52 protein-coding genes, 1 pseudogene and 1 riboswitch (2 of these 54 only partly in view) are annotated in these 56,883 nt (G+C 56.1%); of the genes and pseudogenes, 24 read left to right on the top strand and 29 right to left on the bottom strand.

What is annotated here, in order from left to right:
- The 3 genes from AB2B48_RS00855 to bioA all read right to left on the bottom strand — a co-directional run.
- A protein-coding gene (locus tag AB2B48_RS00855; RefSeq protein ID WP_185666718.1) for a PTS mannitol transporter subunit IICBA crosses the window boundary here: on the bottom strand, window positions 1–1,238 show its 5' portion. Its footprint begins 748 nt before the window's first position; 1,238 of the gene's 1,986 nt are visible here — the first part of the coding sequence; the start codon lies at window positions 1,236–1,238; its stop codon lies beyond the left edge, outside the window.
- Between the two features lie 460 nt (window positions 1,239–1,698).
- The gene (locus AB2B48_RS00860) at window positions 1,699–2,175 is read right to left on the bottom strand and encodes a kinase inhibitor (protein WP_368300549.1); all 477 of its coding nucleotides are present in this window, start codon (window positions 2,173–2,175) and stop codon (window positions 1,699–1,701) included.
- A gap of 70 nt (window positions 2,176–2,245) precedes the next feature.
- Window positions 2,246–3,535, bottom strand: a complete 1,290-nt coding sequence (bioA, locus tag AB2B48_RS00865) for an adenosylmethionine--8-amino-7-oxononanoate transaminase (protein WP_368300550.1) — start codon at window positions 3,533–3,535, stop codon at window positions 2,246–2,248.
- A gap of 83 nt (window positions 3,536–3,618) precedes the next feature.
- Here bioA and bioB point away from each other — a divergent pair, with 83 nt between their 5' ends.
- From bioB to bioD, 4 genes are read left to right on the top strand one after another with little or no spacing between them, the layout of a single operon-like run.
- On the top strand, window positions 3,619–4,659 hold the full coding sequence (gene bioB / locus AB2B48_RS00870) for a biotin synthase BioB (protein ID WP_185666715.1): 1,041 nt from the start codon (window positions 3,619–3,621) through the stop codon (window positions 4,657–4,659).
- On the top strand, window positions 4,656–5,813 hold the full coding sequence (gene bioF / locus AB2B48_RS00875; protein ID WP_368300551.1) for an 8-amino-7-oxononanoate synthase: 1,158 nt from the start codon (window positions 4,656–4,658) through the stop codon (window positions 5,811–5,813). Before bioB ends, bioF begins: the two co-directional genes overlap by 4 nt.
- Window positions 5,797–6,552, top strand: coding sequence for a malonyl-ACP O-methyltransferase BioC (gene bioC, locus AB2B48_RS00880; RefSeq protein ID WP_368300552.1), 756 nt, complete (start codon window positions 5,797–5,799; stop codon window positions 6,550–6,552). The genes bioF and bioC overlap by 17 nt, the downstream gene beginning before the upstream one ends.
- On the top strand, window positions 6,545–7,222 hold the full coding sequence (gene bioD, locus AB2B48_RS00885; protein WP_368300553.1) for a dethiobiotin synthase: 678 nt from the start codon (window positions 6,545–6,547) through the stop codon (window positions 7,220–7,222). Before bioC ends, bioD begins: the two co-directional genes overlap by 8 nt.
- 243 nt (window positions 7,223–7,465) lie before the next feature.
- Here the strand turns inward: bioD and AB2B48_RS00890 are convergent, their stop codons facing one another.
- Window positions 7,466–7,603, bottom strand: a complete 138-nt coding sequence (locus tag AB2B48_RS00890; RefSeq protein ID WP_368300554.1) for a hypothetical protein — start codon at window positions 7,601–7,603, stop codon at window positions 7,466–7,468.
- A gap of 246 nt (window positions 7,604–7,849) precedes the next feature.
- On the opposite strand from AB2B48_RS00890, the gene uvrB reads away from it, so the two are divergent.
- On the top strand, window positions 7,850–9,874 hold the full coding sequence (uvrB, locus tag AB2B48_RS00895) for an excinuclease ABC subunit UvrB (protein WP_368300555.1): 2,025 nt from the start codon (window positions 7,850–7,852) through the stop codon (window positions 9,872–9,874).
- A 308-nt stretch (window positions 9,875–10,182) separates the two neighbouring features.
- Here the strand turns inward: uvrB and pmrB are convergent, their stop codons facing one another.
- Genes pmrB through yvcK form a run of 4 tightly spaced genes read right to left on the bottom strand, consistent with a single transcriptional unit; the run spans window position 10,183 to window position 14,565 of the window.
- Window positions 10,183–11,262 (bottom strand): two-component system sensor histidine kinase PmrB, encoded by a 1,080-nt coding sequence (gene pmrB / locus AB2B48_RS00900; RefSeq protein ID WP_368300556.1) that lies wholly within the window; start codon window positions 11,260–11,262, stop codon window positions 10,183–10,185.
- A gap of 3 nt (window positions 11,263–11,265) precedes the next feature.
- Entirely contained in the window at window positions 11,266–11,940 is a 675-nt protein-coding gene (pmrA, locus tag AB2B48_RS00905) for a two-component system response regulator PmrA (protein ID WP_185666708.1), read from the bottom strand.
- A 10-nt stretch (window positions 11,941–11,950) separates the two neighbouring features.
- Window positions 11,951–13,582 (bottom strand): phosphoethanolamine transferase EptA, encoded by a 1,632-nt coding sequence (gene eptA, locus AB2B48_RS00910; protein ID WP_368300557.1) that lies wholly within the window; start codon window positions 13,580–13,582, stop codon window positions 11,951–11,953.
- Between the two features lie 59 nt (window positions 13,583–13,641).
- Window positions 13,642–14,565, bottom strand: a complete 924-nt coding sequence (gene yvcK / locus AB2B48_RS00915) for a uridine diphosphate-N-acetylglucosamine-binding protein YvcK (protein ID WP_185666706.1) — start codon at window positions 14,563–14,565, stop codon at window positions 13,642–13,644.
- Between the two features lie 240 nt (window positions 14,566–14,805).
- Window positions 14,806–14,942: riboswitch (molybdenum cofactor riboswitch) on the top strand.
- Between yvcK and moaA the strand changes: the two genes are divergently transcribed.
- The 7 genes from moaA to AB2B48_RS00950 all read left to right on the top strand — a co-directional run bounded on the left by moaA (window position 14,930) and on the right by AB2B48_RS00950 (window position 19,054).
- Complete coding sequence (gene moaA / locus AB2B48_RS00920) at window positions 14,930–15,919, top strand: GTP 3',8-cyclase MoaA (protein WP_220438394.1); 990 nt, start codon at window positions 14,930–14,932, stop codon at window positions 15,917–15,919. It overlaps the preceding riboswitch by 13 nt.
- A gap of 22 nt (window positions 15,920–15,941) precedes the next feature.
- Complete coding sequence (moaB, locus tag AB2B48_RS00925; RefSeq protein ID WP_035892242.1) at window positions 15,942–16,454, top strand: molybdenum cofactor biosynthesis protein B; 513 nt, start codon at window positions 15,942–15,944, stop codon at window positions 16,452–16,454.
- Window positions 16,455–16,457: 3 nt separating this feature from the next.
- On the top strand, window positions 16,458–16,943 hold the full coding sequence (gene moaC, locus AB2B48_RS00930) for a cyclic pyranopterin monophosphate synthase MoaC (RefSeq protein WP_035892244.1): 486 nt from the start codon (window positions 16,458–16,460) through the stop codon (window positions 16,941–16,943).
- The gene (moaD, locus tag AB2B48_RS00935; protein ID WP_185666703.1) at window positions 16,936–17,181 is read left to right on the top strand and encodes a molybdopterin synthase sulfur carrier subunit; all 246 of its coding nucleotides are present in this window, start codon (window positions 16,936–16,938) and stop codon (window positions 17,179–17,181) included. The genes moaC and moaD overlap by 8 nt, the downstream gene beginning before the upstream one ends.
- 1 nt (window position 17,182) lies before the next feature.
- On the top strand, window positions 17,183–17,635 hold the full coding sequence (moaE, locus tag AB2B48_RS00940) for a molybdopterin synthase catalytic subunit MoaE (RefSeq protein ID WP_368300558.1): 453 nt from the start codon (window positions 17,183–17,185) through the stop codon (window positions 17,633–17,635).
- A 53-nt stretch (window positions 17,636–17,688) separates the two neighbouring features.
- The gene (locus tag AB2B48_RS00945; RefSeq protein WP_035892249.1) at window positions 17,689–18,393 is read left to right on the top strand and encodes a Bax inhibitor-1 family protein; all 705 of its coding nucleotides are present in this window, start codon (window positions 17,689–17,691) and stop codon (window positions 18,391–18,393) included.
- 250 nt (window positions 18,394–18,643) lie between these two features.
- Window positions 18,644–19,054, top strand: a complete 411-nt coding sequence (locus tag AB2B48_RS00950) for a YbhQ family protein (RefSeq protein WP_220438392.1) — start codon at window positions 18,644–18,646, stop codon at window positions 19,052–19,054.
- On the opposite strand, the gene AB2B48_RS00955 is transcribed toward AB2B48_RS00950, so the two are convergent.
- From AB2B48_RS00955 to cecR, 5 genes are read right to left on the bottom strand one after another with little or no spacing between them, the layout of a single operon-like run.
- Window positions 19,016–20,122 (bottom strand): ABC transporter permease, encoded by a 1,107-nt coding sequence (locus AB2B48_RS00955; RefSeq protein ID WP_185666701.1) that lies wholly within the window; start codon window positions 20,120–20,122, stop codon window positions 19,016–19,018. The two genes, AB2B48_RS00950 and AB2B48_RS00955, sit on opposite strands and share 39 nt — an antisense overlap.
- A 48-nt stretch (window positions 20,123–20,170) precedes the next feature.
- Window positions 20,171–21,304 carry an ABC transporter permease gene (locus AB2B48_RS00960; protein ID WP_185666700.1) on the bottom strand — a complete coding sequence of 378 codons (1,134 nt, stop codon included), beginning with the start codon at window positions 21,302–21,304 and terminating at the stop codon, window positions 20,171–20,173.
- Window positions 21,294–23,033 carry an ATP-binding cassette domain-containing protein gene (locus tag AB2B48_RS00965; RefSeq protein WP_368300559.1) on the bottom strand — a complete coding sequence of 580 codons (1,740 nt, stop codon included), beginning with the start codon at window positions 23,031–23,033 and terminating at the stop codon, window positions 21,294–21,296. Before AB2B48_RS00965 ends, AB2B48_RS00960 begins: the two co-directional genes overlap by 11 nt.
- Window positions 23,026–24,021, bottom strand: coding sequence for a secretion protein HlyD (hlyD, locus tag AB2B48_RS00970; protein WP_368300560.1), 996 nt, complete (start codon window positions 24,019–24,021; stop codon window positions 23,026–23,028). The genes AB2B48_RS00965 and hlyD overlap by 8 nt, the downstream gene beginning before the upstream one ends.
- A complete protein-coding gene (gene cecR / locus AB2B48_RS00975; RefSeq protein WP_368300561.1) occupies window positions 24,018–24,695 on the bottom strand; it encodes a transcriptional regulator CecR in 678 nt (225 codons plus the stop codon). Before cecR ends, hlyD begins: the two co-directional genes overlap by 4 nt.
- A gap of 228 nt (window positions 24,696–24,923) precedes the next feature.
- Between cecR and rhlE the strand changes: the two genes are divergently transcribed.
- The 3 genes from rhlE (at window position 24,924) to ybiB (ending at window position 29,590) form a co-directional block, all read left to right on the top strand.
- Window positions 24,924–26,309, top strand: coding sequence for an ATP-dependent RNA helicase RhlE (gene rhlE / locus AB2B48_RS00980; RefSeq protein ID WP_333500144.1), 1,386 nt, complete (start codon window positions 24,924–24,926; stop codon window positions 26,307–26,309).
- 96 nt (window positions 26,310–26,405) lie between these two features.
- Window positions 26,406–28,559, top strand: coding sequence for an ATP-dependent DNA helicase DinG (gene dinG, locus AB2B48_RS00985; protein WP_368300562.1), 2,154 nt, complete (start codon window positions 26,406–26,408; stop codon window positions 28,557–28,559).
- 62 nt (window positions 28,560–28,621) lie between these two features.
- Window positions 28,622–29,590 (top strand): DNA-binding protein YbiB, encoded by a 969-nt coding sequence (ybiB, locus tag AB2B48_RS00990; protein WP_368300563.1) that lies wholly within the window; start codon window positions 28,622–28,624, stop codon window positions 29,588–29,590.
- Window positions 29,591–29,804: 214 nt separating this feature from the next.
- Here the strand turns inward: ybiB and ybiJ are convergent, their stop codons facing one another.
- The 3 genes from ybiJ to AB2B48_RS01005 all read right to left on the bottom strand — a co-directional run bounded on the left by ybiJ (window position 29,805) and on the right by AB2B48_RS01005 (window position 33,537).
- A complete protein-coding gene (gene ybiJ, locus AB2B48_RS00995) occupies window positions 29,805–30,065 on the bottom strand; it encodes a DUF1471 family protein YbiJ (RefSeq protein ID WP_185666760.1) in 261 nt (86 codons plus the stop codon).
- Window positions 30,066–30,529: 464 nt separating this feature from the next.
- Window positions 30,530–31,207, bottom strand: a complete 678-nt coding sequence (gene ybiX, locus AB2B48_RS01000; RefSeq protein ID WP_220438376.1) for a PKHD-type hydroxylase YbiX — start codon at window positions 31,205–31,207, stop codon at window positions 30,530–30,532.
- 47 nt (window positions 31,208–31,254) lie between these two features.
- The gene (locus AB2B48_RS01005) at window positions 31,255–33,537 is read right to left on the bottom strand and encodes a catecholate siderophore receptor Fiu (protein ID WP_368300564.1); all 2,283 of its coding nucleotides are present in this window, start codon (window positions 33,535–33,537) and stop codon (window positions 31,255–31,257) included.
- A gap of 400 nt (window positions 33,538–33,937) precedes the next feature.
- On the opposite strand from AB2B48_RS01005, the pseudogene AB2B48_RS01010 reads away from it, so the two are divergent.
- A pseudogene (locus tag AB2B48_RS01010) lies at window positions 33,938–34,326 on the top strand (transposase); the annotation flags it as partial.
- Between the two features lie 89 nt (window positions 34,327–34,415).
- On the opposite strand, the gene AB2B48_RS01015 reads toward AB2B48_RS01010, so the two are convergent.
- Window positions 34,416–35,036 (bottom strand): flavin reductase family protein, encoded by a 621-nt coding sequence (locus AB2B48_RS01015; protein ID WP_368300565.1) that lies wholly within the window; start codon window positions 35,034–35,036, stop codon window positions 34,416–34,418.
- A gap of 96 nt (window positions 35,037–35,132) precedes the next feature.
- On the opposite strand from AB2B48_RS01015, the gene rlmF reads away from it, so the two are divergent.
- Window positions 35,133–36,059 (top strand): 23S rRNA (adenine(1618)-N(6))-methyltransferase RlmF, encoded by a 927-nt coding sequence (rlmF, locus tag AB2B48_RS01020; protein ID WP_333012090.1) that lies wholly within the window; start codon window positions 35,133–35,135, stop codon window positions 36,057–36,059.
- A 42-nt stretch (window positions 36,060–36,101) separates the two neighbouring features.
- Here the strand turns inward: rlmF and glnQ are convergent, their stop codons facing one another.
- From glnQ to rhtA, 5 genes are all read right to left on the bottom strand, one after another.
- Window positions 36,102–36,824, bottom strand: coding sequence for a glutamine ABC transporter ATP-binding protein GlnQ (gene glnQ / locus AB2B48_RS01025; RefSeq protein ID WP_185666689.1), 723 nt, complete (start codon window positions 36,822–36,824; stop codon window positions 36,102–36,104).
- Window positions 36,821–37,480, bottom strand: a complete 660-nt coding sequence (glnP, locus tag AB2B48_RS01030) for a glutamine ABC transporter permease GlnP (RefSeq protein ID WP_185666688.1) — start codon at window positions 37,478–37,480, stop codon at window positions 36,821–36,823. The genes glnQ and glnP overlap by 4 nt, the downstream gene beginning before the upstream one ends.
- Before the next feature lie 120 nt (window positions 37,481–37,600).
- Window positions 37,601–38,347 carry a glutamine ABC transporter substrate-binding protein GlnH gene (gene glnH, locus AB2B48_RS01035; RefSeq protein WP_185666687.1) on the bottom strand — a complete coding sequence of 249 codons (747 nt, stop codon included), beginning with the start codon at window positions 38,345–38,347 and terminating at the stop codon, window positions 37,601–37,603.
- Between the two features lie 363 nt (window positions 38,348–38,710).
- Window positions 38,711–39,214, bottom strand: coding sequence for a DNA starvation/stationary phase protection protein Dps (gene dps, locus AB2B48_RS01040; RefSeq protein ID WP_123651747.1), 504 nt, complete (start codon window positions 39,212–39,214; stop codon window positions 38,711–38,713).
- A 292-nt stretch (window positions 39,215–39,506) separates the two neighbouring features.
- Window positions 39,507–40,394: a threonine/homoserine exporter RhtA gene (gene rhtA, locus AB2B48_RS01045; RefSeq protein WP_185666686.1), complete on the bottom strand. Its 888-nt coding sequence runs from the start codon at window positions 40,392–40,394 to the stop codon at window positions 39,507–39,509.
- Between the two features lie 353 nt (window positions 40,395–40,747).
- On the opposite strand from rhtA, the gene ompX reads away from it, so the two are divergent.
- On the top strand, window positions 40,748–41,257 hold the full coding sequence (ompX, locus tag AB2B48_RS01050) for an outer membrane protein OmpX (RefSeq protein WP_368300566.1): 510 nt from the start codon (window positions 40,748–40,750) through the stop codon (window positions 41,255–41,257).
- Window positions 41,258–41,321: 64 nt separating this feature from the next.
- Here ompX and AB2B48_RS01055 read toward each other — a convergent pair whose 3' ends face one another.
- From AB2B48_RS01055 to mntS, 3 genes are all read right to left on the bottom strand, one after another.
- Entirely contained in the window at window positions 41,322–42,275 is a 954-nt protein-coding gene (locus AB2B48_RS01055; protein WP_368301890.1) for a nickel/cobalt transporter, read from the bottom strand.
- Window positions 42,276–42,392: 117 nt separating this feature from the next.
- Window positions 42,393–43,973, bottom strand: a complete 1,581-nt coding sequence (locus tag AB2B48_RS01060) for a phosphoethanolamine transferase (protein ID WP_185666684.1) — start codon at window positions 43,971–43,973, stop codon at window positions 42,393–42,395.
- Window positions 43,974–44,230: 257 nt separating this feature from the next.
- Window positions 44,231–44,356, bottom strand: coding sequence for a manganase accumulation protein MntS (mntS, locus tag AB2B48_RS01065; protein ID WP_185666683.1), 126 nt, complete (start codon window positions 44,354–44,356; stop codon window positions 44,231–44,233).
- Window positions 44,357–44,537: 181 nt separating this feature from the next.
- Here mntS and mntR point away from each other — a divergent pair, with 181 nt between their 5' ends.
- From mntR to AB2B48_RS01085, 4 genes are all read left to right on the top strand, one after another.
- Entirely contained in the window at window positions 44,538–45,011 is a 474-nt protein-coding gene (gene mntR, locus AB2B48_RS01070; RefSeq protein WP_185666682.1) for a manganese-binding transcriptional regulator MntR, read from the top strand.
- The gene (locus AB2B48_RS01075; protein WP_368300567.1) at window positions 45,008–46,120 is read left to right on the top strand and encodes an anion transporter; all 1,113 of its coding nucleotides are present in this window, start codon (window positions 45,008–45,010) and stop codon (window positions 46,118–46,120) included. The genes mntR and AB2B48_RS01075 overlap by 4 nt, the downstream gene beginning before the upstream one ends.
- Before the next feature lie 154 nt (window positions 46,121–46,274).
- Window positions 46,275–47,651: a glycoside hydrolase family 1 protein gene (locus AB2B48_RS01080; protein ID WP_185666680.1), complete on the top strand. Its 1,377-nt coding sequence runs from the start codon at window positions 46,275–46,277 to the stop codon at window positions 47,649–47,651.
- 15 nt (window positions 47,652–47,666) lie between these two features.
- Window positions 47,667–48,383, top strand: coding sequence for a GntR family transcriptional regulator (locus AB2B48_RS01085; RefSeq protein ID WP_185666679.1), 717 nt, complete (start codon window positions 47,667–47,669; stop codon window positions 48,381–48,383).
- 45 nt (window positions 48,384–48,428) lie between these two features.
- Here AB2B48_RS01085 and ldtB read toward each other — a convergent pair whose 3' ends face one another.
- Entirely contained in the window at window positions 48,429–49,349 is a 921-nt protein-coding gene (gene ldtB / locus AB2B48_RS01090) for a L,D-transpeptidase (RefSeq protein WP_220438663.1), read from the bottom strand.
- Window positions 49,350–49,567: 218 nt separating this feature from the next.
- Between ldtB and AB2B48_RS01095 the strand changes: the two genes are divergently transcribed.
- Complete coding sequence (locus tag AB2B48_RS01095; RefSeq protein ID WP_185666678.1) at window positions 49,568–51,160, top strand: ABC-F family ATPase; 1,593 nt, start codon at window positions 49,568–49,570, stop codon at window positions 51,158–51,160.
- Window positions 51,161–51,259: 99 nt separating this feature from the next.
- Here AB2B48_RS01095 and AB2B48_RS01100 read toward each other — a convergent pair whose 3' ends face one another.
- A complete protein-coding gene (locus AB2B48_RS01100) occupies window positions 51,260–53,626 on the bottom strand; it encodes a TIM-barrel domain-containing protein (RefSeq protein WP_368300568.1) in 2,367 nt (788 codons plus the stop codon).
- Between the two features lie 14 nt (window positions 53,627–53,640).
- The gene (locus tag AB2B48_RS01105) at window positions 53,641–54,942 is read right to left on the bottom strand and encodes an MFS transporter (protein WP_368300569.1); all 1,302 of its coding nucleotides are present in this window, start codon (window positions 54,940–54,942) and stop codon (window positions 53,641–53,643) included.
- A gap of 301 nt (window positions 54,943–55,243) precedes the next feature.
- Here AB2B48_RS01105 and AB2B48_RS01110 point away from each other — a divergent pair, with 301 nt between their 5' ends.
- Complete coding sequence (locus AB2B48_RS01110) at window positions 55,244–56,347, top strand: LacI family DNA-binding transcriptional regulator (RefSeq protein WP_333012076.1); 1,104 nt, start codon at window positions 55,244–55,246, stop codon at window positions 56,345–56,347.
- Here AB2B48_RS01110 and AB2B48_RS01115 read toward each other — a convergent pair.
- Window positions 56,314–56,883, bottom strand: partial view of a DUF1479 domain-containing protein gene (locus tag AB2B48_RS01115; RefSeq protein WP_368300571.1) — the 3' portion only. 696 nt of this gene lie beyond the right edge of the window; 570 of the gene's 1,266 nt are visible here — the last part of the coding sequence; its start codon lies beyond the right edge, outside the window; its stop codon occupies window positions 56,314–56,316. The genes AB2B48_RS01110 and AB2B48_RS01115 overlap by 34 nt on opposite strands.

Below are 56,883 nucleotides of genomic sequence, written 5' to 3' on the forward strand. Positions count from 1 at the left end.
CGCAGCACGCCTGCGCCCAGTGCGCTGGAGCCCATACCCGCATCGCACGCCACGATGATTTTACGCACGTGGTGCAGATCTTTAGACAGGTCGAGCGTTTCGCTACGCATCGCTGGCTGCGGCAGTTCGCCGGAGGATTTACCGCCGGATTTAGACTGCTGCTTCAGGCTCTGCATGCGACGGGTGGCTTCGGCCAGACCGTTGCTCTCTTCATCGCCAACGCGAACGCGTTTCAGCAACATGGAGGCGGTCAGGAAAGAGACCAGCGTTGAGGCCAGAATTGACAGCACCACGCCAATAATAGAAGCCTTCGGCGTCATCAGCAGCACGGCAAAGATAGAGCCAGGAGAAGCCGGGGAGACCAGGCCAGCGTTGAACAGCGTCAGGGTAAAGACGCCGGTCATGCCGCCCAGAATCACCGCCAGCAGCAGACGTGGGTTCATCAGCACGTACGGGAAGTAGATTTCGTGGATACCGCCGAAGAAGTGAATAATCGCCGCACCGCCTGCAGACTGCTTGGCGCTGCCTTTACCAAAGAACATGTACGCCAGCAGCACGCCGAGGCCTGGGCCTGGGTTCGCTTCAATCAGGAAGAAGATAGATTTACCGGTTTCGGTGGCCTGCTGAATGCCCAGCGGTGAGAAGATACCGTGGTTAATCGCATTGTTGAGGAACAGAATTTTTGCCGGTTCAACAAAGATAGAGGTCAACGGCAGCAGGTTGTTCTGCACCATGACGTTAACGCCGGTTGCCAGCGCTTTAGAGAGCAACTCAACCATCGGGCCAATCGCCAGGAAGGCGAGCATCGCCAACAGCATGCCGATGATACCGGCTGAGAAGTTGTTCACCAGCATCTCAAAGCCGCTTTTGATTTTGCCGTCAACCCAGCGGTCGAAGCGTTTAATTGCCCAGCCGCCCAGTGGACCAGCAATCATTGCGCCCATAAACATTGGCATATCGGCGCCAACGATAACACCCATGGTAGTAATGGCACCGACCACGCCGCCGCGCTCGCCGCCGATAAGACGGCCGCCGGTATAACCGATTAACAGCGGCAGCAGATAGGTGATCATCGGGCCGACCAGTTTGGCTAACGTCTCGTTAGGGAGCCATCCGGTGGGAATAAACAGTGCAGTAATCAAACCCCAGGCAATGAATGCGCCAATATTGGGCATCACCATATTGCTGAGGAAGCGGCCAAAATTCTGTACCTTGACCTTGATATCTGGTGATAACATAAAAACACCCCTCGTGGTGCGCGTCTTAGATGCTGCGCGTCGTCATAGTTGTGATGGTTTCGCCAAAAACCATCCAGTCGTTCAGTATGCAAAATCGACTCTATCACGGCGTTTTCGTCTCGCGTACCCCGAGGGGTGTTTGTGATCTTGATCACTCTCACCACCCTATCAACAGGTCACTTTTGGTGATCGTTGTCACATAAAGTGGCTGTAAGTTGGCTACAAAGCGAAATTATGTCCTTTCCTGCCCTGTTTTTTGTGATTTAAATCACCTTTTTTATTGGCGTGTTTGTTTTTAAATTGTGATCAAATTCACAAGATAAATTTACATTCCCCTCACACTCCTGCGCTTTCCTGTTATGCACAGGCGTTTACGTTAGAAAATTACAGCGCTCCGCCATCAGCGACAAAAAAGCCCTGCGAGGTTTCCCAGGCAGGGCGTGAATGGATTAGGGGGCGATTAGCTGAACAGAGCGGTGATGGATGCGCTGCCGAGGCTATGGAAGTGCACGTTGAAGCCGACCATCGCGCCGCTGGCGCCTTCATCAACGTCAATGCTCTCAACGTCCATCGCATGGACGGTGAAGATATAACGGTGGGTTTCGCCTTTTGGCGGTGCCGCGCCGCCGTAGCCCGCTTTACCGAAGTCGGTACGGGTTTGCAGGGCGCCTGCCGGTAACCCGACCAGACCAGAGCCTGCACCGGTTGGCAGTTCACGGGTGTCGGCTGGAATATTGGCAACGATCCAGTGCCACCAACCGGAGCCGGTTGGGGCATCCGGATCGTAGCAGGTTACGACAAAGCTTTTGGTGCCCGCAGGAACGTCTTCCCAGGCCAGATGGGGAGAAAGGTTTTCGCCATCGTAGCCCATGCCGTTGAACACCTGGCGATGAGGGAGCTTTTCACCGTCACGCAGGTCGTGGCTGACTAATTTCATCAACTGCCTCCTTTGTTAATCAACTGATTAACAAAGGAGTGTAGCGGTAACGTGGGGAGATTACCGCAGCTTATTGGATAAAAAATGTTTCCTGCTCAACCGCGAGACATATCGCCCGCGTCAGACGCGTCAGCTGCTGCGGCGTAATAGGGTACGGTGGCATCAGATAAATCAGGCGGTCAAACGGACGGATCCACACCCCTTGTTCGACGAAGAAGCGCTGGAGCAGAGCCGGGTTCACCGGATAGCGCGTCTCGACGACGCCAATGGCCCCCAGCACGCGGACATCGGCGACCAGCGGTGCGTCGGCGGCCGGAGCGAGTTCGCGCTTGAGCTGACGTTCAATTGCCGCCACCTGCGTTTGCCACTCGCCGCTCTCCAGCAGCGCCAGGCTTTCAGTGGCGACGGCGCAGGCCAGCGGGTTGCCCATAAAGGTCGGGCCGTGCATAAAGCAGCCCGCTTCACCGTTGCTGATGGTCTCGGCAACCTCACGGGTGGTGATCGCGGCGGAGAGGGTCATGGTACCGCCGGTTAGCGCTTTTCCGAGACACAGAATATCGGCGCTGATGCCCGCATGATCGCAGGCAAAGAGCTTGCCGGTACGGCCAAAGCCGGTGGCAATTTCATCGGCAATCAGCAGGATCCCTTCGCGATCGCACATCTTACGAATTCGTTTGAGCCACTCCGGATGGTACATCCGCATGCCGCCCGCGCCCTGAACCACAGGCTCAAGAATAACGGCGGCAATCTCGTGGCGATGCGCAGCCATCAGACGAGCAAAGGCCACCATATCGTACTCGTCAAACTCCCCGTCAAAGCGGCTATGCGGCGCGGGCGCGAAGAGGTTCTCCGGCAGGTAGCCCTTCCACAGGCTGTGCATCGAGTTATCCGGGTCGCACACCGACATCGCGCCAAAGGTATCGCCGTGATAGCCGTTGCGGAAGGTCAGGAAACGCTGGCGCGACTCGCCTTTGGCTTGCCAGTACTGCAACGCCATTTTCATTGCCACTTCCACCGCCACCGAACCTGAGTCAGCAAGGAACACGCACTCCAGCGGCTCCGGGGTCATCGCCACCAGTTTACGGCACAACGCCACGGCGGAAGGGTGGGTAATACCGCCAAACATCACGTGCGACATCTGGTCGATCTGCGTCTTCATCGCCGCGTTCAGACGTGGGTGGTTGTAGCCGTGAATGGCGGCCCACCACGAGGACATACCGTCCACCAGATGCTCGCCGCTGGCGAGGTGCAGCTCGCAGCCCTCGGCGGAAACTACCGGGTAGACCGGCAGCGGTTTAGTCATTGAGGTATAGGGATGCCAGATATGGCGGCTATCGAAGGCAAGATCGTCCGTTGTCATAATCGACTTGTAAACCATTTTGAAAAGTTTTAGGTTTACGAGTATAAACCGAACCGAAAATTAACAAAACCCCGGAGAAGCCAATGGCTAACCCTTTACGCTGGACAATGTCGCAGGTCACCGCTCTTTTCGATAAACCGCTGCTCGATTTACTGTTTGAAGCTCAACAGGTTCACCGCCAGCACTTCGACCCTCGGCAGGTGCAGGTGAGCACGCTGTTGTCGATCAAAACCGGCGCGTGCCCGGAAGACTGCAAATACTGCCCGCAGAGCTCACGCTACAAAACCGGGCTGGAAACCGAACGCCTGATGGAAGTGGAGCAGGTGCTGGAATCGGCGCGCAAAGCCAAGCTGGCGGGCTCGACCCGTTTCTGCATGGGCGCGGCGTGGAAAAACCCGAACGATCGCGATATGCCGTACCTGGAGCAGATGGTCCAGGGCGTGAAAGAGATGGGGCTGGAAGCCTGTATGACGCTGGGCACGTTGTCCGATAGCCAGGCGAGCCGGCTAGCGACGGCGGGGCTGGATTATTACAACCACAACCTCGATACCTCGCCGGAATTCTACGGCAATATCATCACCACCCGCAGCTATCAGGAGCGCCTGGACACGCTGGATAAAGTGCGTGATGCCGGGATTAAAGTCTGCTCCGGCGGCATTGTAGGCCTCGGTGAAACCGTCACCGACCGCGCCGGGCTGTTGCTGCAGCTCGCTAACCTGCCAACGCCGCCGGAGAGCGTGCCGATTAACATGCTGGTGAAGGTGAAGGGTACGCCGCTGGCGGATAACGACGATGTTGATGCCTTTGATTTTATTCGCACCATTGCCGTGGCGCGCATCATGATGCCAACCTCCCATGTCCGCCTCTCCGCTGGCCGTGAGCAGATGAACGAGCAGACCCAGGCGATGTGCTTTATGGCGGGCGCGAACTCCATTTTCTACGGCTGCAAACTGCTGACGACGCCGAACCCGGAAGAGGACAAAGACCTGCAGCTATTCCGCAAATTAGGTCTTAATCCGCAGCAGACCACGGTGACGGCGGGTGATAACGAACAGCAACAGCGTCTGGAGCAGGTGCTGATGACGCCGGACACCGAGGATTATTACAACGCGGCGGCGGTATGAGCTGGCAGCAGCGCATTGAACAGGCATTATGCGAACGTCGGGAGGCCCAGGCTTTCCGCTCTCGCCAGTCTTTGGAGCAAGGTGCGGGCCGCTGGCTGATGCGCGGTGAGCGTCGTTACTGCAACTTTTCCAGCAACGACTATCTCGGCCTCAGCCAACATCCGCAGGTGATTCAGGCCTGGCAGCAGGGCGCGCAGCAGTACGGCGTGGGCAGCGGTGGGTCCGGGCATGTGACCGGCTACCACCAGGCCCATCAACGCCTTGAAGAGCAGCTGGCTGACTGGCTGGGCTATGACCGCGCGCTGCTGTTTATCTCCGGTTTTGCTGCCAATCAGGCGACGATCGCCGCACTTGCCGGGCGTGAAGACCGGATCGTTGCCGATCGTCTCAGCCACGCGTCGTTGCTTGAAGCCGCTACGCTAAGCCCGGCGCAGCTGCGCCGCTTTCAGCATAATGACAGCCAGCATCTCTCCAGGCTGCTGGCAGCCTCCCTCGACGGCCAGCAGCTTGTGGTGACGGAAGGGGTATTCAGCATGGATGGCGATAGCGCGCCGCTGGCGGATATCGCTGCGGCTGCGCGCGACGCTAACGCCTGGCTGATGGTCGATGATGCGCACGGCATTGGCATCAACGGCACTGACGGGCGAGGGAGCTGTCAGCAGCAGGACGTTCATCCTGAGCTGCTGGTGGTGACCTTTGGCAAAGCGTTTGGCCTGAGCGGTGCGGCGGTGCTGTGCAGCCATGACGTGGCGGATTACTTTGTGCAGTTCGCCCGCCATCTGATTTACAGCACCGCCATGCCACCTGCTCAGGCAGTTGCGCTGCAGGCGGCGCTGGCAGTGGTTCAGAGCGATGACGGCCAGCAGCGACGCGAAAAACTGGCGCAGCACGTTGCCGCGTTCCGTCACGGCGCACAGGGGTTGGCTTATACCTTAACCGACTCGCAAAGTGCGATTCAGCCGCTGATCGTTGGCGATAACCAGCACACCCTCAACCTGGCCGATCAACTGCGCGAGCAGGGCTGTTGGGTGACGGCGATTCGCCCGCCGACGGTACCCGCCGGGACGGCACGCTTGCGCTTAACGCTGACCGCCGCGCACGAAGCGCAGGATATCGACAGACTGCTGGAGGTGCTGCATGGCAACCGTCAATAAACAGGCGGTGGCGGCGGCATTTGGCCGTGCGGCGGCGAACTACCATCAGCACGACGAGTTACAGCGCCTGAGCGCACAGCAGCTGCTGTCCCAGCTGCCGTCGCGGGCGTTTGACCGCGTGCTGGACGCAGGCTGCGGGCCGGGCAGCTACAGCCGCTACTGGCGTAACAAAGGCAGCCACGTGACGGCGCTGGATCTCTCGGCAGAAATGCTTGAGCAGGCGCAGCGTCAGCAGGCAGCCGACCGTTATCTCCAGGCCGATATTGAAGCTATTCCACTGCCGGAAGGCGGTTTTGATCTGGTGTGGAGTAATCTGGCCATTCAGTGGTGCAGCGACCTCCACGTGGCGCTGGAGGGGCTGTATCGCCAGCTTAGCCCCGGCGGCACGCTGGCCTTTACCACGTTGACGGCAGGCTCACTGCCAGAGCTGAATCAGGCCTGGCGCGCCGTTGACCAGCGTCCACACGCCAACCGTTTTCTTCCCGAGACGGCACTACAGGAGGCGCTAGTTGGCTACCACAGCCGCAGCGTTGCTACCTCCATCACGCTGGCCTTTCCCGATGCGCTGAGCGCCATGCGTTCGCTGAAGGGTATTGGCGCGACGCATCTCCACGAGGGGCGCAGCCAGCAACCGCTGACGCGCAGCAGGCTACAGCAGCTTCAACTGGCGTGGCCGTCTCAGGCGGGAGAATTCCCGCTGACTTATCATCTTTTTACAGGAGTGATCTCGCGTGACTGAACGCTTTTATGTAACCGGCACCGACACCGAAGTCGGAAAAACCGTTGCCAGCACCGCGCTGCTCCAGGCGGCTGGTTCGCTTGGGCGGCGTACGGCGGGGTACAAGCCGGTGGCTTCCGGCAGCGAAATGACAGCCGACGGTTTGCGCAACAGCGACGCACTGGCGCTGCAACGCAACAGCGTGCTGCCGTTACGCTACGAGCAGGTGAACCCGTATACCTTTGCCGAGCCGACCTCTCCACATATCGTCAGCGCCGACGAGCAGCGGCCTATCGAGGCCAGCGTGCTTTCCGCCGGGCTGCGCGCGCTGGAGGCCGAAGCCGATTGGGTGCTGGTGGAAGGGGCCGGTGGCTGGTTTACGCCGCTCTCGCCAACGCTGACTCTGGCAGATTGGGTGAAAACGGAACAGATGCCGGTTATCCTGGTGGTGGGCGTGAAGCTTGGCTGTATCAACCACGCGGTGCTGACCGCGCAGGCAGTACAGCAGGCAGGGCTACGGCTGGTGGGCTGGATTGCCAACGATGTGACGCCGCCGGGGCGTCGCCACGCAGAATACCTGAGCACGCTCCAGCGAATGCTTCCCGCACCGCTGCTCGGCGAGATCCCGTGGCTTGGCGATGAGGTTGAATCCCAACCGCTTGGGCAATACCTTGACCTGAGCGCTCTGTAAGCCGCTTTTCTGGCACGCCTTTTCCATCTTCATTCGTAAGCGCTAACCCGCAGATAACGTAAGGAAATCGCCCATGTTGATGGACAAAATGGGCGTGCTTTTTCGCTGATAAATATCAAAATCGGGGATAAAATATTTTTTTGCTTTCTCGTTGACACGCCGTTGCGCAAATCGCCGGGTGCCGGGGGATAGGGGCTAGCGGCAGTTATCCACTATTCCTGTGGATAACCCTGTGTATTAGAGTTAGAAAACCTGCGGTAAACGAGAGAACATGCGGCCTGCGCCTGAATTGATGCGAAACGCGGCTTTTCGATGTTTTTTATAAATATCAACAAGATAAATAAAAGCAATGGCGTAATAAAAAGTGCTGCGGATTGCCATAAAACTTTCATGACCTATATTGACAAATGTTAAAAGAGAAAAAATTCTGGGGATAACCTTATCAGGCTGGTGTTTTATCTTGTCAGAGGATAAATTTCAGCCGCTCTTGCGTGCCGTTGCCCCAGGAACATGAAATACAGTATGTGATTACTGTTTTTATATCCAGTATTTTTTATTGGCAATTCGGCAGGCGACGAGTAGAATTAATCTCCAGCCCGGCCCATTCGTCATCAGGTAGCGTTGTCCATGAGTAAACCCTTCAAATTGCATTCTGCGTTTAGTCCTTCAGGCGACCAGCCTGCTGCCATTTCACGCCTGAAAGAGGGGCTGGAAGACGGCCTGGCGCACCAGACGCTTCTGGGCGTGACCGGGTCGGGGAAAACCTTTACCGTTGCCAACGTGATTGCTGACCTTCAGCGCCCGACAATGGTGCTGGCGCCGAATAAAACGCTGGCGGCCCAGCTGTACGGCGAAATGAAAGCGTTCTTCCCGGAAAACGCGGTGGAGTACTTCGTCTCCTACTACGACTACTACCAGCCGGAAGCGTACGTCCCAAGCTCGGATACCTTTATCGAAAAGGACTCCGCCGTAAACGAACACATTGACCAGATGCGCCTATCCGCGACGAAAGCGTTGCTTGAACGTCGCGATGTTATTGTGGTGGCGTCAGTGTCGGCGATCTACGGCCTGGGTGACCCTGATTTGTATCTGAAAATGATGCTGCACCTGACAGTTGGCACCATTATTGACCAGCGGGCTATTATTCGCCGACTGGCGGATTTGCAGTACACCCGTAATGACCAGGTGTTTCAACGCGGTACCTTCCGTGTGCGTGGTGAAGTTATCGATATTTTCCCCGCCGAGTCAGATGACTTTGCGCTGCGCGTCGAACTGTTTGACGAAGAGGTCGAGCGTCTGTCGATGTTTGATCCGCTCACCGGGCATATCGAAGGCACGCTACAGCGCTATACCGTCTATCCGAAAAGCCACTACGTCACCCCGCGTGAGCGTATTTTACAGGCGATGGAAGAGATCAAAGACGAGCTGGCAGAGCGTCGCAAAGTGCTGCTGGCGAATAACAAATTGGTGGAAGAGCAGCGCCTGAGCCAGCGTACCCAGTTTGACCTCGAAATGATGAACGAGCTGGGCTACTGCTCCGGCATTGAAAACTACTCGCGCTTCCTCTCCGGGCGCGGGCCGGGCGAAGCCCCGCCAACCCTGTTTGACTACCTGCCGGCGGACGGCCTGCTGGTGATCGACGAATCCCACGTCACCATTCCCCAGATTGGCGGCATGTACCGCGGCGACCGCGCGCGTAAAGAGACGCTGGTGGAGTACGGCTTCCGCCTGCCGTCAGCGCTCGACAACCGTCCGCTGAAGTTTGAAGAATTTGAAGCGCTGGCGCCGCAGACTATCTACGTGTCGGCAACACCGGGCAACTACGAGCTGGAAAAATCCGGCGGCGATGTGATTGACCAGGTAGTGCGTCCAACCGGGCTGCTTGACCCGCTGATTGAAGTGCGTCCGGTTGGCACGCAGGTAGATGACCTGCTGTCGGAAATTCGTAAACGTTCGGTGATTAACGAGCGTGTGCTGGTGACTACGCTCACCAAACGCATGGCGGAAGACCTCACGGAATATCTGGAAGAGCACGGCGAGCGGGTACGCTACCTGCACTCTGATATCGACACCGTGGAGCGTATGGAGATCATCCGCGACCTGCGTCTGGGCGAGTTTGACGTGCTGGTGGGGATCAACCTGCTGCGTGAGGGCCTCGATATGCCGGAAGTCTCGCTGGTGGCGATTCTGGACGCCGATAAAGAGGGCTTCCTGCGTTCCGAACGCTCGCTGATTCAGACCATCGGTCGTGCGGCGCGTAACATCAACGGTAAAGCGATTCTCTACGGGGACAAAATTACCCCGTCAATGGCGAAAGCGATTGGTGAAACCGAGCGCCGTCGCGAGAAACAGCAGCGCTATAACGAAGAGCACGGCATCGTGCCGCAGGGGCTGGTGAAAGACGTTGTTGATATTCTGGCGATGGGTGAGGGGCTGGCGAAAACCAGGGCCAAAGGTCGCGGGAAGTCGAAAAACGCGGTCACCATCGTCGAGCCGGATGTTCAGGCGCTGACGCCAAAAGCGCTGCAGCAGCAGATTACCTCGCTGGAAGCGCAGATGCTCAAACACGCACAGAACCTGGAGTTCGAAGAAGCGGCAGAGATTCGCGACCGGCTGCATCAGCTGCGCGAGCTGTTTATCGCCACGTCCTGAGTGGGTGCCGCCCCGGCGGCGCTTCGCTTGGCCGGGCTACGGGATGGTAGCCCGGGCGAGGCGTTAACGCCGACCCCGGAGTGGCTCGAACGCCTCCCTGGGCACTATTTCTCTAAAATTGCGGCAGCCATCACGGGCCGGGAGCCAGCCTTAAGGTTCGCTTAATATAATCTACTGATACTATCCGTAAAATCATTGAGGGTAGTGTTATGTCGAATCTGAACGTCCAACAGCTGTTCACCGTGCTCGTATCTGTTGCCATCGTTGCCGGCTTTGTTTGCCACTGGATGCTCACCTTCTGAAGCGCCTTAGCGCTTCGTCGGTTGAAACTCTACCCATGCCCGCGTCCCGGTTTCGGTGTCGCGGTTTTGTAAAAAGAACGCCGCCTCATGTAGCTGAGCGATGCGCGTAACGATACTCAACCCCAGACCAATACCGCCATACCGGCTGTCCATGCGCACAAACGCCTGGCTCAGTTCGCCGACCTTCGACTCATCGATCCCCGGACCTTCATCTTCCACGACTAGCATTGGTCGCGCGCCCTGAACCAGCGACAGCGTAATCGCTGACGTTTTTGGGCTATAGCGATGGGCGTTCTCTACCAGATTGCGCAGCAGCAGGCGCAGCAGCGTGGCGTCGCCGGGAACGGTTACCGTTGGCGTCGGCTCGGCAATCACCAGCGTTTGTGCACGTGTTTCCAGCATCGTCTCCAGTTCGCCTTTCAGCGGCTCAATCACGTCGCTCAACAGATTTACCTGCTGATAGCTCCCCGCGGAGAACGACTGTCCGATGCGAGCGAGCAGCAGCAGTTGCGCCACGCTATCGGTCATCTGGTCCAGGCGTTGTACTAACGGGGACAGGTTGAGCTTCTGGGTTTTCTCCAGCAGTTCAAGGTGCAGCTTTAACCCCGCCAGCGGCGTACGCAGTTCGTGGGCGACGTCGGCGGTAAACAGGCGCTCTCGGTTAAGCGTCTGCGTCAGATTATCGACAAGCTGGTTGATAGCGTTGGTCACCGCCTCAACTTCGACGGTGGTCTGCTGAAGAAAGATGGGTTGTAAATTCCCCGGCGTCCGTGAATCCAGCTCTTGTTGCAGGTCGGCCAGAGGGCGGGTGATCCGCTTTACCGCCTGCAGGCAGAGGAAGAGCGCAAGGCCAATGATCAGCAGGCTGGGCACCAGCAGGCTGGCAATTGCTTCACGCACCTCGTGGCGGATGTGTTTGGCGTTATTGTGGTTATGCATCAGCATCGCCACTTCCAGCTCAATCTGCTCTTTGCTCTCATGCCAGAGCCAGAACACGCTAATGAGCTGACACACCACCAGAATCACGCCGATGGTGAGCAACAGCTGATGCCGCATTGGCCACTTGCGGATGGAAAATAGCGCCATGCCTTACTCCGCTTTGCTGATTGCGTTAACCAACTGGTAGCCAAAACCGCGCACGGTGCGAATGCGTGCTTTACCCACTTTGTCACGCAGGTTGTGGATATGCACTTCCAGCGTATTGGTCGCCGGTTCGTTATCCCAGTTGTAGATATCGTTGTAGAGGATCTCGCGGTGCACCGGACTGCCCGCTTTCAGCATCAGCCGTGAAAGCAGGGCGTACTCTTTCGGCGTCAGTTCCAGCAGCTCTTCATCGAGCCAGACCTGGCGGCGGGTGACGTTAAGGCGCAGATTCTCAACCGTAATTTCGTTATCGCCCTGGTTCAGGTTACGTCGCAGCAGGGCGCGAATGCGGGCATTCAACTCTTCCAGCGCGAACGGCTTCACCAGATAGTCATCCGCGCCGGTATCCAGCCCCATGACGCGGTCTTCCAGCGTATCGCGGGCGGTCAGAATCAGCACCGGCACGCTCATTTTTTCCTGCCGCATGCGGTTTAAGAAGTGCAGGCCGTCTTCGTCTGGCAGACCTAAATCCAGCACCACCAGGCTGTAATGTCCGTTAGCCAGGCTCAGCGCTGCCTGCTGTGCGGTTTCTACACCATCACAGGCATATCCTTCGCTCTGCATTGCCAGAATCAGCCCCTGCAATAATAGGGTGTCATCTTCCACGACTAATATTTTCATCTGCTGGCCTCTATTTACAGGTGGCTAATATATCATCCGCTGCGCGATATTCCTGGGTCTCTACGCCCGTTAATCCCAGCATTGTAGAGAACAGATTATCCTGCGAGTAGTCATTTTCTTTGGCCTTTTGCTGCAGGCAGGCGTAATTAACGCCATAGCGCTTCTGATAATCATCAGATAACCATAACAGCATTGGCACATGTTTTTGCGTTTCCGGGGCAATGGAATAAGGCAGCCCATGTAAATAAACGCCGTTTTCACCCAAAGATTCACCGTGGTCGGAAAGGTAAACCAGGCTGGTGGTGAATTTATCTTGCTTTGATTGCAGCAGTTTTATCGCTTTATCGACAATATGGTCGACGTACAAAATCGTGTTGTCGTAGCTATTTTTTAGCTGCTCTTGAGTACAGGACTGAATTTCGCTGGTGTCGCAGGTTGGCGTGAAGCGACGGAATTCTGGCGGATAACGGTTGTAATAGGTTGGGCCGTGGCTGCCAATGGTGTGCAGCACGATGACGCCGTCACCCTGCATACTATCAATAGTCTTTTCGAGGTCATGGAACAGCACGTCATCGTAGCATTCGCCATTGATGCACTGCCCTGGCAGGTTCAGCGCGGTGACATCCTGGTGCGGCACGCGGTCGCAGGCGCCTTTACAGCCGCCATCGTTATCGTTCCACTGCACTTGAATCCCGGCCCGCTGAATGATATCCAGCAGCCCTTCCTGGTGGTGCGCTAACGACTCGTCATAACCAGTGCGCGGCATATTAGAGAACATGCACGGAACCGAGACCGCCGTGGCTGTCCCGCAGGAGGCTGTTTTCGGGAAATAGACGACGTTATCTTTTGCCAGCAATGGGTTGGTTTCACGTTCGTAACCGCCCAGTGAGAAGTTAGCGGCGCGTGATGTTTCGCCGACGATTAATATCGTCAGATTTTTACGCGGGCCGTTTTTCATCACCGCTTTTTGTTTGGCATCTTCGCCAATTTTCACCAGCGGCAAGTTATCCATCTCATGGTGAAAATACCAGGAGTTCATCGCCACAATGCTGTTCGACGGGTTAAGCGATTTCACCAGCTCTTTATTATTGCGGAACAGCGACGCGTAATCTTTATAGAACAGGCCGGCGACCAGAAGAATTAACAGCGCCGATACGAGAACGGTGCCCGCACGCATTATTGTGCCGCGCCACACGCTTGCTGCCGGTTTAATTTTGATCCACCAGGCAAGCGCAATAGAGAGCAGAGCGGTAAAGGCAAATACCATAATCATCTGCCCGGAGAGCAGGGCGTAGCTTTCCGCAGGGGTGGTATCGAGAATATTGGTAATCATCGAACGGTCGACAATGATGCCGAAGTTCATCATGAAATACTGCGCGCTGGCGCTAAGCAAAATAAACAGCGTCGCGGCAACTTTCTCTAAGCGAACCACCGAAGCCAGGGCCAGCAAAATAGCCATCACCGCGAAGGCGACTACCGGCATGGACAGGAACACCAGCGCGTTGTGCAGGCCATCGACCGGCAGCAGCGTAAAGGCCTGGCGATAGAATACGATGTTCAGCGCCAGAGCGATGTACAGCGAAAACAGGATGATGTAGGTCAGTCGGCTGACGGCAGGACGATGGCGAAACAGGCGAAGCATAACGTTGAACCCAAAGAGATTGATGCTCGCTATGCTGCCTGACGTTTTTTAAGACAACCTTAAGATTTTAAGGAAACGCGACCAAAAGCCTGAAGCGCCTCTTCTAGCGCAGCACGTAACAGATGGCGATCGTGGCGATACGGAATGTCGCTGGCCTCCAGCGGTTGCTGGATCACCAGTTTCCCCTCTACGCCGCTGATATCGGTTTTGGGGCCAGCAATTACGGCATCGATAACGGGTTTACCAATGTAGTGCTCCAGCAGCGCAAGGCGGTCGCTGAGGGTTAAATGGCCTGCGGGGCTGTGCTCCCGGCCGAGGTTTTCAATGTAAACCATTTGTGCCGGGGTGCGGCGCAGCGCCTGGGCAATCTCTGGCAGCAGCAGAATAGGCAGCAGGCTGGTGTAAAAACTGCCGGGGCCAATCAGAATCAGATCCGCCTCGGCGATAGCCTGCACCGCCTCGCGGGTCGCGGAAACCGACGGCGTTAGCATTAGCTCCTGCGGCGGCAGCGCAAGCTGATCGATATTCACTTCGCCGTAGATTTCATGCCCCTCGCTATCAATCGCCATTAAATCGACCGGCTGCTCGGACATGGGAATCAGTGAAGCCTCAACTTTCAGCAGATTTCTTATTAAATTGATCGCCTCTAAAGGCCGTACGCTCAGGTGGTCGAGCGCCTTTAACATCAAATTTCCGAGGTTATGTCCAGAAAGTTCGCCGTTACCGCCAAAACGATACTCAAACATCGTCGAAGCAACGCTGGGTTCGGTAATTAACTGATTAAGACAGTTGCGCATATCGCCCCAGGCGATGCCGCCTTCCGAACGACGGATACGCCCCGTTGAGCCGCCGTTATCGGTGGTGGTGACAATGCCGGTCAGGCGAGAACCAAGGGAGGAGAGAGACGACATCACGCGTCCAAGTCCGTGCCCGCCGCCGAGCGCCACAACGCGGTCGAGATCGGCAAAAGTGCGATTGCGCATACAACTTCCTTATGTCTGAAAAACCTGCTTACATTAGCCTAACTACCTCTAAAAGACGATGCTCCACCCCCAGCAAAATGACGTATATCAATGCAAAAACGTGATTTTTACGTATTCTGTAGGGAAAGTGCACGATAGGCTCGCTATGTACAAGTTTATATAGCGAAAGCGAAAATGGCGAAACCTTTATTCTCGCGCTACTATTCGGCATAACATGGTTCAGTCATCCTGCCATGCAGGTTGAACAACACACTCTAGCCTCTGTGCCTAAGTTGAAAAATAGGGCGCTTTGGCCGCAACAGCCAACGCTGTTGCCAGGGCGAAGGAAGAAATGATCTCGCCTCCCGTATTTGGAAAGGTGTCTATGGCTTCACAACTCACTGATGCGTATGCACGCAGCTTCTACTATCTGCGTTTGTCGATTACCGACGTATGCAATTTTCGCTGCACCTACTGCCTGCCAAACGGCTACCAGCCTAACGGGGTCACCAATAACGGATTTCTGTCTCTGGACGAAATTCGCCGGGTGACGCGCGCCTTTTCGGCGTTGGGTACGGAAAAAGTGCGCTTGACCGGCGGGGAACCCTCGCTGCGTCGCGACTTTACCGACGTTATCGCCGCTGTGAGAGAGAATGCCGCTATCCGCCAGATTGCCGTAACCACCAACGGTTACCGTATGGCGCGCGACGTCGCGGGCTGGCGCGATGCGGGCTTAACCGCGATTAACGTCAGCGTCGACAGTCTGGACGCGCGTCAGTTTCACGCCATCACTGGCCAGGATAAATTCCGCCAGGTTATGGACGGCATCGATGCCGCCTTTACCGCGGGCTTTGAAAAAGTGAAGGTCAACACCGTGCTGATGCGCGATGTTAACCATCATCAGCTCGACACCTTTCTGGCGTGGATCAAACCGCGCCGCATTCAACTCCGCTTTATTGAACTGATGGAAACCGGCGAAAGCAGCGAGCTGTTCCGCAAGCACCATATCTCTGGCATGGTGCTGCGCGATGAACTGCTCAAACGCGGCTGGATCCATCAAATCCGTCAACGCAGCGACGGCCCGGCGCAGGTCTTCTGTCACCCCGACTACGAAGGGGAAATCGGCTTAATTATGCCGTATGAGAAAGACTTCTGCGCCAGCTGTAACCGTCTGCGCGTATCGTCCATTGGGAAGCTGCATCTGTGCCTGTTTGGCGACGGTGGCGTTGACCTGCGTGAACTGCTGGCGGACGACGCTCAGCAGCAGGCGCTGGAAGCACGCATCGCCGAAGCGTTAACCCACAAAAAGCAGACCCACTTCCTGCATCAGGGTAATACCGGAATTACGCAGAATTTGTCCTATATTGGTGGATAATTCCAAATCAAGGAGCACGTAAATGAGTCAGGTGAGCGCTGAATTTATCCCGACACGCATTGCTATTCTTACTATTTCCAACCGTCGCGGCGAAGAAGATGACACCTCCGGCCACTTCCTGCGCGACTCTGCCCAGGAAGCCGGGCACCAGATAGTCGATAAGGCCATCGTCAAAGAGAACCGCTATCAGATTCGCGCCCAGGTTTCCGCCTGGATTGCCCGCGACGACGTACAGGTGGTCCTGATTACCGGCGGTACCGGTCTGACCGATGGCGACCAGGCCCCGGAAGCGCTGTTGCCGCTGTTCGACCGCGAAATCGAAGGCTTTGGCGAAGTGTTCCGCATGCTCTCCTTTGAAGAGATTGGCACCGCGACGCTGCAGTCCCGCGCCGTCGCCGGTATGGCGAACCGGACGCTGATTTTCGCGATGCCGGGTTCAACTAAAGCCTGCCGTACCGCGTGGGACAACATTATTGCCCCGCAGCTGGATGCCCGTACGCGTCCGTGTAACTTCCACCCTCATCTGAAGAAATAAACGATGTCGCAACTGACCCATATCAACGCGGCGGGTGAAGCCCACATGGTGGATGTCTCCGCCAAGGCGGAAACCGTTCGCGAAGCGCGCGCTGAAGCGTTTGTTACCATGCAGCCGGAAACCCTGGCGATGATTATCGAAGGCAGCCACCACAAAGGTGACGTGTTCGCCACGGCGCGCATCGCCGGTATTCAGGCGGCCAAGCGCACCTGGGATCTTATCCCGCTGTGCCATCCACTGATGTTGAGCAAGGTGGAAGTTAACCTGCAGGCCGAACCAGAACATCACCGCGTGCGCATTGAATCGCTCTGTCGCCTGACCGGGAAAACCGGCGTTGAAATGGAAGCGCTGACGGCCGCCTCGGTCGCCGCGCTGACGATTTACGACATGTGCAAAGCGGTGCAAAAAGATATGGTCATTGGCCCGGTTCGTCTGCTGGCGAAAAGCGGCGGAAAATCGGGCGATTTCAAGGCGGATTCCTATGATTAATGTGCTGTTTTTTGCTCAGGTCCGCGAGCTGGTGGGCACCGATTCGCTGGCGCTGGCGCCTGAGTTTGCAACGGTTGAAGCGGTACGCCAGCATCTGGCGGCGCAGGAAGGGCGCTGGTCTCTGGCGCTGGAAGAGGGCAAGCTGCTGGCGGCGGTGAATCAGACGCTGGTGAGCTTCGACCATCCGGTTGCAGACGGCGACGAAGTGGCATTTTTCCCACCGGTAACAGGAGGTTAAGATGAGCGAGACCCGAATTATCGTCCGCCACGAACGCTTCAACGTTGGGGATGAATACCCGTGGCTTGCCGAGCGCGATGAAGATGGCGCGGTAGTGACCTTTACCGGCAAGGTGCGTAATCACAACCTGGGCGATAGCGTCAAAGCATTGACCCTGGAGCACTATCCTGGCATGACTGAAAAAGCGCTGGCAGAAATCGTTGAGGCCGCGCGCGAACGCTGGCCGCTCGGCCGCGTGACGGTCATCCACCGTATTGGTGAAATGTGGCCTGGTGAAGAGATTGTGTTTGTCGGAGTGACCAGCGCGCACCGCAGCAGCGCGTTTGACGCCGGCGAATTTATCATGGACTACCTGAAAACCCGTGCGCCGTTCTGGAAGCGAGAAGCCACGCCGGAAGGTGAGCGCTGGGTAGAAGCCCGCGACAGCGATAAACACGCTGCCGAGCGCTGGTAAGCCGTGAATGTGATACGCTTAGAATAAGTTCTACTCACACTCAGGAGAAAGTCATGGAACGATTCCCTCGGTCCGATTCAATTGTGCAGGCGCGTAGCGGTCTGCAGACCTATATGGCTCAGGTATATGGCTGGATGACCTGCGGGTTGCTGCTGACGGCGTTTATCGCCTGGTATGCGGCTAACACTCCCGCGGTGATGATGTTTGTCTTTTCCAGCAAAATTACCTTCTTTGGGCTGATCATCGCGCAGTTGGCGTTGGTGTTCGTGCTTTCGGGCATGGTTCAGCGTCTTAGCGCAGGCATGGCGACCACGCTGTTTATGCTCTATTCAGCGCTCACCGGGCTGACGCTATCGAGTATTTTCATCGTCTATACCTATTCGTCCATCGCCAGCACCTTCGTGGTGACCGGCGGGATGTTCGGTATTATGAGCCTGTACGGCTACACCACGAAGCGCGACCTGAGCGGCTTTGGCAACATGCTGTTTATGGCGCTGATTGGTATCGTGCTGGCGTCGCTGGTGAACTTCTGGCTGAAAAGCGATGCGCTGATGTGGGCGATTACCTACATCGGGGTAATTGTGTTCGTTGGCCTGACCGCCTATGACACCCAGAAGCTGAAAAATATCGGCGAGCAGATTGACGTTCGCGATTCGTCGAACCTGCGCAAATACGCCATTCTCGGCGCGCTGACGCTGTATCTCGACTTCATCAACCTGTTCCTGATGCTGCTGCGTATTTTCGGTAACCGCCGTTAAATACCCCCTGACGTCGCTGCGCTCGGCCGGGCTACAGACTCGAATTTGTAGCCCGGCCGAGCACAGCGGCGCCGGGAATCTCACCTAATCCCCTGCATTTTCCTCTTCGTTAAATGAATGTTTAGGCACAATTCATCACTCTGTTGGTGAAAATAGTGACAACAGCGTCACAAAAAGCACCACTATTACGGAATTTTCCGTAGACTTGAGTACTCTGAATAAGCGAATAAAATTCTTCAGGAGAGAAGCCATGAAGTGGCAACAACGAATTCGTGTCGCAACAGGACTCAGTTGCTGGCAGATTATGTTGCATTTACTGGTCGTCGCCGCACTGGTGATGGGCTGGATGGGCGGCGCGCTGGTACGCGTTGGCCTCGGGCTCTGCGTGCTGTATGCCGTGACCGTCGTATTGATGCTGGCGCTGCAGCGCCACCCGGAGCAGCGCTGGCGTGCCTTCGCCGACGTGCTCGAAGAGTTAACCACCACCTGGTATTTTGGCGCGGCGATGATTGTCGTCTGGCTGTTGTCACGCGTGTTGCACAATAACTACCTGCTGGCGCTGGCCGGGCTCGCTATCCTTGCTGGCCCAGCCGTGTTCTCGCTGCTGGTGAAAGAGAAAGCCTCAGGCGATCTTGCGGCGAAACATCGCGTACGCCACTGATCCCGTCGTGGCCGCTATAAACAGTAGCGGCCACAAACTCCCCCAGATAATCGACAAACTCGCATCCTTCAAATAGATCTGCTTGGTGATATCGGTAAAGTGACGAATCGGGTTTATCCACGTCAGATGCTGCAGCCACAGCGGCATGTTCTCCACCGGCGACACGTACCCTGAAAGCAAAATCGCGGGCATCATAAAGACGAATACGCCGATAAACGCCTGCTGCTGCGTCGAGCACAGCGACGAGATAAGCAGCCCAAAGCCCACCAGCGAGAGTCCGTAAATCACCATCGTAAAGTAGAACAGCGCCAGCGATCCGGCGAAGGGGATCTGATAGGCCCAGATCCCGACTGCCAGCACGATGCTTGCCTGGAAGGTTGCCACAATCAGCGCGGGCACCGCCTTGCCGACGAAAATTTGCCAGGTGGCGAGCGGGGAGACCAGCAGCTGGTCAAGCGTGCCCTGTTCGCGTTCACGCGCCACCGACAGTGAGGTCACGATCATCACGCCGATGGTGGTAATCATGGCGATCAGCGACGGCACTACAAACCATTTGTAATCGAGGTTGGGGTTATACCAGTTACGCACCACCAGCTCGCTGTTATTGGGTTTCGCTTTCCCCTCCAGTAGCTCCTGCTGGTAGTTTTTTACGATCTGCTGGAGATAGTTAGCGGCAATCTGGGCGCTGTTCGAGTTACGCCCGTCGAGCAGCAGCTGCATCGGCGCGGTCTGGAACGTGTCGAGATTACGCGAGAAATCGGCCGGGAAGCGCACTAATAGCAGCGCCTTCTGGGTGTCGATGGTTGGCTGGATCTCCTGCGGGCTTTGCAGCAGCAGAACGTGGGTAAACGCTTTGGCGCGGGCGAAGCGCTGGGTCAGCTCTACCGAATGCTTACCGTTATCCTCGTTATAGACGGCGATGGTGGCGTTGGTCACCTCTAGCGTGGCGGCAAAGGGGAACAGCAGTACCTGGATCAGCACTGGCATGATCAGAATGGCACGCGTCTGCGGCTCGCGCAGCAGCGACTGTAGCTCTTTGCGGATAAGCGTCCATAAGCGGTACAGCATGTGAATTCTCCATTGTCCCCGGGCGAGCGTAGCGACCCCGGGAAAGCATCAATCCAACCGACGTTTGGTTTTCATCCACGTCAGACCAATAAACATCACCGCCGAGGCAATCAAAAACAGCGTGTTGACCATCAGCACCACCGGAATATTCCCCGCCAGAAACAGGCTTTGCAGGGTGCTGACGAAATAGCGCGCCGGAATGATATAGGTCACCACGCGAATAGCCGCTGGCATACTGTCTATCTGGAAAATAAACCCGGACAGCATAATCGACGGCAGAAACGCGGCGTTGAGCGCCACCTGCGCAGCGTTAAACTGGTTGCGGGTGATGGTCGAAATCAGCAGCCCCATTCCCAGCGTGCTGAGCAAAAACAGGCTGGTGATGAAAAACAGAATCACCAGCGAACCGCGATACGGCACGCCGAGCACAAACACCGATACCAGCATACAAAGCAGCATCGCCAGCATGCCGAGGAAGTAGTAGGGGATAAGCTTGCACAGCAGCAGCTCGACGCGGGTCACTTCGGTGGAGAGCAACGCCTCCATGGTGCCGCGTTCCCATTCGCGGGCGATCACCAGCGAGGTCAGAATCGCGCCGATGACCGTCATAATGATGGTTATCGCCCCTGGAATAATAAAGTGCTGGCTGATGGCCGCCGGGTTAAACCAGTAGCGGGTTTGCACGTCGATAAGCGGTTCGAAGCTTTGTCCGTTGTCCTCGGCGCGCTGTTTCTGCCACAACTGCCAGATCCCCTCGACGTAGCCCTGCACAAAGTTAGCGGTATTAGGCTCGCTGCCGTCGGTGATCACCTGAATCGGTGCATCGTCGCCGGGGCGGGCCATTTTCTTATCAAAATCGACCGGCACCACCACCAGGCCGCGAATGCGTCCGGCCTGCATCATCTCAATCAGCTGCTGGCGGTTGTCGCTGATGGTGGCGTCTATGTAGGGCGAGCCGGTGAGGGTATGGGTGAAGTCCAGCGCCTCTTTGCTCTGCTGTTCGAGCAGCACGCCAACCCGCAGCTTGCTGGAGTCGAGGTTAATGCCGTAGCCAAAAATAAACAGCAACATCAGCGGGATCACTACCGCAATCAGCCAACTGCTGGGATCGCGGACGATCTGCCGCGTCTCCTTCACGCACAGCGCACGCACGCGCCGCCACGATAGCCCTTTAGCGCTCATCGGCATGCTCCTTATCCCAGTCGTGGATGAGGGTGATAAACGCCTGCTCCATGGTGGGGTCAGGCTGTTGCTCATCCGCGGCTTTGGCTTTCAAATCGTCCGGCGTGCCGCTGGCAATCAGCTTGCCGCGATAGACCAGGCCAATACGGTCGCAGTACTCCGCTTCATCCATAAAGTGAGTGGTCACCATCACGGTGACTCCTTTTTCCACCATGCTATTGATATGCAGCCAGAATTCGCGGCGAGTGATGGGGTCAACGCCCGAGGTGGGTTCATCGAGGAACAGAATATCCGGCTCGTGCATTAGCGAGCAGGCCAGCGCCAGACGCTGCTTAAAGCCCAGTGGTAACGCGTCGGTGGTGTGGCGAGCGATTTCCTTCAGGCCAAACGCCTCGCTCATGCGCTCAATTTTGTCGTTCTGCACGCGACCGCGCAGGCCATATACACCGGAGAAGAAGCGCAGGTTCTGCTCTACGGTCAGGTTGCCGTAGAGGGAAAACTTCTGCGCCATATAGCCCAAATGCTGGCGAGCTTTGCCCGAACCGGTTTTCAGATCCATATCCAGCACTAACGCATTGCCGGAAGTTGGCACTAACAGGCCGCACATCATCTTGAAGGTGGTGGATTTTCCCGCGCCGTTTGGCCCGAGCAGGCCGAAAATCTCGCCGCGCTTGACGGCAAAATTCACGTGGTCGGTGGCGGCGAAATCACCAAATTTCTTGGTGAGCTGTCTGGCTTCGATCACCGTCTCATCCGCCGTGCCCTGAACGGTGTGCAGAATCGCCCCCAGCGGAGACTCTGAGGTGCCCGCACCGCCGAGCAGATCGATAAACGCATCTTCAAAGCGCGGCGTGGTTTCTTCAATCTCTAATTTCGGCATTCCCGGCGCGCGTTTGAGATCTTCGGCGGTTGCCGATTTCTTCAGGATAACCCTTACCGAGCGCCCTTGAATCATGCCGTCGCTGACCATCTCCTGCTTCAGCGCGTGCTGTAGCAGCCGGCGGTTATTCTCCACCGGGCTATGCATTAAAAAGCTGCGCCCGGCCATGGTACGGGTGAGGGCGGTGGGTTCGCCCTGATAGAGCAGCTCGCCTTCGTTCATCAGCAGCACGTCCTGGCACTGCTCGGCTTCATCGAGATAGGAGGTGCTCCAGAGGATCAGCATCCCATCGCCTGCCAGTTCATGTACCATCTGCCACAGCTCGCGGCGGGAGATCGGGTCAACACCAACGCCGGGCTCATCGAGCAGCAGCACCTTCGGTTCGCCAACCAGCGTACAGGCGAGCCCCAGTTTCTGTTTCATACCGCCGGAGAGCTTACCGGCCAGACGCGAGGTGAACGGGCCGAGCGCGGTAAACTCCAGCAGGCGAGCGAAGGTTTTCTCACGCGCTTCGCCGGTGACGCTGCGCAAGTCGGCGTAGAGGTTGAGGTTCTCCATCACCGTGAGGTCTTCGTAAAGACCGAACTTCTGCGGCATATAGCCCATCACTGAGTGCAGGGCGCTATCGTCACGAATCGGGTCGAGCCCCAGCACCACGGCGCTGCCGTCGTCAGGCTTCAATAACCCCGCCAGCATGCGCATCAGCGTGGTTTTCCCCGCACCGTCCGGGCCGACCAGCCCGGTGACGTAGCCAGCGTTAATCGTGCAGTCCAGCTTCGCCACCGCCGGTTTATTCATGCCAGCGAACTGTTTAACCAGCCCGTGCAGCTGAATCTGCTGGTCACTCATGGCGCGACCCATCGCTAAAGCGCAGGGTGACCGGCATCCCCTGACGCAGGCTATCGTCGGCATCGGTCACGATAATGCGCAGACGATAGACAAGGTCGGTACGCAGGTCCGGCGTTTCAACGGTTTTTGGGGTGAATTCTGCGGTAGGCGAAACAAAGCCAATTTTGCCGTGATACGGCTTATCCGGGCGACCGTCGGTATAGAGCAAGATCTCGCGACCCGGCTGCGCCTGGCTGAGATTTTTTTCATCGACGTAGGCGCGAACCCAGACCGGGCGGGTCAGGGAGAGCGTCAGCACCGTGCTGCCTGCGCTGAGCATGCTGCCGGGTTCCACGGCGCGGGTGAGCAGCGTACCGTCAGAAGGGGCGGTGAGCACGGTGTCCTGTAAGTCCAGCGTGGATTGCGCCAGCTGCGCCTGCGCCTGTTCCAGATTGGCTTTGGCCTGGGCGATTTCCTGCGGACGGTTACCGGCGCGGTACTGGCTCAGTTTATCCTGCGCGGATTTCAGCGTCGCCAGCGCCTGGTCACGTGAGGATTTCGCGTTTTCCAGATCGTTTGCCGATAACAGCCGTTTGCTCCACAGCCCCTGCTGGCGCTGCAAGAAGCTCTGCGCATAGTCATAGGCGGCCTGCGCCTGTTTGACGGCCGCTGCCGCCTGCGCAATCTCTTCGGCCCGGTAGCCCGCCATCATCAGGTCGTACTGCGCCTGGGCGGTGGCGACGTTGGCTTTTGCCTGCATCAGCGCGTTTTCAAACGGTGCTTTATCCAATTCGCCCAGCGTCTGCCCCTGTTTGATGGCATCCCCCTCGTCAACCGATAGCGATTGCAGGCGGCCGCCGACGCGGAAGCTCATATTAACGGTGCGGATATCGACGTTCCCGTACAGGGTCAGGCCGTTATTTTGCCGACTCTGATACCACCATGTTCCGCCGCCAATCAGGGCGACGATGGCCACCACGACCAGAATAAGCGCTACCGGTTTTTTCATGACTTCAGGCTCCTTTGCGTCAGTCCTTGCAAAATCAAATCGATGTGGCAGGTCACCACCTGGAAAATCTGCTCGGCCTTGTCGGCATCAAACTGCGACCAGCCGGTACGCATCAGGATGGTTTCCCGTCCCAGGCGAAAGGCCAGCACTTCGCCGAGCAGCGCGTGGGTATGGAGGATCATCTGCGTACTGTTGGCGTCGCAGCCAGTATAGGCGGCAATCAGCCGGGTGAGGTGTGCGTGCAGCGGGGCGATGACCTGATCGTGGATCCGCTGGTAGGCGGCGGTCGGCGAAAGCTGCTCGCGGGAGATAAACTTGCTGAGGTTCAGGGTATCGTCCTGGGTCAGCAGCAAAATCATGTTCTGGCAGGCGCGGAGGATCAGCGCGCGTATGGCGTCTCTGTCCGGCTCTGGCTGGGCAAAGAGCTGTTCTGCCGCTTCGGCATGCGGGCGGAAATTTTCGCCAATAAAGTCGGCAATCCACTGCGCGCAGGCCTGGTATAAATCTTCTTTTGAGCCAAAATAGTAGGTAATTGCCGCGATATTCTGCCCGGCCTGGGCGGCAATGTCTCGGGTGGTGGCATGGAGCCCGTACTCGCCAAACTGGGCGAGCCCCGCGGCTATCAGCTGGCTTTTGGCCTGCTCACCTTTGCTGGTTATTGGCGTTGTGCTCATGGTACCACCAAAATTAATCAAACGATTGATTAAGACTATGCTGCGTTTTTAAACTTGTCCAGTCTGGTGAATAATCTTGTTTTCTCCCCCGGAGGGGATAATTTATGCGGTGCATCACAAAAACTGCTACACTCCGCCCCTTCATGACATTGTGGTTTTTGTCATTCCCCCGTTTTTTATCCCCTCGAAAACTACACCGCGTGCGGTCGGGGTGGGTGTGGAGTATGTATGTCTTTTGATTCCCTCGGACTGAACCCCGATATTCTGCGTGCCGTTGCTGAGCAGGGCTACCAGGAACCCACTCCTATTCAGCAGCAGGCGATTCCTGCTGTACTGCAGGGCCGTGACCTGATGGCGAGCGCGCAGACCGGTACCGGTAAAACCGCAGGCTTTACGCTGCCACTGCTGCAGCTGCTGGTTTCTCGCGAGCCGCACGTTAAAGGCCGTCGCCCGGTGCGCGCGCTGATCCTCACGCCAACCCGTGAGCTGGCCGCCCAGATTGGCGAAAACGTCCGTGAATACAGCCGCTACCTGAACATCCGTTCGCTGGTGGTTTTCGGCGGGGTGAGCATTAACCCGCAGATGATGAAGCTGCGTGGCGGCGTTGACGTTCTGGTGGCAACGCCTGGCCGTCTGCTGGACCTCGAACATCAGAACGCGGTGAAGCTGGACCAGATTGAAATTCTGGTGCTGGACGAAGCGGACCGCATGCTGGATATGGGCTTTATCCACGATATCCGTCGTGTGCTGACTAAGCTGCCAGCCAAACGCCAGAACCTGCTGTTCTCCGCGACCTTCTCTGACGACATCAAATCATTGGCTGAAAAGCTGCTGACCAACCCGCTGGAAATCGAAGTGGCGCGTCGCAACACCGCTTCCGAGCAGGTGACGCAGCATGTGCATATGGTCGATAAAAAACGTAAGCGCGAGCTGTTGTCGCAGATGATTGGCCAGGGTAACTGGCAGCAGGTGCTGGTCTTCACCCGTACCAAACACGGCGCGAACCATCTGGCGGAGCAGTTGAACAAAGACGGCATCCGCAGTGCGGCAATCCACGGCAACAAATCGCAGGGTGCGCGTACACGTGCGCTGGCAGATTTTAAATCCGGTGATATTCGCGTGCTGGTGGCAACCGACATCGCGGCGCGTGGCCTGGATATCGAAGAACTGCCGCACGTGGTGAACTACGAGCTGCCGAACGTGCCGGAAGATTATGTGCACCGTATTGGCCGTACCGGCCGTGCGGCGGCGACAGGTGAAGCGCTGTCTCTGGTGTGTGTTGATGAACTCAAACTGCTGCGTGACATCGAACGCCTGCTGAAGAAAGAGATCCCACGTATCGCTCTCGACGGCTATGACGTCGATCCGTCAATCAAAGCCGAGCCGATTCAGAACGGTCGCCAGCAGCGTGGTGGCGGTAACGGTGGCAACGGCGGTGGCCGTGGCCGCGGTCAGAGCCAGGGTCAAGGCCAGGGTGCGGGTCGCAGCCAGCAGCAGCCGCGTCGTAACGATGGCGGTGCGCCGAAAGCCAAACCGCGCAGTGCGGAAGGCAAGCCGGCAGGCGACAAGCCACGTCCACCGCGCCGCCCGCGTAAACCTGCAGCAGCGCAGTAAATTGCGAGCCCGGCCGAAAGCCGGGCTTTCTTTTTTGCGGCGGCGTACAGAAAATGCCACAATAGTGGCTGTTTATACAGTATCTCAGGTTTTCTCATGGCTTTGACCGCTGCGCTAAAAGCGCAAATCGCCGCCTGGTACAAGGCGCTCCAGGAACAGATCCCCGACTTTATTCCCCGCGCGCCGCAGCGGCAGATGATTGCGGACGTCGCCAAAACGCTGGCGGGAGAAGAGGGACGGCACCTGGCGATTGAAGCGCCGACCGGCGTCGGCAAAACGCTCTCGTATCTGATCCCCGGCATTGCCATTGCCCGCGAAGAGCAAAAAACGCTGGTGGTCAGTACCGCCAACGTCGCCTTGCAGGATCAAATCTACAGTAAAGACCTGCCGCTACTGCGCAAAATTATCCCCGACCTGCGCTTTACCGCGGCCTTTGGCCGTGGGCGCTACGTCTGCCCGCGTAATCTGGCGGCGCTGGCCAGCACCGAGCCGAACCAGCAGGACCTGCTGGCGTTCCTCGACGACGAACTCACACCAAACAATCAGGAAGAGCAGAAGCGCTGCGCAAAGCTGAAGGGTGACCTCGACGGCTACAAGTGGGACGGCCTGCGCGATCACACCGATATCGCCATTGACGACGATCTCTGGCGTCGCCTGAGCACCGACAAAGCCAGCTGCCTGAACCGTAACTGCCACTACTACCGCGAATGCCCGTTCTTCGTCGCTCGCCGCGAAATTCAGGAGGCGGAAGTGGTGGTTGCCAACCATGCGCTGGTGATGGCCGCGATGGAGAGCGAAGCGGTGCTGCCAGAGCCGAAAAACCTGCTGCTGGTGCTGGATGAAGGCCACCATTTGCCTGACGTCGCCCGTGACGCGCTGGAGATGAGCGCGGAGATTACCGCGCCGTGGTATCGGCTGCAGCTCGATCTCTTCAGCAAGCTGGTGGCGACCTGCATGGAACAGTTCCGCCCGAAAACCACGCCGCCGCTGGCGCTGCCGGAACGGCTGAACGGCCACTGCGAAGAGCTGTACGAACTGATTGCCTCGCTCAACACTATTCTGAATCTCTATCTGCCGGTCACTCAGGAGGCTGAACACCGTTTCCCGATGGGGGAACTGCCCGACGAGGTGATGGAGATTTGCCAGCGTCTGGCCAAGCTTACCGAGATGCTGCGCGGGCTTGCCGAGCTGTTCTTAAACGATCTGAGTGAAAAAACCGGCAGCCACGACATCGTGCGGCTGCACCGCATTATTTTGCAGATGAACCGCGCTCTGGGCATGTTTGAGTCCCAAAGCAAGCTGTGGCGGCTGGCTTCGCTCTCTCAAGCGTCGGGCGCGCCGGTCACCAAGTGGGCGACACGTGATGCGCGCGATGGGCAGATGCACGTCTGGTTCCACTGCGTGGGCATTCGCGTGAGCGATCAGCTAGAACGTCTGCTGTGGCGCAGCGTGCCGCATATTATCGTCACTTCGGCAACCTTGCGTTCACTGAACAGTTTCTCCCGTCTGCAGGAGATGAGCGGCCTGAAGGAGAAGGCGGGCGATCGCTTTGTCGCGCTGGATTCACCGTTCAACCACGTCGAGCAGGGCAAAATCGTTATTCCGCAGATGCAGTATGAGCCGCTTATCGATAACGAAGAGCAGCATATTGCTGAAATGGCGGCCTACTTCCGCGAGCAGGTTGAGAGTAAAAAACATCACGGCATGCTGGTGCTGTTTGCTAGCGGGCGCGCGATGCAGCGTTTCCTCGAGTACGTCACCGACCTGCGGCTGATGCTGCTGGTGCAAGGCGATCAGCCGCGCTATCGGCTGGTGGAACTGCACCGTAAGCGGGTGGAGAACGGCGAGCGCAGCGTACTGGTTGGCCTGCAATCTTTTGCCGAGGGGCTGGATCTGAAAGGTGACCTGCTCACCCAGGTGCATATCCACAAAATTGCCTTCCCGCCGATCGATAGCCCGGTGGTGATCACCGAAGGGGAGTGGCTGAAAAGCCTCAACCGCTATCCTTTTGAGGTGCAGAGCCTGCCCAGCGCATCGTTTAACCTGATTCAGCAGGTTGGGCGCCTTATCCGTAGCCATGGCTGCTGGGGCGAAGTGGTTATCTACGATAAGCGGTTGTTGACCAAAAACTACGGTAAGCGTTTACTGAATGCGTTACCGGTTTTCCCGATTGAACGCCCGGAAGTGCCGGAAGTGAAGCAAAAAGCCCCCACGGCGAAACCCAAATCGCCGCGTCGTAAAAAACGGTAGCCCGGTCGAGCGTTGTGCCGTCGGGACGAAGCCGCTGAATGAGCATGTAAAAGGAGCAGCACATGGATTATCGCAAAATCATCAAAGAGATCGGGCGCGGTAAAAATCACGCTCGTGACCTGGACCAGGAGACCGCGCGCGGCCTGTATAGCCATATGCTGGATGGCGACGTGCCGGACCTGGAAATGGGTGCGATTTTGCTCTCCATGCGTATTAAGGGCGAAGGTGAAGCGGAGATGCTTGGCTTCTACGACGCGATGCAGCAAAAGACGCTGCGCTTAACGCCGCCGGCAGGCAGGCCAATGCCTGTCGTCATTCCGAGTTATAACGGTGCGCGTAAACAGGCCAACCTGACGCCGCTGCTGGCGATGCTGTTGCACAAGCTGGGCTTCCCGGTGGTGGTGCACGGCGTGAGCGAAGACCCAACCCGGGTCATTACAGAAACCATTTTTGCCCTGATGGGCATTGAGCCTACCCGTCACGCCGGTCAGGCGCAGGCAAAGCTCGAAGGCCATCAGCCGGTCTATATTCCGGTTGGCGCGCTGTGTCCGCCGCTGGAACGACAGTTGAATTTCCGCTGGCAGCTTGGCGTGCGCAACAGTGCCCATACGCTGGCAAAGCTTGCCACGCCGTTTGAAGAGAATGCCGCGCTGCGTCTGTCCAGCGTGTCGCATCCCGAATACGTGGGGAAGGTGGCGAAATTCTTTGCCGATATCGGTGGGCGTAGCCTGCTGATGCATGGTACGGAAGGTGAGGTGTACGCTAACCCGCAGCGTTGCCCGCAGATCACGCTGATCGATGCTGAGGGGGCGCGAGTGGTCAATGAACGTCAGAGCGAGCAGCCGGAGACGGAAGTGGTGCTGCCGTCGAGCAAGGATCCTGAAATCACCGCTCAGTGGATTGAGCGCTGTGTGGCGGGCGTTGAGCCGGTGCCGCATTCGCTGAAAATTCAGCTCGCGTGCTGCCTGCTGGCGACGGGTGAAGTGCAGAGTATTGAAGAGGGGCTGGCGCGAGTGGCGCAGTCGTATTAAGCCTTAGTGCCTCCCCGGGGTCGGCGTAAACGCCTCGCCCGGGCTACATTTTCCGTAGCCAGGGCGAACGAAGTGACCCCGGGAAATCACCATCCCCAAATTCCGCGCAAAAAAAAGCCCGGCGTGGCAGCCGGGCAAACAAGGGTATCAACAAGTTCAATGAGGGTTGGAGCACCCGTGAGAGGTCAGGCTCACGGGGTATTACATCGGTTGGTTATTTGTAGATAACCGCGGTGCCGCTAACTTTGTTGTTGGTGTTAGCGGAGGTGATGCTGTAACCGGATGCGCCAGCGTCAGCAGCTTTCTGAGCCAGTTTTGCTTCCAGACCATCCAGCGTGCTTGCACCGTTCGCAGATACCACACCAATTTCATTCATTTTTTGCGCTTGTTCCTGAGTGACCGGTTGTGCAGCGAAAGCACCGAAAGACAGGGTAGAAAGGGCAATAGCAGCAACAGCATATTTAATCGTTTTCATCATTAATCTCTCGCAGGTGATGTTGTTCGGATGACGTTGTTTCCGTCGATGTGAGAAGTATCACGTTTTTTTTCGACGGAATAAATCGAAGAGAATTGATGTCCATGCTCAAAAAAATTGAACAATTATTAATGTATTGATTATTAATAAAATATTCATGAAATGAATGTGTTTGCGGAGAGTCTAGCGGTAAGAGCGCGATCTAGCGCACAATTTGCCACTTTATTTGCCAAAAAGCGTGCTCGTAAAGATAACCGATTGCTCTGTATATTCAGGTATAGATTTGTCACCAGGGCTGGGTTAATCGCCTTTAATTAGCATTATATTCCAATAAATGAATTAGACGTAAACTTTTGTCATGAGTTTGTTTTTTGATGGAGCGGTTTACCGTTGATAGCCACTGATAGCCGTATCATCCGCTGATCCCGTTTATCTCCATCATAAAATTTGAGAAATATTTTGGGCTAAATTTCCGACCATTCCCGCAGCAGGTTATGGTAGAGATTAAGCAGCGAAAGCGCCTCGTCCGACTCACCGTAACGACGTTTTAAAGACTGAATATTGCCATCAAGCTCAAACAGCATGGCGCGACGTTTGTCATCGCGAATCATTGACTGAATCCACATAAAGGAGGCAATGCGGACGCCTGAGGTCACCGGCGTGACGCAGTGCAGGCTGCTGGAAGGGTAGAGCACCAAATCGCCCGCCGGAAGCTTCACCGCGTGCTGGCCGTAGGTATCGTTAATGGTCAGTTCGCCGCCCTCATAGCTCTCAGGAGCGGACAAAAACAGCGTGGCGGAGAGGTCGGTGCGCATCCAGCCGCTTTGCGGATGCTGGCGTACCGCGCCATCGACGTGAAAACCGTAGGTCTCCTGCTGCTGATAGCGGTTGAACAACGGGCTGGAGATCGTTTTGGGCAGCGCTGCGGCAAAGAACAGCGAGTGGCGATTCACCGCCTCCAGCACTTTCGCCTGCAGGCGGACGTAGCGTTCGCTGCGAGTGTCGACCTGCTGATTTTGCTTAACCTGCGCACCCTGCGCGCCGACGGTCGCTCGACCGTCTACCCACTCCGCCTGGTCCAACTCTTCAACAAGCAGGCGAACCTCGTCAGCGTTCAACACGCCAGGAATGCGGTACATCATGGGAATCTCTCCTTAAAAAAAGTGGGGCTTGCGCCCCACGATGATACTTAGAAGTGTACGTTAGCCGTTAACACGAAGGTTCTCGGCTCGCCCGGATGATAGCGATAGCCGCTCTTGTTAATCGAGGCAACATAGTTGGTATCAAACAGGTTGTAGGCGTTCAACTGCAGGTCGAGCGTGCTGTTTACGCGATAGCCAATCTTGGCATCGGCAACCCAGTAGCTGTCGGTGGAGTCTGGCGTGCCGATGGCACCGTCTTTGCCGCGATGCATGCTACCAATATAGCGTGCGCCCGCACCGACGGAAATGGCATCGGTTGCCTGATATTGGCTCCACAGGGTGAACGCATGCTCCGGCGTGTACGGCAGCGAAGATGAACCGTCCTGCGCGACATCGGCACCCTGCTGGACGGTTGCGCGCTGCTGCGTAAAGCCGCCAATGACCTGCCATTCTGGGGTGATGTTGCCAGCAACGGAGATCTCATAGCCTTCTACGCGCTTGGTGCCGTACTGCGAATAGGTGCCGTCGTCGTTGGCTTCAACATCATTTTCAATATCGGTGCGGAACAGGGCTGCCGACAGCAGCAGGCGTTTATCCAGTAACTCCCACTTGGTGCCCGCCTCGCTGGTTTTGGCTTTCTGCGGCTTAAAGTCGGTACGGTTGGCGTTGTTACCCGTGCCGCCAGCAGCCAGCGCGAAGTTGCTGCCGCCCGGAGGCTGCTGGGAGATGGCATAGTTGACGTAGACGTTGCCGTTCTGCGTCAGGTGATACAGCGCCCCCGCTTTCCAGTTGACCAGATTACCGGATTTGGTCGCATCGACGGTGGTAACCGGCGTATTTTTGGCAACGCCCGCTGGGCAAGCAACCGCGCCACGTCCCGTACCGCCACACAGTGAGGCGCTGTCATATTCGGTGTGATAGCTATCCAGGCGAATGCCGCCGTTCAGTTCGAAATCACGGGTAATTTGCAGCGTGTCGAAGGCGTAGACGCCAAAGGTATCGGTCTGGCCGTTAGCGTTAGCGCCGCTACGACTCAGGTTGCCGATGTTGACGTTACTGTTCGGGTTATACAGATTCACCGCCGGGGCGGTCATCGGATAGACGCCGTAGTTGGTCTGCTGCTCGTGGGTAAACTCAACGCCAGTGCTGATATCGTGGCCGATAGCGCCGGTGTAGAACTTCGAGGTCAGGTTGGTCTGGTTGGTCAGGATCTTGTTGCTCACGTCTTTGGTGTTGACGTTGCGCGTCCAGGTCCAGGTACCGACATCGTTAGGGTTCGGTTGAACGATGTTAGTTGGCCCACCCATCACCGCCGTCATCAGATAGTCCTGCTTAATTTGTGACCAGCGGGTGGTGTTGCGGAGGGTGGTGGTGTCGTTGAAATCATGTTCAAAACGCATCGTCACCGTATCGGTAGTGGAGTCGTCGTAGTCTGAGTTGGTACCGTAGAAGTTGTGCGTATCCACCTTGCCCGAGCTATTGAGCGCCGATGTCGCCGCATTTGGCGCGGAGTAGCCCGGCAGACCCACGGTTGGTACACCACCATCCGGCGTGTTGTGCTGGGTGACGTGCAGATAGTTCAGGTACAGACGGTTTTGCGTCCCGAGACCAAAGGCGATGGAAGGGGCAACGCCGTAGCGCTCGTTTTTCACGTTATCACGCCCGGCGTCGTGGGTTTTTTCCCCCATCAGGTTTAAGCGCACGGCGGTAGTGTCGCCGATGGCTTCGTTCAGATCCAGCGTGCCGCGGCGATACCACGCGCTGCCTACGCTTGCTGAAGCATCGATACCAGAGTCCAGGCGCGGTTGCTTGCTGATCATGTTGATCGAGCCCGTCGGCGCGCTGCGGCCATAGTCTGAACCAGACGGGCCTTTAATCACTTCTACCTGTTCGGTGTTGAAGGTGTCACGCGTCACGCTGCCGATATCACGAATGCCGTCGATGTAGATACTGTTCGACGTATCTGCACCGCGCATATAGATGGTATCGCCAGTCGATGAACTGCCGTTTTCACCCGCAAAGAATGCGCCCACACCTGGCACGTTTTTCAGCGCGTCGGTCAGGTTAGTTGCACCCTGATCTTTAAGGACCTGCTCGGAAATTACCGTCACAGTACGCGTGGTGTCGGCAATCGGGCGGCTGAATTTCGGGTCGGCTGATTTTGTCGGGGCATATAGCGACGGGGCTTGCGCTTCAACAACCAGCGTATCTCCCTGGCCTTTTTCTTTACTGTCCGCAGCCTGGGCAGCAGGCGTCAGGCCAATGCACAGTCCGGTAAAGAAGGTGAGCGAGCCAAAGCTGCTGAACGGGGTAGTGCGATTTTTATCCATATCAATGAGCGTCTTATAATTTTTAAAAGCGATGTTTAAGATGACAACCGGGCACACCATGTCCCCTTTGCCACTGCAGGTTGCTTAATGTTTTTTAAATGATGTTGATAATGATTGTGAGAAGCATTATCAAAACGCGTAACTTTTTATCACTCATTGAGCTAAAAATAAATACATTGCTTTACAGTTTCTTCATTTTTTATACATAAGGATTACACATTGAGGAGGCTCTCGGGAGACAGGTTCGTAGCCCGGACGAGGCGTTTACGCCGACTCGGAGCGGCTCGGCGTTAAAAATTGCGTGCCGTATTCCACAAGCAAAACTGATGAATTGCGCCATATCGCGTTGGGGATTACGTTGCTGCGAGCGTCTAACGCAAGGAGCAATGATAATGGTTCGCTACGACAAGCGGTTGCTGACGTTCAACGAGTGCAACCCTTCATCATCAACGCCTGGGTGGTGCTGCCTGAGCATATGCACTGCATCTGGACGCTACCGCCGGGTGATTCGGATTTTTCACAGCGCTGGCGGGCACTCAAACGGCATTTTACTCAAACGCTGAGAATGCGGAATATCTGGCAGCCTCGCTTTTGGGAGCACACTTTACGTGATGAAATAGACTACCGGCGGCACGTTGATTACTGCTATTTCAACCCGGTGAAGCATGGATGGGGGCATCCGTAAAAGAATGGCCGTATTCCTCGTTTCATCGGGACGTGCGGCGCGGACTGTATCCTGCTGATTGGGGTGGAAATGTTGGTGAGATGGATGTGGGAGAGAGGCGGTGACAATTTTCCCGAAGTCGCTGCGCTCGTCCGGGCTACATATCAAACGTAGCCCGGGCGAGGCGTTTACGGCGACCCCGGGGAGGTATTGCTCAGGCCTGACGGGCATCTGGGCGGATTAAGTCAAACCGATGACGCTCATCAATGGTGTAATAGGCCGACGGGCCACCGGCGCGGAGCACCGGCTGCGCTTTAGCGGTTTGGTAGATACCGTTTTCCAGCAGCGATTCGTCAATGTGAATGCCGACCACTTCGCCCAGCACCAGCCAGGTATCGACGGCGGTACCGTCCGCACCGGTGAGCTGAATGCACTGCGACAGGCGGCACTCGAAGTTAACCGGGCTTTCAGCCACGCGAGGCGCTTTCACCAACCGGCTATCGATGGCCGTGAGCCCGGCGCGGGCAAACTCATCCTCGCCGTGCGGCAGCGAAGCGGAGGTTTCGTTCATGGCGATGGCTAAATCGCGCGTGGTCAGATTCCAGACGAACGCTTTGGTTTCGACAATATTCTGCACGCTATCTTTCCAGCCGCTGCTGGCGAAACCGATGATCGGTGGGCGATAGTTAAAGCAGTTAAAAAAGCTGTAGGGCGCAAGATTGCGCCGCCCCTGCGGGTCGACGGAGGAAATCCAGCCGATAGGTCGTGGCCCGACGATGGCGTTGAGCGGGTCGTGAGGCAGCCCATGTCCGTGGGAAGGCTCATAAAAATACATAGCGCACCTGTTATTTAGAAGCAGGAATCCAGACTCCCTTATTTACCGCACCGTCGTCAACGGGTATCTTACGCCGCATTACGACAGGAGAAAGTCATGAGTACCCAAAAACCGGGTTTACACCCGCGTAACCGTCATCATAGTCGCTACGATCTCGAAGCGCTGTGCCAGGCCGTTCCCGCACTGCGCGATTTTATTACCCTCAGCCCGGCGGGCGAGCAGACTATCAACTTCGCTGACCCGCTGGCGGTGAAGACGCTGAACAAAGCGCTGCTGGCGCATTTCTATGCGGTCAAAGAGTGGGATATTCCAGAAGGTTTCCTCTGCCCACCGGTACCGGGACGCGCGGATTATATCCACCACCTGGGCGACCTGCTCAGCGATGAGAGCGGTAACGTAGTAAAAGGAGCCAACATTCTGGATATCGGCGTCGGCGCAAACTGTATCTATCCGCTGATTGGCGCGCATGAATACGGCTGGCGCTTCACCGGCAGTGAAACGCATGCTGAGGCGTTTACCAGCGCGCAGGCTATTCTGAGCGCGAACCCATCGCTGAACCGCATGATCCGTCTGCGTCGCCAGAAAGATACGACGGCGATGTTCAACGGCGTGATCCACAAAAATGAACAGTACGATGCTACCCTGTGCAACCCGCCGTTCCATGATTCGGCGGCTGCGGCACGCGCGGGAAGCGAGCGTAAGCGTCGTAATCTGGGTCAGGACCGTGACGATGCGCTGAACTTTGGCGGCCAGCAGCAGGAACTGTGGTGTGAAGGTGGGGAAGTGGCCTTTATCAAACAGATGATCGCGGAGAGCAAAGGTTTTGCTCGCCAGGTGATGTGGTTTACGTCGCTGGTATCCAAAGGCGAAAACCTGCCGCCGCTGTACCGCGCGTTGACCGATGTAGGTGCGGTGAAGGTCGTCAAAAAAGAGATGGCGCAGGGGCAGAAGCAGAGTCGCTTTATCGCCTGGTCGTTTATGGATGACGAACAGCGTCGTCGTTTCCTGGCACGCAAACGCTAAGAAAAAACGCCGTTTATCCCAAGGGAATAAACGGCGTTAGCATCAGGAGACGTGCTGCAGGAACTCTTGCAGACGCTGGCTTGGTGGGTTCTTCACCAGCTCCTGCGGGTTGCCATCCTCGGCAATCCGGCCTTTATCAATAAAGATCAGGCGAGATGCTACTTTCTCGGCAAAGCCGATTTCGTGGGTCACGATGACCATCGTCATACCTTCTTCCGCCAGATCCTGCATCACCTTCAGCACCTCATGGCGCAGTTCCGGGTCAAGCGCCGACGTAGGCTCATCAAACAGCATCATCTTCGGTTTCACCGCCAGCGCACGGGCAATGGCTACGCGCTGCTGCTGGCCGCCGGAAAGCTCAGAAGGGTAGTGATGAGCGCGCTCGGCAAGGCCGACCTTCGCCAGCAGATCTTTGGCCAGCGTCTCCGCAGCGGCCTTATTAAGACCACGCACGCGGGTTGGGCCAAACATCACGTTCTCCAGCGCCGTCAGGTGTGGGAACAGATAAAACTGCTGGAACACCATACCCGCTTCCTGGCGAATCAGGCGTTCGTCCACTTTCGGGTCGTTGACCTTCAGACCATCGACGATCAGGTCACCGCTGGTTATCTCTTCCAGCTTGTTGATGCAGCGCAGCAGCGTCGATTTACCGGAACCGGATGGCCCGATAATCACCACGACTTCACCCTGCTTGACGTTGAGATCGATGTTATGCAGCACCTGGGTTTGGCCAAAGTGCTTAGAGACGTTTTTAAATTCAATCACAGGATTTTCATCCTTCTTTCAAGAACGCGGAGCACGATGTTGAGTACCTGCGTGATAATGAGGTAGATAACGCCAACAGCGGTCCAGATTTCCAGTGCGCGGAAGTTCCCGGCGATAATTTCCTGACCGCTGCGGGTCAGCTCTGCGGCACCGATAACGATAAACAGCGAGGTATCTTTGATACTGATGATGAGCTGGTTGCCGAGTGCGGGCAGCATGCGGCGCAGGGCCAGCGGCATAATCACGTGACGAATGGTTTCGCGGCGGGAAAGACCAAGCGCGAGACCGGCTTCGCTGAAACCTTTATGGATCGACAGCACCGAGCCACGGGTGATTTCGGCAATGTAGGCGCCGGAGTTGATCATGATGGTGATCACCGCTGCGGTGAAGGTGTCGATGCGAATATCCGGGAAGGCCATCGGCAGGGCGAAGTAGATATACATCACCTGCACGACGATCGGCGTACCGCGGATCACTTCAATGAACACGAGGGCAATGTGGTTAGCAATCCAGCCGCCGTAGGTGCGGGCCAGGCCCGCCAGCAGACCGATAATAATACCGCCTGCCAGGCCAAGGATCGAAATCCACAGAGTCATTTTGGCGCCGTCCAACAAAATTGGAATGGCTGGCCAGATGACGCTCCAGTCAAACTGCATGATGTATTCCTGTATACCGTGGTGAAAATAAAAAATGAGTCAACGTGTGCTGACTAAAATTGTAGGCCCGGTAAGCGCAAGCGCCACCGGGCGTTACAGAACCTGATCAGTCAGGTGGGTTTATTTAGGTTCAGTACCGAACCATTTTTTGTAGATTTCGTTGTAGGTGCCGTTCTCGCGCAGCGTTTTCAGCGCGCCGTTAACTTTGGTGCGCAGCTCGTCGTTGCCTTTAGAGAACGCAATACCGTACTGCTGTGCTTCCAGAGACTCGCCTACCGCTTTGAACTGACCGTTACCGGCAGTTTTGATGAAGTAGAGAATGTTTGGCGTATCGTGCAGCACCGCGTCAGCGCGGTTGGTGCCTAATTCCATGTACGCGTTATCGATGTTCGGGAACTGACGCAGGTCTTTGGTTTTGATGTTGGCTTTCGCGTAATCAACAGAACCGGTACCGCTCTTCACGGCAACCACTTTGCCGTCGAGATCTTTCACGCTTTTAATGTCGTTGTTGTTGGCTTTCACCATCACCAGCAGGCCGCTTTTGTAGTAGCCATCGGAGAAGTCGACCGCTTTTTTACGTTCGTCGGTAATGGTAATGCCTGCCAGCGCCAGGTCGATATTTTTGGTCTGCAGCGCGGGGATAATGCCGCTAAAGTCCATTGGCTTCAGGGTGTAATCCAGCTTCAGTTCTTTCGCAATCGCGGCCCACAGATCGATATCAAAGCCGACGTACTTGTCGCCTTGTTTGAATTCAAACGGAACGAACGCCGTGTCCGTTGCCACAACCAGTTGCTTGTCTGCAGCATGAGAAGAAACTGCAAAAGCCAGGGTGAGTGCAGCCAGTGAAACTTTAAACATAGACTTCATAGCATTTCCTTTTATATCCACGGGGCGATCCCCTGCGAGAACAATCGGTATATGAAAAAATCGTGCCAACATTACAATTCATTGTTTATCAACAAATAATGCTTTTGGCTTTGCACAATTTCGGCAGGATAAATGTCCATATGCACCATAAAGGGGCACCAAAGTAGTGCGTGAAAAGGATGTTGTTAAGTATGGTGATTTTTAGCGCAAACGTAGGGGAGAAAACAATCTTTTATTAACGATTGTGTGAGGTGATTATTACAATTGATTTACTTTGGCGGGGTTTATAACCGTTGTTGTGCACTTTTTTGGTGCGAAAGCCTTCCCGCCGGGTGACGGGAAGGAGATCGGTTTTACTTAAGGTTATTCAATATTCGCTTCGATGAACCACAGGAATTTGTCGAGATCGCGAGACGCGGCGGTGAAAATGTCTGCGGTGTCTTCATCTTTTGCTTCGCTAATGGCTTTACGCACGTCGTTAGCCACGATGGCGTAGCGTTCGGCCAACGCTTTCAGGTGGTCCTGCACGCTGGTGATATCCAGCGGATAGCTTTTCAGCGGGGTCTGGGCATTGATAACCTGAGTGGTCCCGAGCGCAATACCGCCGAGCTGCACGGCACGTTCTGCCATGGTGTCCAGATGATCGGTCAGCGCAGTACGGAAGCCGTCGAGCATCTCATGAACGGCGATAAAGTTGGCGCCGCGCATGTTCCAGTGTGCCTGTTTGGTAATCAATGACAGATCGATAAACTGCAGAACCTGACGATTGAGTAACGCAACGGTCGCCTGTTTTTCGCTATCCGGAACGTCGTTACGCGTATAGAGCAGATGGGCATTTTTCGTTTTAACCAGTTTTGCAGTACTCATAATCATATATCCTCTTGATCTGATACACCTATAAAGTCGTGTGTATCTGCGTCCTCATGAATTAACGAAAACAAGTATAGCACCGTCACCGGAACGGTATTTTCTGATTCTGCCTATAGGTTTGATAGTAACGGCAATGGATTTAATATTCTTCATTTAAAACAGGTGGTTATAATTTTTATTGCGGAATGGTAATATTTTTAGGACTGTTTTATTGATATGAAATAAAAAATTATGCAATCGCATAGGGTTATTATGCATAGTGGCGTGCACTATGCATAATATAAAAAACTTAACTGACATCGACCTCTTTAATTTTACTTTCCTGCCGCATGGTTAGCGTTGAACCCATCGACGCAATAATAATGGCACCCATCGCCAGCGTCTGATTGAAGGTCAGCATCTCGCCGAGAAAAACCATCCCGGAGAGAGCGGCCAGCGCCGGTTCCATGCTCATCAACGTCCCGAAGGTTCGCGTCGGCAAACGGGTGAGGGCAATCATCTCCAGCGAGTAGGGTAGCGCTGTGGAGAGCACGGCAATGGCAAGCCCCAGCGGTAGTATCGACCAATGCCACAGCGCGTCCGTTGCCTGCAATGCTCCCAGCGGCACAAACACGATGGCCGCAATCAGCGAGCCCATGGCCACCGTTGCCGGGCCATGCTCTTCACCGGCACGTCGTCCGCTCAGAATATACACCGCCCAGCCCGCACCGGCACCCAGCGCCAGCAGTGCGCCGGTTAAATCAACGTGCGCCACATCCTGGCCCAGCGGCAGCAGGAACCATAGACCGGCGACTGCCAGAATCACCCAGATAAAGTCGATCGGGCGACGCGAGGAAAAAAGCGCCACCGCCAGCGGGCCGGTAAACTCCAGCGCCACCGCGATACCCAGCGGAATACGCTGCAACGATAAATAGAAGAGGTAGTTCATGGCGCCAAGCGAAAGGCCATAAAAGATCAGCGGCAGTCGCTGTTCTTTGGCAAAGCGCAGCCGCCAGGGCTTAAACACCACGACGAGGATTAGGGTGCCTAACGCCAGACGTAACGCGGTAACGCCAGGAGCACCGATCAGAGGAAACAATGATTTAGCCAGCGAAGCTCCGCTCTGGATAGAGACCATTGAGATAAGAATAACGAGTATGGGTAACCATGACGGTACCTTGCGGGGCGTGCCGGGCATCTTCTTCCTGTCAGCTTTTGTCAAAAGAGGTAAAACCGGCAGTGTAATTGAAATAGTCGGCTACGGTTGAGGGATTGTTGAAAAAAAAGTGTCATGGAAGGGGTAGAATTTCTTCAGTCGAGGACATTTTGGCCTGTCAAACCAGGAATAATCTGGAAAAATTAACCTGGATTTTACCGACGTAGAGATAAGACTTAAGGTAAAAATATGTGGTTAATGAAAGGGATAGCGATAGATGGAAACAAAGTGTTACATCATTGATGCCCTTAGACAGCGTTTGGCCGAAAGAGTTTCTTAACAATTTTTGATATATTTAAAACTTAGGATTTATTAGAAGCACATTTGAGGTGGTTATGAAAAAAATTGCATGTCTTTCAGCACTGGCCGCTGTACTGGCTATCTCCGCAGGTACTGCCGTAGCTGCAACTTCTACCGTTACTGGTGGTTACGCTCAGAGCGATATGCAGGGCGTTGCTAACAAAGCGGGCGGTTTCAACCTGAAATACCGCTACGAAGCAGACAACAGCCCACTGGGTGTGATTAGCTCCTTCACCTACACTGCAAAAAGTGACACCCAGGACGGCCAGTACAACAAAGGTCAGTACTACGGCATCACTGCTGGTCCTGCTTACCGCATCAACGACTGGGCTAGCGTCTACGGCGTAGTGGGTCTGGGCTATGGTAAATGGCAGGGTAACAACTTCCCTGAAACCAACAGCACCAGCGACTACGGTTTCTCCTACGGTGCTGGTCTGCAGTTCAACCCGATCGAGAACGTCGCTCTGGACGTATCCTACGAGCAGTCTCGCATTCGTAGCGTTGACGTAGGTACCTGGATCGTGGGTGCAGGTTACCGCTTCTAATCACTTCGGTGATGTAAAAAAGGGGTCTTGATGACCCCTTTTTTTATGTCCGTTTTTCAGCAGGCTAGCAGCCTGCCGCGATGTAATCCCCGTTAGCGCTGATAGGAATGACCGTTAAAAACAGCACGGTTGCAAAGAGAATCAGCATCACGCCTCCGGCCACTTTAATTGCCGGCATCACCCAACGCTGTCCCGCCGCGCCGCCAAAAAAGGCGACCGTCCGTTCGCGCGCATAGCGTACGGCAAGCGATAGCCCAAGAATAGACAGCGCCGTACCAAAGGCCATTGTCATCACTGCCGCAATCCCCCAACTGACAATACCGAGCGCATTGGCGAACATCAGAATCATAATCGCGCCGCTGCACGGCCGGGCGCCAATCGCCAGAATGACCCCCAGACGGGTTTTCCAGTCGCTTTGCGTCAGCGAGGCCCCCACGCCGTGGTGCCCGCAACCGCACTGTTCATCGTGCTGGTGCAATGGTTTGAGCGATGAGATGGTCATTTTGCGCGGGCGCAGGCTTTTCAGCGCCTGATAGATAACGAATAACCCAAACGCACCAATCATGATCGCGCTGATTTTCTCAACGTACCAGCGACTGGTGCTGAGATCGCCGGAGGCCAGGTTAAAGCCCACCGCCAGAATAAAGACAAACAGAATCGCGCTGATGCCCTGCATCAGGCTGCCGATAAAGGGCACCACGCGGGCGGCAACCAGGCTCTCACGGTTGGTGCTGAGATAGGTCGTGACGATAAATTTGCCGTGTCCTGGCCCAACCGCATGCAGCACGCCATAGAAGAACGCGCCGGTTAAAAGCCATAACCCACCGCTGTATTCGTGATTATTGAGCTGTAGCAAATACATCACCAGATAGCGGTGTAGGGTGATTTGCGTCGCCAGACACCACTGAATAAAGGCGTTCCAGTGGGTGTGCAGGCTGAATGCGGTAGCGAGGAAGAGCAGCAGCATCAGCCCGGCAGTAGGAATACGCCAGTCGCGCGTAAGACGTTGTGCGATCATCATCAGGCTCGCGGTGAGAGGAGTTGAGAACAGTATAGTAATGCAGAGTCTGACGGGTTTGCTATCCGCCCGCAGGATTTCACAGCGAGCGGATAGCAAGAGCAGGGAAGGAATGAATTAGCTTTTGGGATCAAACAGATCGGTTTTCAGCGTGTCGTAGTCCACTTTTTGTAACTGGAAGTTGGTGATGTAGACCTTGCCAGCTTTCTGCGAAGAGACGAAGCGGTACTTCGGCGCGATCTCTTGCGTCTGGATCCCCGTCCACTGGGAGAAGAAGCTTAGGAAATCGTTAGCAGAACGGCGCGCCTTGATGACGTTGTGCTTTTTGTCATCGCTGGACAGCACCATAAACGGCACCTGGAAGTTCTGCTGGTACTTATCATCATGCGCCAGATACTGCACCGCCTTACCGCGCTCTTTAAACGCCAGCCCATGGTCGGAGAAATAGACCATGGAGAAGCTATCCGTATTGCGACGCAGCTGATCGTACAGTTGGCTGAGCAAGCTGTCGGTTTGTGTCATGGTATAGAGGTAGCAAGAGGTCTCTTTCGACTGCACAAACTGCGCATATTTGCCCTGGGTGCGGTCGCAGGCCTGCGGATGGGAACCCATCAGGTGCAGCACAATCAGCTGCGGCTGGCTACGGGCGGTCGACAGAACCTGCTCGGTCATTTTCAGCAGCGCTTCGTCGCGAGTATTTTTGTCCGCTTCGAAATCACCGTTTTTCAGGAAGTGCACTTCATCCGCGCGTTTGGCGATACTGGCAATTGCCGTATCGTATTCGCCAATCTGCCCCTGGTTGGAGAACCACCAGGTCTGGAAGCCCGCACGGTTGGCGAGGGTGACGAAGTTATCCTGGTACAGCGGTTTACCATCCACCACGCGGTTCAGGGTCAGCCCCAGCGATTTCTGCGTTGAGCCGCTGGCGGCAATATAGTTGGTGAACAGGTTGCCGTTCACCGAACTGGCAAACGGTGTGTTGTCCCAATGGCCGCCAAACGCGCCGAGCGCATCGCGGCGCGCGCTTTCGCCAATCACCACCACGTAGGTGTGATATTTCGGCTTCACGGCGAGCACGTTCCAGGTGTCTTTCATATTGGAAAGCTCAGCCATGCGCCGCTGCTCGTCAATCACCTCGTTGTTGTTCACGATGATGTCTTTGACGAAACGGAAGGCCGGGTAGCCGGTATCTCTCAGTTTAAAGCCCCAGCCGGTCATCTGGTTTTGAATCGGTTGGACGAAGAACACGCCGATGCAGAATACCAGGCACAGCGTTTCCATCATGCCCCAGCGCTTTTTGTCGGTGACTTTACGGCGAACGGCAATCACCCCGAGCGCAAAAATAAACAGGCCAACGAGGTAGCTGTACCACGGGAATATGGTGAAAATTTCCGTCGATTCTTCGACGTTGGTGGAGTGCAGCGCCAGCAGGGTGTTGAAGTTCGGTGCGCCATAGGCCTGGCTAAAGGGGAAATAGAGCGCCCCTACCAGAGAATAAACCCCCAGAATGACCTTCTGCGTTTTCGGCACTGTGCACCACAGCAAATGCAGGACGCCGGTAAAGGCGACGGCATAGAGCAGGCTAAAGGGGTAGCCCAGCGCCAGGTTAATCAGGATCGATTGTAAAAAATAAAATCCCGTCCACGGGCTCAGGGCAAGCCCACGTGCAGCGAGGGTTTCTTTCAGGGTTAGATTCATAGATAGCAACTATAAAAACGCCATGCGCATCCCCTGGCGTCAAGGGGTCTTTATTGGCCAGACAATGCGTGAAGAGGGGGAAGCAAAGTACAGGGCTGCGCAAAGATAAAGCGTGCTTATTATTGGGTCAACTACTGATAACGAATTGTTTTGGGAGGAGGATTGCAAAACCAGAAAATAATCGGGGTTTTTGGGCGAAATAGGGTAGGTTGCCACCGAATTGTGACGGAAAGATGAAGCGGCGATGCGCTCGCCGCTTAGCGGGACGGAGTGTCCTGTTGCGGTTTATTGTTGAACAGGTCGCACAGCATACCGATCAACATTAACCGGACTTTAAAAGGAGAATGACTAAACACGCTAATACACCTCTTGAATTCGTTCATGGTTCCTCCTGCGATTTGGCCCGTCATTCCGTGATGGGCGTTTGCATTACATACAGATATAGCACAGGCTATATTTTATAGCTATGGCTAAAACGTTAAATTTTTGTGCTCGGGTCACAATCCATTACAATGGGCCCACTTGATATGACGCGTTCAGGCGTCACACAGATGAGGAAGTGCTATGAGCCGCCGCGCAGGTACGCCAACAACAAAAAAAGCGACGCAGCTGGTTAACGTTGAAGAACACGTCGAAGGGTTCCGTCAAGTGCGTGAAGCGCATCGTCGGGAGCTGATTGATGACTATGTTGAGCTAATTTCTGATTTAATCCGCGAAGTAGGGGAAGCGCGACAGGTGGATATGGCCGCCCGTCTTGGCGTCTCGCAGCCGACGGTGGCGAAAATGCTTAAACGTCTTGCTGGCGTAGGGCTGATTGAACAGATCCCATGGCGTGGTGTATTCCTGACGCCGGAAGGGGAGAAGCTGGCGCAGGAGAGCCGCGAGCGTCATCAGGTGGTGGAGAACTTCCTGCTGGTGCTGGGCGTCAGCGCCGATACTGCCCGCCGCGACGCGGAAGGCATTGAACACCATGTCAGCGAAGAGACGCTGGACATGTTCCGCCAGTTTACCCAGAAACACGGGCAATACGTGGAATGAACCTCCCTTTTATACGGTCGCTCGCCCGCGACCGTTTTCTGCATCTGCTGATTATCGTCGGCGTACTGCTGAGCTTTTTCGTTCCCTTCACGCCATCACGCTGGCCTGCGGCCATTGATTGGCACACCATCATTACCCTGAGCGGCCTGATGCTGCTGACCAAAGGGGTAGAGCAGAGCGGTTATTTTGATGTCCTCGGACGCAAAATGGCGCGTCGCTTCGCCACCGAGCGGCAATTGGCGCTGTTTATGGTGCTGGCGGCAGCGCTGCTCTCAACGTTTCTCACCAACGACGTAGCGCTGTTTATCGTGGTGCCGCTGACCTTAACGCTGAAAAAATGGTGTGCGTTGCCGATTAATCGGCTGATTATTTTCGAAGCGCTGGCGGTTAACGCCGGGTCGCTGTTAACGCCTATCGGTAATCCGCAGAACATCCTGTTGTGGGGGCGCTCTGGCCTGTCGTTCCCGGCGTTTACCCTGCAAATGCTGCCGCTAGCGCTGGCGATGATGGCTACGCTGCTGGCGCTATGTTGGTTTTGCTTCCCAGCGAAAAGGCTGCAGTTTCAGAGCAGTGACGTCACACCGAGCTGGCAACCGCGGCTGGTGTGGAGCTGCCTGGCGTTCTACCTCGTCTTTCTGACCGCACTCGAAATGAAGCAGGAACTGTGGGGCCTGGCGATTGTGGCCGTCGGATTTTTGATTCTGGCGCGACGCGTCGTGTTCGGTGTGGACTGGACGCTGCTGCTGGTGTTTATGGCGATGTTTATCGACGTACACCTGCTGACCCAGCTTCCCGCGTTGCATCAGGTGTTGAGCGGGGTGAGCGGGTTGTCTGATGCGCCGCTCTGGCTTACGGCGATTGGGCTGTCGCAGGTTATCAGTAACGTCCCATCAACCATCCTGCTGCTCAACTACGTGCCGCCGTCGCTGCTGCTGGCGTGGGCGGTAAACGTCGGTGGCTTCGGGTTGCTGCCCGGCTCGCTGGCGAACCTGATTGCCCTGCGCATGGCGGCGGACCGACGCATCTGGTGGCGCTTCCACCTGTACTCTATTCCGATGCTGCTGTGGGCGGCGGCGGTAGGGTACGGGCTGCTGTTGATCCTTCGCTGATCTTTCCCCGGCGGGCCGGGCTACATTTGAAGCGCCGCCGGGAAAAAACCTCTCCGACTCACAAAAAACGATCTCCAGGGTTGCGCGCTTTTTCATCTTTGCGTTATATGACTAGTCATGAAATTTAAATGACTAGTCATATAGGGGCCGAACCATGAAACCATCACTGCCCGCCAACTTCCTTTGGGGCAACTCTGTTTCCAGCATGCAAACCGAGGGCGCCTGGAATGAAGGCGGCAAGGGGATGTCGGTATACGATATTCGCGAACCGAAAGAGTTCGCCTCTGACTGGAAGGTGGCGACGGATTCTTATCATCGCTATGAAGAAGATTTCGATTTAATGAAAGACCTGGGCATGAACTGCTACCGCTTCCAGATTGCCTGGAGCCGCGTGTGCCCAACCGGCGACGGCGAGTTCAACGAAGAGGGCCTTGCCTTTTACGATCGTTTTATCGATGCCCTGATTGAACGCGGCATTGAGCCGATGATCTGCCTGTACCACTTCGATATGCCGCTGGCGATGGCAGAAAAATACAACGGCTTTACCGACCGTCGCGTGATGGACGCGTTTATCCGCTACGGCAAAAAAGTGATCGACTGCTTCGGTGATAAGGTGACCTGGTGGCTGACCTTTAACGAGCAGAATCTCTACCATATGCCGGAAACGTTCCTGATCTCCGGCTATATGCGCGGCGACAAAACCCTGCGCGAGCTTTATGAAATCCAGCACCACGTGATGATGGCCCACGCGCATCTCACCAATTACTTGCATGAGACCAAACCGGGCAAGCTGATGGGCGGCATGCTGGCGCACGCTCAGGTTTATCCGGCCACCTGTAAGCCGCGAGATGTGTTCTGCGCCCAACAACTGGATGAGTTCTTCAACCAGAACCTGCTGCGTGCCTTTGCGGGCGAGGGCTACAGCCCGGAAGTGATGCACTTCGTTAAGCAGTCCGGCTTTGATGACATCTATCGCGAGGAAGACCTGGCGGTGCTGGCGACCATGAAAAACGATTACATGGCCTTCAGCTACTACGCCAGCCGCACCCTCAACAGCGACGCTGTTCCGGAAGGCACGGCGGTGAACAATTATATGCTGTTTGGCGACACGCCGAACCCGCACCTGAAAGCGACGGAGTGGAACTGGCAGATAGACCCGCTCGGTTTTCGCAGTATTATTACGCGCTATTACAATGACTGGCGTCTGCCGGTATTCCCGATTGAGAACGGCATTGGGGTGATCGAATCCTGGGACGGCGAACATATCATCGAAGATGACTATCGTATTGCCTATCATCGTGACCATATCAACGCCATGAAAGCGGCGATGTTTGAAGATGGCGCGCAGGTCATTGGCTATCTTGGCTGGGGGCTGATTGATATTCTGAGCTCGCAGGGAGATATGCGTAAACGTTACGGCGTGGTCTACGTCAACCGTGAAAACCACGATTTAAAAGACCTGAAGCGTGTGCCGAAGAAAAGCTATGAATGGCTGAAAAAAGCGATTCATAGCAATGGTGAAGAGATGTAATAACAGGAGTGGGCCATGGCGGCGAAATACATCGCGATAGCGCGGGAAATTAAAAAACGGATTATCAGTCGGCAGTATTCCGCCTCTGAACCATTGCCCGACCAGTTTGCACTGGCGGCGGAGTTCGGTACCAGCCGGATGACCATTCAGCAGGCTATGCGCCAGCTGATCGTCGAAGGGCTGGTGTATACCCGTCAGGGCCAGGGCACGTTTGTGCGTAAGAATTTCCTGCAGCTTTCACAGTGGGACGTTCCCGGCGCCGACTACTCCGGGGCCACCGAAACCTGGGAGCATCTTGGCACCGTGGAAAGCCAGGTCATTCGCTTTGAACTGCGTTTTCCTACGGAAAAAGAGCAGGCTTCGCTGCTGGTTAACGCCGATGCGCCGGTCTATGACTTTGTCCGTCTGCGTCTGCTCAACGGCGAGCCGCTGTCGCTGGATATGACCGTGATGCCGGTGTCGCTGGTGCCAGGGCTAAGTAAAGCGCATCTTGAAAGTTCGGTGTTTCGCTATGTGCAGGAAAATCTGGGCTTGAAGATGATGGGATCGTATCGGGTGGTGCGGGCAATTAAACCCGACACGCTCGATCAGCAGCACCTAAGCTGTGAGCCCGGCGACCCGGTGCTGGAGGTGGAGCAGGTTATTTACCTGGATGACGGCACGCCGCTGGAGTACGCGCACTGCCACTATCGCTACGATCATGGCGGCATAGTGATAGTGAATAACGGATAAAAAAATGGCGGGTAATTAACCCGCCATTTTTATGTCGTCAGGCAATTAGTTCAGACGAACTGGCATACCGGAACGGTTTTTAACCGCCTGGTCAACGATGCTCTGGTCAACGTCAGCCTGGCTGGTCACGCTCTGCACGGCTTTGGTCAGCACAACCGGAACGGTTTCGCCGCCTTCAAACTGGGCTTCGGTGGTAGACAGTGGGTTGTGAACTTCCATAAAGCGGCTGCCGTCTGGTTCGGTGGTCACTTTTACAGGCTCATCAATGAACTGCACGCGAGTACCGACCGGCACGTTCTGGAACAGGAACTTGATGTCTTCGTTACGCAGACGTACGCAGCCGTGGCTTACGCGCAGGCCAATACCGAAGTTGGCGTTGGTACCGTGGATAGCGTACAGACGGCCGATATACAGCGCGTACAGACCCATCGGGTTATCCGGGCCAGCAGGAACGACGGCTGGCAGCGGGTTACCGGCTGCGGCATATTCAGCGTGCATTTTCGCCGTTGGGGTCCAGGTTGGGCCCGCTTTCTTACGTTCTACCTTGGTGGTCCAGTTGATAGGCGTATCTTTGCCCAGCTGGCCGATACCGATTGGCAGCACGATCACGGTGTTGGTGCCCTTCGGATAGTAGTACAGACGCATTTCTGCACTGTTAATGACGATACCTTCATGCACGGTGTCCGGCAGGATCAGCTGCTGAGGAATGTTCAGCACGCTACCGCCTTTCGGCAGGTAGGTATCCACGCCAGGGTTAGCTTCCAGCATGTTAGACAGACCCATCTGGTACTGGGCCGCGAAGTATTCCAGCGGTTGCTTATTGTCTTCAGGAATGGTGATTACCTGATTCTGACCGACAATGCGGCTTCCATCGGTTGGCAGCGGGTAGGTTACCGCCGATGCCGAATTACAGAAGCCTACGACAGCAAGCGCCGCAGCGAAAAGCGTAGTTAATTTCATGTTCATGTTGTGCGAGGTATCAGTGCCATTACAGCGGTTGTTTGAGAATTCAGACTGTTGGTAGGAGCGCATTATATGTGCATTCCTCCCCGCAGGGAATTCGGATGTGTACGAAATCACATTTTTTTCACTTGAGTTACAGTTTAGTCACTGGCGAAGGCGGGCGCTTTTTATTCGGAATTGTGGCAGAATAGGCGGTTTGTCACATTCTTCAGGATACTCCCGTGTTAGTTACCAGCAACGTTACCATGCAGTTCGGCAGTAAGCCGCTGTTCGAAAATATCTCCGTCAAATTTGGCGGCGGCAACCGTTACGGCCTGATTGGCGCAAACGGGAGCGGCAAATCTACCTTTATGAAAATCCTCGGCGGCGACTTAGAACCGACGCTGGGCAACGTTTCCCTCGATCCGAACGAGCGCATCGGTAAGCTGCGTCAGGATCAGTTCGCCTTCGAAGAGTACTCCGTACTCGATACCGTGATCATGGGTCACGGCGAGCTGTGGGAAGTGAAACAAGAGCGCGACCGCATCTATGGTCTGGCGGAAATGAGCGAAGAAGACGGCTACAAAGTGGCCGACCTCGAAGTGCTCTACGGCGAAATGGACGGTTACTCTGCGGAATCACGCGCAGGCGAACTGCTGCTGGGCGTGGGCATTCCGCTGGAGCAGCACTACGGCCTGATGAGCGAAGTGGCTCCGGGCTGGAAACTGCGTGTGCTGCTGGCGCAGGCGCTGTTCTCTAACCCAGACATCCTGCTGCTCGATGAACCAACGAACAACCTGGACATCGACACCATCCGCTGGCTGGAGCAGACGCTGAACGAACGCGACAGCACCATGATCATCATTTCGCACGACCGTCACTTCCTGAACATGGTCTGCACCCACATGGCTGACCTCGACTACGGCGAACTGCGCGTATACGCCGGTAACTACGACGAGTACATGACCGCAGCGACCCAGGCGCGTGAACGTCTGCTGGCCGATAACGCCAAGAAAAAAGCGCAGATTGCTGACCTGCAGTCGTTCGTTAGCCGCTTTAGCGCCAACGCCTCTAAATCTCGTCAGGCGACCTCTCGTGCCCGTCAGATTGACAAAATCAAGCTCGACGAAGTGAAGGCCTCCAGCCGTCAGAACCCGTTCATCCGTTTCGAACAGGAGAAGAAACTGTTCCGTAACGCGCTGGAAGTCGAAGCGCTGACTAAAGGTTTTGATAACGGCCCGCTGTTTAAAAACTTCAACCTGATGATGGAAGTGGGCGAGAAGATCGCCATTATCGGTGCCAACGGCGTCGGTAAATCCACCATGCTGAAAACCCTGGTTGGCGAACTGGCACCGGATAGCGGTACCGTGAAATGGTCCGAGAACGCCAGCATTGGCTATTACGCGCAGGATCACGCCGAAGATTTCGATAACGATCTCTCCGTGTTTGACTGGATGAGCCAGTGGAAACAGGAAGGCGACGACGAGCAGGTGGTTCGTGGTTTCCTTGGCCGTCTGCTGTTCAGCCAGGACGATATCAAGAAGCCGGCGAAAGTACTGTCCGGTGGTGAGAAGGGCCGTATGCTGTTTGGTAAGCTGATGATGCAGAAACCAAACATTCTGGTGATGGATGAACCAACCAACCACCTGGATATGGAATCTATCGAATCACTGAACATGGCGCTGGAAATGTATCAGGGCACCCTGATCTTCGTTTCCCACGACCGTGAGTTCGTGAGCTCGCTGGCGACCCGCGTGATTGAAATTACCCCAGAGCGCGTGGTGGACTTCAGCGGCAACTACGAAGATTACCTGCGCAGCAAAGGCGTGGAGTAACTCCCTCACCCTAACCCTCTCCCAAAGGGAGAGGGGACCGTTCGGTGCAGGGCTAGGTTTTCCCCCTCTCCCTTGTGGGGAGAGGGCCGGGGTGAGGGGTTATCCTCGCACCCATTCACCGGTTTCTTCGCCGTTAATCAGTAGCCGACGTTTTTCCCCTTCCGGCAGCGTTACCTTCAACGCCTTCCACGCCGGACGATAATCACCGCGCGCATTGACCTTCAGATCAATGGTACTGCCGGTGCAGACCATCTCCCACTCCAGCCACAGCGCGTTGCCCTGCTGGTATCCCCACGACTCGCCGTCATCCTCAAACAGCAGACCGGACGAACTGCCCACGCCTTTCAGCGGGTACAGCTTCAGCTCGCGCTGGGTATCCTCGGCGGCGTTAACAAAGGTAATGCGTGCGCTCATGGGAATACCGGCCCCGGCACGAACCAGCAGCGGCAGTTTCTCCAGCGGTGCATCAACCGTTATCCACTGGCCGCCGCTGAACCACTCGCTGGTGTAAAAATCGTACCAACCGGTCTCGTTATCCGGCAGCCAGACGCGGCGCTCGCGCTCGCCTGCTTCGACGACGCTGGCGACCAGAATATCGCGGCCGAGCAGGAAATCGTCGCACTCCGCAAACGTCTGTTCATCGTGCTCGTGATCGAGGAACGTAGGGCGCAGCATTGGCTCGTCGTCGGCGTGCGCCTGCCACAGCAGGGTGTAGAAGTAGGGCAGCAGACGGTAGCGCAGTTCAATGGCACTGCGGATGGCTGGCGTGATGGCGGGGTACATCCACGGTTCGTTGACGGTATGGTCATCGTTCCAGGAGTGGATGGTAAAGCGTGGGTGCATCACGCCGTTTTGTACCCAGCGTACAAACAGTTCCGGGTCTGGTTTATCGCCGGAGAAGCCGCCGACGTCATGACCGAGGTTGTAGAGGCCAGATAGGCTCATGCCCAGCCCCATGCGGGTGTTGTAGCGCAGGGTATCCCAGTTGGTGCGGTTATCGCCGCTCCAGGTCTGCACGTAGCGCTGCATCCCGGCGCAGCCGGAGCGGGAAATCAGGTACGGTCGCTTGTTCGGTGCAAAGCGCTGCTGGGCTTCCATTGAGGCTCGAATCATCAGTAGCGGCATTACCGGGCGAATATGCTTGATGGCAATCTCTTTGCCAAATCCGTGGCAGCGCGCTTCGCCGTCCCAGACTTCAAACTCGTTGTTATCGTTCCAGGTGGAGTCGATACCCATTTCCAGCAGCTGGTTGGTGACGCCGTTCTGCCACCAGGCCACGGTCTGCGGGTTGGTGAAGTCGAGGTGTGAGCCTTCGTCATCCCAGAAGCTGGAACGTTCAGGGCCATCGCTTTCGGAGTCGCGAATAAACAGCGACTGCTCCGCTACCTCGCCGTAGCGCGGGTGATCCTGCAGCAGACACGGCTTAATGTTCGCTGCCAAGTGCAGCCCGGCGTCGTGGAACGCCTGGCTCATCACCTTCGGCTGCGGCACCTTATCGTAGTTCCAGTTGAACACGTAGCGCTTGCCGTTAATCGAGGTGTAGCCGGAAGAGAGCTGGAACGAGTCGCACGGGATCGCATGTTCGTCGCACAGACGAATAAAGTTCATCAGCTGATTCTGCGCGTCCGGCGCATCGGTGTAGTGCATAGTGGAACCGCTGTAGCCGAGGCTCCATTTTGGCCCGAACAGCGTTTTACCGGTTAAGCGGACGAAGGCTTTGGTCACGTCGAGCACGCGTTCACCGGTGAACAGGTAGTAGTCGATATCCCCGGCCTCGGCCTGCCAACGGCGGTAGGCGGTGTGGTAGTTGTCGATCTCGTTGCCGAGATCCAGCCAGCAGCTGCTGAGGTTGTCGTAAAACAGCCCGAAGCTCACGTCATCGCGACGGGTGATGGTAAACGGAATGTGTTTGTACAGCGGGTCAGTGCTGACCGCGTTATAGCCCATCGCATCGAGGTTGCGCATCTCATAGCGTTTGCCGGTGCGCTGCTGGTCGCCCGCTTTATCGCCGAGGCCATAAAATCGTTCGTCCTTGCGGCGGCTCTGGTAGTGCGCCACGCCGTCGCCGTGGGCGTTGACCAGGTAGGCGCTGGTCGGACGGTCGTTCACCAACGGCTGCCACTCGCCCTCGGCGTTACGGTAATGCCATTCGATCCACAGCGGCTGGTGGACGGTAGCACGCAAGGATTCGGTCGCCACCGTCACGGTGTCGTCCTGCTGGCTCAGCGTCCAGGCCGGCAGGGTAAAACCGCTGAGATCCTCACGGTCACGCCCTTCCCACGGCACATCCTGCGATGGCGCGATACTCCAGGTGCGGTCCAGCGCCAGCTCGCCTTTGCGTTTTAACAGCACGCGGAACAGATTCTCCTCCAGCACGTACAGGCACAGCGTGTGCTGGCCGTCGACCAGCAGCTCGACGTGATGGGTTGACTGTTTTTGCAGGGTCCAGTTTTTCAGCGTTTTCATATCTACATCCACTCTCAGGCGCGTTTTGCGCGGCGTTCAGCAATAAAGGAAACCAGGAAGATGGCGCCAATCAGGTCGAAGAAACCCATGGCGATAAACAGCGGGTTGAAGCCGATTTTGTCGGCGGTCACCCCGATAATCAGGGAAAAGATAAAGCTCGCGATCCACGCGGCGGATCCACGCATGCCGTTCACGGTTGCCATCTGGCCTTTATCGAACGACTCCACCACCAGCGCGCTCAGCATGCAGGAGATGATCTGGTGGCCGAAGCCGCCAATCGACATCAGCACCACGGCGACGATAGGATCTTTAGTGAGCGCGACCACGGCGAGTGACACCATCAGGAACGCGCCGGTCACGGAGCTTGCCACGGTGGAGTTGACGCGTGAGCAGCCAAACAGACGGACATACAGGCGGGTTAAGTAACCGCTGGCGACGCTGCCGAGGTCGGCGGCGAGGAACGGCAGCCAGGCGAACAGGGCGATCTGCTTGAGATCCATGTTGTACTGTTTGGCGAAGTAGAGCGGCATCCAGAAGCTGAATACGGCCCAGGCTGGTTCCGCCATAAACGCCGGAATGGCAATACCGTAGAAGCGTTTGTTTTTGCCGACGGTTTTCAGTGCGGTGAGGAACGGCAGTTTGACCGGCGGCGCTTCGTTATCCTGGCGGATATAGTCCAGCTCGGCCTTGCCCAGGTTCGGGTGCTTGTCCGGGTTATGGTAGAACACCCACCACAGCACCACCCATGCCGCCGCCAGCACGCCGGTAAACATAAATGCACCCTGCCAGCCAAAGGAGGCATGGGCAAAATAGATAATCGGCGGTGCCAGCATCGCGCCGATAGAAAAGCCAACGCCCGCCCATCCTGCTGCTACCGGGCGTTCGGATTTCGGGAACCACTCGCCAATCGTCTTAGCGTTTGCCGGGGTTGCCGCCGCTTCCGCGCCGCCCATAAAGAAGCGCAGCAGCGCCAGATGGATCCAGTTACCCGCCCCCGCATGCAGCAGGCAGGCCAGCGCCCACAGGCTGGCACAAATCATAAAGCCCAGCTTGAGGCCAATCACATCAATCAACCAGCCGCACAGCGGCTGGAACAGGGTGTAGGCAATCTGGAACGCCCCGACAATCCACGAGTACTGTTCAGTGGTGATTCCAAGGCTGGTTTTCAGCTCCGGGGCCAGAATACCCAGCGAGTTGCGGGTGATGTAGTTGACGGTCACGCCGAGCAAAAAGAGGACCAGCATCCACCAGCGCAGATTTTTCACTACGCGGCGCGTTTTGCTGACGGCCATATCATTATTGATACCCTGGCTCATAGGGTTCTCCACAGGATGATGTAGGGGACGATGCGCCAACTGCGTGGGGGGAGTTGTCACACCACTTTTATTAAGATTTTGATTGTTATCGTTTTTGTTTTTGTTCACTTCTACCGTTCTTGTATGGAAGTTGTTCTACCAATTCACAGTAGGAGACAATAAAAGCGGGGGAAAGCGCGTTTTGTGCACGTTTTTTCATAACTGGCTGATATAGATTACGTACAAGCATTCAAATCCCGTCAGCGTGCGGTTTTTATGTCATGAAAATTCTTTCATTTCTGAATTAGAGGCGGATCACATAATGGAAAAGAAGCTAAGAATCGCGGAAATTGCCGCGCGAACGGGGCTCTCCGCCAGCACCGTTTCGCGGGTATTAGCAGGGAAAGCCAACACCAGCGACCGCGCCCGGGAAAAGGTGCTGGCCTGTGCGCGTGAATTGGGGGTGATGGACGGCATGGCAGCAGGCCGTATGTTGCTGAACAACCTGATAATATTTGCGCCGCCAAGGGCGTTTGACGAGCGTTCGGACATCTTCTACTACCGTGTGATTCAGAGCATCAGCAAGGCGCTGGCTCCGCACGAGGTGCGCCTGCGCTATTGCCCGCTGGAAGAGAACGACGGTGACCCGACGCTATTTTTGTCACGTATGAATGAACCGGAGACGCAGGCGGCCATTCTGTTGGGTATCGACGATCCGCATATTCACGATCTGGCAGCCGATCTCGGCAAGCCCTGCGTGCTGATCAACTGCCGTGACGATCGTATGCGATTACCCGCTATTGCACCCGATCACCGCACGATCGGCGCGTTTGCCGCCCGTTATCTGTTTGAAATGGGCCACCGCGAGGTGATGAACGTGATGTGCCTGCGCCGCTACACCATGGAACAGCGGCTGGCGGGCATTAAAGAGTCGTGGCGGCAGCACAACCTCGTTTTTCAGCATGAGCGTGACTTACTCAATATCGGCAGCTTTAGCGCCAAAGGGGCGGAAGAGAAGGTGGGGGCGTGGCTCGACGCGCTGGGCAGCCGCCCGATGCCAACGGCGTTCCTGGTCGGCGGTGATTTTATGGCGGCGGGTACCATCAACGCACTGCGTCAGCGCGGGCTGCGCGTGCCGCAGGATGTTTCGGTGATGAGTATCGACGGCTTTAACCTGGCGGCAATTGAAGATGTGCCGTTAACCGCGGTCCACGTTCCGCGTGATGAGCTGGGCGTTGAGGCGGTGCAGATGCTGCAACAGCGCTTAATTCGCCCGGATGCACCGGTGGGTTCACTGCTGTTGCACGGGCGGCTGGCGGTGCGGGAGTCGGTCAGGCGGGTGCGCCCCGGAAAAGGGCACACCGCCGTAGAGCGGGAAGGGCTGTACGACAATCAGCCGTCGATACCGAGCGCTCGCTTGCCGTGAATGTTAAGGTCGGCAAGGGTGAAGCGCCCTTGCCAGTCGGCTTCGTAATCTTCGCGCGGGAAGTCGCCAGGCGAGGCACCGCGCTCCAGCGCAGCCTTCACCTTATGGGCGTAGGCGAGGTTTTTCGCACACATCGGTGCCGCCGGAATATACATCACGTTGCCCCAGCCTTGCTGATTCTCGACCGGTGCTACCGAGTGAATCACGTCGCAGTGCCACCATACTGAATCCCCGGCCTCAATGGCGGGAATGGCGGTCAGCGCGCTGATTAACAACGGGTGCCATTTCTCGGAAATCGGCAGCACTTTCCCCGGCGCGACGCCGCAGAGTTCATCGTCCGGCACATCATCCAGCAGTGGACGCAGCAGCACGTAGGCCATCGCTTCTGGAATCGGCACGACGTGCAATAATCCCTGATCGGGAATCATATCGGAGAGCGCCGTCCAGCCCTGGAAGGTGCGGAATACCGAGCATTTGGTGGTGTTATCGACGGTGTACTCTTCCACATCAGTGCGGTGCGCGGCGTTCCACGGATC

Source organism: Kluyvera sichuanensis (assembly GCF_040930405.1).
Lineage (GTDB): Bacteria > Pseudomonadota > Gammaproteobacteria > Enterobacterales > Enterobacteriaceae > Kluyvera > Kluyvera sichuanensis.

Bases quoted from the DNA above. Each gene is read 5' to 3' on its own strand.
- AB2B48_RS00860 (WP_368300549.1), bottom strand. From the start codon at position 2,175: ATGAAATTAGTCAGCCACGACCTGCGTGACGGTGAAAAGCTCCCTCAT.
- bioA (WP_368300550.1), bottom strand. From the start codon at position 3,535: ATGACAACGGACGATCTTGCCTTCGATAGCCGCCATATCTGGCATCCC.
- bioB (WP_185666715.1), top strand. From the start codon at position 3,619: ATGGCTAACCCTTTACGCTGGACAATGTCGCAGGTCACCGCTCTTTTC.
- bioF (WP_368300551.1), top strand. From the start codon at position 4,656: ATGAGCTGGCAGCAGCGCATTGAACAGGCATTATGCGAACGTCGGGAG.
- bioC (WP_368300552.1), top strand. From the start codon at position 5,797: ATGGCAACCGTCAATAAACAGGCGGTGGCGGCGGCATTTGGCCGTGCG.
- AB2B48_RS00890 (WP_368300554.1), bottom strand. From the start codon at position 7,603: ATGGCAATCCGCAGCACTTTTTATTACGCCATTGCTTTTATTTATCTT.
- uvrB (WP_368300555.1), top strand. From the start codon at position 7,850: ATGAGTAAACCCTTCAAATTGCATTCTGCGTTTAGTCCTTCAGGCGAC.
- pmrB (WP_368300556.1), bottom strand. From the start codon at position 11,262: ATGGCGCTATTTTCCATCCGCAAGTGGCCAATGCGGCATCAGCTGTTG.
- pmrA (WP_185666708.1), bottom strand. From the start codon at position 11,940: ATGAAAATATTAGTCGTGGAAGATGACACCCTATTATTGCAGGGGCTG.
- eptA (WP_368300557.1), bottom strand. From the start codon at position 13,582: ATGCTTCGCCTGTTTCGCCATCGTCCTGCCGTCAGCCGACTGACCTAC.
- yvcK (WP_185666706.1), bottom strand. From the start codon at position 14,565: ATGCGCAATCGCACTTTTGCCGATCTCGACCGCGTTGTGGCGCTCGGC.
- moaA (WP_220438394.1), top strand. From the start codon at position 14,930: ATGGCTTCACAACTCACTGATGCGTATGCACGCAGCTTCTACTATCTG.
- moaB (WP_035892242.1), top strand. From the start codon at position 15,942: ATGAGTCAGGTGAGCGCTGAATTTATCCCGACACGCATTGCTATTCTT.
- moaC (WP_035892244.1), top strand. From the start codon at position 16,458: ATGTCGCAACTGACCCATATCAACGCGGCGGGTGAAGCCCACATGGTG.
- moaD (WP_185666703.1), top strand. From the start codon at position 16,936: ATGATTAATGTGCTGTTTTTTGCTCAGGTCCGCGAGCTGGTGGGCACC.
- moaE (WP_368300558.1), top strand. From the start codon at position 17,183: ATGAGCGAGACCCGAATTATCGTCCGCCACGAACGCTTCAACGTTGGG.
- AB2B48_RS00945 (WP_035892249.1), top strand. From the start codon at position 17,689: ATGGAACGATTCCCTCGGTCCGATTCAATTGTGCAGGCGCGTAGCGGT.
- AB2B48_RS00950 (WP_220438392.1), top strand. From the start codon at position 18,644: ATGAAGTGGCAACAACGAATTCGTGTCGCAACAGGACTCAGTTGCTGG.
- AB2B48_RS00955 (WP_185666701.1), bottom strand. From the start codon at position 20,122: ATGCTGTACCGCTTATGGACGCTTATCCGCAAAGAGCTACAGTCGCTG.
- AB2B48_RS00960 (WP_185666700.1), bottom strand. From the start codon at position 21,304: ATGAGCGCTAAAGGGCTATCGTGGCGGCGCGTGCGTGCGCTGTGCGTG.
- AB2B48_RS00965 (WP_368300559.1), bottom strand. From the start codon at position 23,033: ATGAGTGACCAGCAGATTCAGCTGCACGGGCTGGTTAAACAGTTCGCT.
- hlyD (WP_368300560.1), bottom strand. From the start codon at position 24,021: ATGAAAAAACCGGTAGCGCTTATTCTGGTCGTGGTGGCCATCGTCGCC.
- cecR (WP_368300561.1), bottom strand. From the start codon at position 24,695: ATGAGCACAACGCCAATAACCAGCAAAGGTGAGCAGGCCAAAAGCCAG.
- rhlE (WP_333500144.1), top strand. From the start codon at position 24,924: ATGTCTTTTGATTCCCTCGGACTGAACCCCGATATTCTGCGTGCCGTT.
- dinG (WP_368300562.1), top strand. From the start codon at position 26,406: ATGGCTTTGACCGCTGCGCTAAAAGCGCAAATCGCCGCCTGGTACAAG.
- ybiB (WP_368300563.1), top strand. From the start codon at position 28,622: ATGGATTATCGCAAAATCATCAAAGAGATCGGGCGCGGTAAAAATCAC.
- ybiJ (WP_185666760.1), bottom strand. From the start codon at position 30,065: ATGAAAACGATTAAATATGCTGTTGCTGCTATTGCCCTTTCTACCCTG.
- ybiX (WP_220438376.1), bottom strand. From the start codon at position 31,207: ATGATGTACCGCATTCCTGGCGTGTTGAACGCTGACGAGGTTCGCCTG.
- AB2B48_RS01005 (WP_368300564.1), bottom strand. From the start codon at position 33,537: ATGGATAAAAATCGCACTACCCCGTTCAGCAGCTTTGGCTCGCTCACC.
- AB2B48_RS01015 (WP_368300565.1), bottom strand. From the start codon at position 35,036: ATGTATTTTTATGAGCCTTCCCACGGACATGGGCTGCCTCACGACCCG.
- rlmF (WP_333012090.1), top strand. From the start codon at position 35,133: ATGAGTACCCAAAAACCGGGTTTACACCCGCGTAACCGTCATCATAGT.
- glnP (WP_185666688.1), bottom strand. From the start codon at position 37,480: ATGCAGTTTGACTGGAGCGTCATCTGGCCAGCCATTCCAATTTTGTTG.
- glnH (WP_185666687.1), bottom strand. From the start codon at position 38,347: ATGAAGTCTATGTTTAAAGTTTCACTGGCTGCACTCACCCTGGCTTTT.
- dps (WP_123651747.1), bottom strand. From the start codon at position 39,214: ATGAGTACTGCAAAACTGGTTAAAACGAAAAATGCCCATCTGCTCTAT.
- rhtA (WP_185666686.1), bottom strand. From the start codon at position 40,394: ATGCCCGGCACGCCCCGCAAGGTACCGTCATGGTTACCCATACTCGTT.
- ompX (WP_368300566.1), top strand. From the start codon at position 40,748: ATGAAAAAAATTGCATGTCTTTCAGCACTGGCCGCTGTACTGGCTATC.
- AB2B48_RS01055 (WP_368301890.1), bottom strand. From the start codon at position 42,275: ATGATCGCACAACGTCTTACGCGCGACTGGCGTATTCCTACTGCCGGG.
- AB2B48_RS01060 (WP_185666684.1), bottom strand. From the start codon at position 43,973: ATGAATCTAACCCTGAAAGAAACCCTCGCTGCACGTGGGCTTGCCCTG.
- mntS (WP_185666683.1), bottom strand. From the start codon at position 44,356: ATGAACGAATTCAAGAGGTGTATTAGCGTGTTTAGTCATTCTCCTTTT.
- mntR (WP_185666682.1), top strand. From the start codon at position 44,538: ATGAGCCGCCGCGCAGGTACGCCAACAACAAAAAAAGCGACGCAGCTG.
- AB2B48_RS01075 (WP_368300567.1), top strand. From the start codon at position 45,008: ATGAACCTCCCTTTTATACGGTCGCTCGCCCGCGACCGTTTTCTGCAT.
- AB2B48_RS01080 (WP_185666680.1), top strand. From the start codon at position 46,275: ATGAAACCATCACTGCCCGCCAACTTCCTTTGGGGCAACTCTGTTTCC.
- AB2B48_RS01085 (WP_185666679.1), top strand. From the start codon at position 47,667: ATGGCGGCGAAATACATCGCGATAGCGCGGGAAATTAAAAAACGGATT.
- ldtB (WP_220438663.1), bottom strand. From the start codon at position 49,349: ATGAACATGAAATTAACTACGCTTTTCGCTGCGGCGCTTGCTGTCGTA.
- AB2B48_RS01100 (WP_368300568.1), bottom strand. From the start codon at position 53,626: ATGAAAACGCTGAAAAACTGGACCCTGCAAAAACAGTCAACCCATCAC.
- AB2B48_RS01105 (WP_368300569.1), bottom strand. From the start codon at position 54,942: ATGAGCCAGGGTATCAATAATGATATGGCCGTCAGCAAAACGCGCCGC.
- AB2B48_RS01110 (WP_333012076.1), top strand. From the start codon at position 55,244: ATGGAAAAGAAGCTAAGAATCGCGGAAATTGCCGCGCGAACGGGGCTC.